The sequence below is a fragment of the Paenibacillus sp. NPDC057886 genome (assembly GCF_042796655.1).
Taxonomy (GTDB): Bacteria; Bacillota; Bacilli; order Paenibacillales; family Paenibacillaceae; genus Paenibacillus.
On record NZ_JBHVMZ010000001.1, the window covers coordinates 1,603,128 to 1,652,392 of the forward strand.

Here is a 49,265-nt window from a genome sequence, read left to right on the forward strand (position 1 = left end):
GCCAACAGTGTTACCGGCAAGATTCCACTTTAATTCTGATCCATTGTAAGAGCCAAGCCACCAGTTATCATCACCTGGGAAGTAAAATAGGATCTCATCCATCGTTGAATTAGAAAACCTTCCCGTCCAAAACGGCCGACCGTCATTGATCCCATGACCAAAACCAGCGGTGTTACCGACGAAATGCCATTTTAGCTCCGTACCTTCAAATGCCCCAAGCCACAAATTATCGTCACCTGGGAAATAAAACAGAATATCTTCTCTTCCGTCACCATTGAAATCCCCTACCCAGAACGGCCGGCCATCGTTGATCCCATGTCCAAAACCAACAGTGTTACCGGCAAGATTCCATTTTAATTCCGATCCATTGTAAGAGCCGAGCCACCAGTTATCATCACCTGGAAAATAAAATAAGATCTCATCGTTATTAGTGTTAGAAAATTTCCCTATCCAGGTTGGACAACCTCGTGGTGCTCCTCCAAACCCATTTGTATTTCCTATAGGACTACATTTCGCATTCCCGTCTCCTGTTTTTGAACAAAGCCACCAGTCATTATTTGAATCAAAAAATAACAACTGGTCTTCGGTGCCACTAAATTTACCTATCCAACCAGAAAGTTCTGAATCATTTACGAAGAATAAGCGAATAACGAAGTCTAATGCACACCAAGCTTCAATTCCTTTCTCTCGGTTAAGATAACGGTTAATGTACTCGTAACTCAGGTAACCAAAACCTTTGTCTCCCCACCAATCACCCCAAGAATTTTTGAATTTCATCTTTTGATTAGTATCATCATATCCAACAATACATATTGCATGATGACTGCAGTACGTCGAATCTCCTGGAAGAGGAATAATCCCAGTTGTCTTGGCTTCGGTCCAATTGTCATAGACTGGTACACCCATAACAAATGGTCCGTTGTTAAATATACTGTTTTTCATTGCATCTAGTGAATCAAGCTTAGCATATGATAAAATTTTATTATCTGCAGCATTTGAATCAGCATTGGGGTGTGGATTGTTAGCTGAATTCGCGATATACGGCCAATATTGCCATTCGCATACCCCACGATCTGTTAGAACTTTCATTGCGGTTCTAATGTAAGTCCCTTCTTTAGGTAAGTTATCAATCTCTTTGCATTTTTGATACAGATATCGGGGTGATAATTCAATGTATTTATTTTCTTCCTTCGATTCTTGAGCCTCTTTCATGCCAACAGCACAGGCGAATCCAACACAGGTTCCTTCACTACCCTGGCTTTTAACCGGAGTAACATGAGGCGACTCATATTTTTCAGGAATAGAAGCCAAATTTAACTCCACAGGGAATTCCCGAATAATAGCAGAAAATAAAATGTCTCTTTCATCCGGCGGGGACGGTACAGCCCCAAACCCATATTCATTCAATGACATTTCAGACCTCCTACAAGCTTAATTTCTAAGCTTAAGCATCTGTTTCTTCAATAAAATTTATTCATAAGCATTTAGCCCGGGTTATACTGCACTACCCTTTGATCGCCTTTAGGCAAATCAGATAGCGAGTTCAGAAAGCCGGTTATAGTTGCGATACACTCGTTGGAATGCAGACCCAACAAGGGAAAAACAAAATAGAGAATCCCTGAAGAATGGGGATTCTCTATTTTTTGTTTATTGTGTGTTGTCATAACCATTCTCATTAAAGAGTTCAGGATCAATCTAACTTGATCTTTCAAACTATGAATTACTTAGTACTACATTCTGGTTGATATATGTTTCTATATATTTTTTTCCAGACTAATTAACTTTCTACGGGTCTACGTTTCCTCTCAACCGATTTTTCTTTCATTCTCTTATTAAGCAACAATTGTGCAGTACGAGAGCTAAACGTTTTACCGTATCCTATACATCTGACATGGAAGTAAATTTTACCGGAACTGTTGTGTCCTATTACCACGTTCATTCCCCCGTTGAATTCAACAATATTGTTCGGTCTTTTAAAATACGAAAGTTCTCAATATTAATTCTTGAAATATACACCTGTATGTCCTCCTAGGCTCTCGGACAAGAACTTGTACCGATAAAACAAAAAAGCCGCTAAATTAGCGACTTCAATAGGAATATGTTCTTGTCCCTCGACATTTACACTCTACTTATCTACCGCTTGGTCATGTGCTTCTTGTTCACGAATGTACTTTCTTACCGTTGCTTCATTTAAACCTACCGTACTCACATCAAATCCTTCTGCCCAAAATTTTCGATTCCCGTATTTGTATTTGAGCTGGGCATGCTTCTCAAAGATCATTAGCGAACTTTTTCCTTTTAGATATCCCATGAACGATGAGACTGCAATTTTCGGTGGGATCGCGACCAATATGTGTACATGATCCGGTATCATATGACCTTCTATGATCTCTACACCTTTGTACTTACATAAGCGTTTAAAAATTTCAATCAGATCTCTTCTCACTTGATTATTAATCTCTTTCCGTCTATACTTCGGGGTGAATACAATGTGGTATTTGCACATCCACTTTGTATGAGCTAGGCTGTAGCTCTTGGTTGCCATTAAAGACCATTCCTTTCACCCAGCCTGAACATCTCAAGTTTATCGGAATGGTCTTAGTGGTCAATCCCTCCACCCGCATAGCGGGTGGTTTTTGTTTCGCGCGTTTCACGCACTCAACTGGCTAAAGCCATAATAAAAGCCTGCGCGGTATACTCCCAGACCTTTCGCCCCGGTTCTCGTTTACCATCCAATAGCCGCACCGTCACAGCGGGGGTCTGTGCCCCCGAGCAGGAAACCATTGTCATCGATCATAATGGCATGCGCATGTCCCATGACTCTAGCAAAATCTTCAACTGTGTGTACCTTGTGTCCGGCGAGCTGTAAACGCTGCTGCACTTCTGCTGCGATCCGTCCCTCCACTCTCAATTCTTGCGTCGCCTCTCCCCATGTTCTTCCCCACACCCAGCGGGGTTCACGCACAGCGGTCTGGGGAGTCATGCCATAATCCACCATGCGGGTCAGCAGCGCGGTCTGTGTCTGCGGTTGACCTTCGCCTCCCTGAGTACCGTACAAGATATACGGCTTCCCATCGCGGCAAGCCATCGCCGGCATCAGCGTATGAAAGGTTCTTTTGTCCGGTTCCAGCCTGTTCACATGCGACGGATCAAGGGAGAAGAACGAGCCTCTGTTCTGCAGCAATATACCGGTGTCTCCTCCAACCACGGCCGAGCCGAACTCAAAATAGAGACTTTGGATAAATGAAACGGCATTACCCTCGCTGTCTACTACCGCCGCATATGCCGTATCATGGCCTACCGGCTGGGTATTCATCGGCAGAGCTCGCTCCATATCGATGCAGGCCGCCAGCTTCGCGGCATAGGATTTGGATAGCAGTCGGTCCAGAGGAATGGAAGAAAATTGTGGGTCTGTCAAATAACGATCGCGGTCACGGAAGCTCAGCTTCAGCGCCTCCACGAGCAAGTGATAGTACTCATAGGAACCATGCTCTATACTCTCCAAATCAAACTGCTCTAGAATTTGAAGCGCCATTATACCGGTAAAGCCCTGTGAATTCGGCGGGACCTGATAGAGATCAAGCCCTCGGTAGCTCCCTTTGATCGGCTCCACCCATTCACCTCGGTGTCTCGCAAAGTCCTCCAGTGTCAGCAGACCGCCCTGCTCCTTGAGGGAGCGAACAATCTCCTGACCCACACTGCCTGAATAAAATACGTCTCGACCCTGGTCCGCAACCTGAAGCAGGCTGCTTCCCAAAGCAGACTGCACAAAGCGGCTGCCTTGCTCCGGGACCTTGCCTCCAGGCAGATAGATGGCGGCTGTCTGTGGATAAGCAGCCAGCACATCGAAACGCTCGGCCGTATTGACATGCTGGTCCGGCGATAGCGGGAAGCCTTCCAGCGCATAACGGATCGCGGGCTCAAGCACTTCTGCCAGCGTCATCGAGCCATATTCCTGTAATATAGCATCCCAGCCGTCCACCATCCCCGGCACGGTGATGACGCTTCGGGGTCCTCGCTGCGGGATGGCTGATTCGCCGGCAAAGCAGCTGGCGGTAATCCGGCTTCCCGAACGTCCACTCGCGTTATATGTCCTTACTTTTCTCTCTTCGGTGCTATAGGTTAACCAGAAAGAATCGCCTCCCATTCCCGTCATATGTGGGTATACGACGGCAAGACAGGCGCTCACCGCCACGGCGGCATCAAAGGCGTTACCTCCCTGCTGCAAAATACGCGATCCTGCTGCGCTGGCTAAAGAATGAGGACTGACTACCATCGTCTGTGTGCCTGTGACTTGTGGAACCATCTTGCCACCTTCTTTCTCTCTTATGTTCAACTGACGGTAACTCCTGTTTGTTGTCTAATCATGTTACCAATTCAGACGCGAATGTCTGAGCTGTATGCAGAGCAGACTGCCATCTGCCGGAGGCATACACCCAGCGACTCATTTTTGTACCTGATAGCAGCTGCGTGACATCCGAAGCATCCGTGACAACAAAGTTGCAGTCATGCCCTTCTTCTATTCCATACTCGTCGCAGCCCGTGATTTCAGCAGGTATATCCGTGATCATCCGCAGCAGCTGTACTAAATCCCGTTCACTGCCCATATGGGCAGCATACGATGTGATTTGGGCGATCTGTATCAGATCCCCGCGGCCGAACGGATGGAACGGGTCTTGAATATTGTCGGAGGCCGCAGCAAGCGGAATGCCTTCGGCAAGCAGCTCGTTAATGCGTGTTGTGCCCCGTCTTACCAGGCCGCGATCTTCCCGTCCCTGAAGATACAGGTTCACCGCAGGCAGCGTTACCGCGTTCAGACCGGCTTCCTTCATCTTCGCCATCACATGCTGTGCATCTTTTTCTGTCATTGCGGACAACGAGCACAGATGATCTGCCGTCACTCTGCCCTGATAACCGTAGCGAATCGTATGCTCTGCGATGCTCAGCACGGTTTTTTTTCCGGGATGATCACTTTCATCTGCATGCAGATCAATGGGTACGCCGAAACGTTCCGCTAACCGAAAAATCCTGCTAATCTCCCGTTCAGGGTCGTCTGCGAGATGAGGGGCTCCACCCAGTACATCAATTCCCATCCGCACTGCTTCCTCGATTGCCTCATCCGCAGCTTCATGATTGCCTCGGAACGGAACCATGAGCGCATATTGGATAGCCATACGGCCCTTCAACTTCTCCCGTACTTCCAAGGCTGCCTCGATCGTCCGAAAGGCCACCTCTCTCCCCAAATGAACAGGGAAGTCAAGGTGGCTCCTTATGGTCGTGGTCCCGTAGCTCAGTGCCATTCTGGCGGCAGTCAGCATGCGTTCCGCTAGCTGCTCCTTGCTGAATGTCTGTACAGCCTGGCTGTAATTAAGAATGGCTTCATGAAGTGTGCCGGATCGGTTCGACACCTGCGAGAGCGAAAAGGCCTTATCCAGATGCATATGACAGTCAACCAGGCCAGGAAGCATCATGCCGCCCTGCAGATCGATGCAATCCGCGTCTGCCAACCGTTTCAGATCCGAACCGGCCTGATGCGGGACCATCAGACGGGAAGCACCGCTTTCCCGTGCATCAAGGAAACGATCTTGCCGACGGATACTAACCCATTTTCCAACCTCCGCCTTTAGTTCATAAAGACAGAGGTCTTCCCGGTGCGGAAGGCGTACATTAATGAAACGCAGCCCAGCACTCATTGTGCGGTAGCCAGCGCCTGAAGCACCGCCAGATCCTCCTCGTCAAGCTCGGTGGCTGGACCCGCTTTGATCATATCCGAGAACATCTCGTCCGGCACCATGGTCGTCAGACAATACAGACGTGTGCTGCCCGTGTTAATAATATCGTGATGGTTGCCCGGTGGGATGATAATGAATGAGCCTTGGCGGATCGGAGTCTCATACTCGTTGCCAACTTTGGCTAGCCCCTCCCCTTTTAACACATAAAAATATTCATAAGCCTCCCTGTGTTCATTGGATGGAGTTCTGCCTCCAACCTCGAAGATCTCCACAAATGAAGTGAAAGGAACCTGCTCCCTGTCGCACAGCAGGATGAACTTATTCGTATCCTGTGCGGAAATTTTGTGGACGGGACAATTCTCAAAGTTACCAGCAACCAGACCTGGAATGTTCACCATATACATTCAACCTCACTTTGATTGATTTTAATTTATGCTTCGCTTTTTATCTTTTTACCGGCAGCCTCAAACAGGATATGTCCTGTTCTGTACTGCGAACAGCCGTGGTGGCAATCTTCAACCCACCTGTTCCCGTGCTGTTCGTCTCGTCCCTAACACCATTCGGATGCCGGGCGAATAACGGGAAGGCACTGCCTGTCAACTCAAGCCGGACATACGAGCCAGCCGGAAGGGTGGCCGCCAAGGGACGCAGCCGGATCTGCGCTGTTCTCCATTCATTGGAAGCATCTGCTCCTTCACTGCAGATTTCCGTGCGACCCACACTCAGTAGCCGGGCCGTCCCTTTCTCGGATACGGTGGTGAGGATGGCCACCAGATCCGTCGGACCTCCCAATGTTTGGTACTGCACGGATAACTCCGGGGACCCAAAAATCGGGATATCCTCTGCAAGCGGTCCTCCCGTATATACCAGAATCTCTTGCCGTTCCTGAATGGCAGCTCGGTCGGACGGCAGGTAAGAGTCCAGACGCATCGGCAGACGTGAGTCGTACACGAATACATCCGGCACAGCCTCCTCCACATCTTCCTTATGCTTTTCGAGTCTCCCCCCACCTGCCGCACCATTCGCCGGGGTCTGTGACCCGGACAGATAAAACCATTCGGACGGAGAAGCCCCATCCTCAAATAGAGAAGGCAGCTGTTCCGCCGTATGCCATTCATGACTCAATTGGTCAAAATATCGGATCGGCAGTTCACCAAGCAGTTCCATGTCTTCCTTGCCCTTCAGCCAATAATCAAACCAGCGCAGCTGCTCCAGATGATGACCACCATCCGCCTGCTCGCCATGATCGATTCCGCCCGCTCTGCGCCCCCATGGAATGTGGGCCCACGGGCCAACAATGAGCCGATGAAAGCAATCCGGCGTGGCCGTAGCTTGCAGAGCTTCGAACGACTGTAACGTGCCCATGAGGAAACCGTCATACCATCCCCCAATATGAAGCGCCGGCACGGGTTCCTTTACGATATCGTTGATCCAGTTCATCTGCTCCCAGTACTCATCGTACGCTTGATGATCGATCCAATCATAAAATGCGGGAAAGTATTGCTCCAGAATCGGATGTCTTTCATTCAATGGCATTTTCCAAAGCATCTCATCGGGGCTGCGCATGAGTCGTGAGCATTGCTCTGCCGTTTCGAAGTCACCCGCTCTTTGTGCCGTGTCACGAGCCAGCTGGAAAGCCCACGGCAGATGGTTGCCAAGTGCGAACGAACCATGCGGGTAAAATAAGCCATGATACATGTCTGCCGGACACATGCTCGGTGCAATCGCCTGGAGCGCAGGGGGGTGAAGGGAAGCTGCTGCCCATTGTGTTAGACCTTGATAAGAGAAACCGTACATGCCTACTTTCCCGGTCGAGCCGGACAGACCGGCTGCCCACTTGATGGTATCAAATCCGTCCTCTGCTTCTTGAACAAACGGATTAAATTCGCCTTCCGACTCACCCCGCCCCCTGACGTCCTGGATTACAACGATATATCCCTTACTTGCATACCAGACGGGGTGGGCATGCGTAACGGTAGAAGCAATCGACCTTCCGTAGGGCTGGCGCATCAGCAGCACAGGATATTCTCCTGTCTCGTCCGGCAGGTATATATCTGAATACAACGTTATACCGTCGCGCATTGTGCAAGGGACCTTTCGCCGGATGACCACATTTCCAAATTTCATGCAACTCGCTCCTTTGCTGTAGATACGGATTGACTATTAAAATCCGCATGGCACGTTAACTGCTGCAGGTTGCGCCATTCTTCCATCATCCGTTGATCAGACACCGCTAACAGCCGAACGCTTTAATTTTTCCTGATTCAAAATGCCCTTAGGGTCGTTGTGATGTTTAATTTCCCACAAACGATCATGCGCGTAGGATCGCCCGCCCTCCTTCAAATCCCAAGTGTGCGGATTATTTACTCTAACCCGGTTTTCCTCGTAACGTTCCATTAGCTGATTCAGGTTTTCCTCCGTTGTGAACGGAACCAACGGCAGGCCAGAGATCAGCAAATTTCCGTTTTGGCGGGCAAACTCGATGTGATTCATCACTTCTGGATATTCCTTTTTCATAGAGGAGATTTGCTCAAGGGCACAGGATGAATCAAAATTCAGCTGCAGATAGGTTAAGCCGGGGTCTGCCTTGCGCGCCCACAAAGTCGTATGATTCCATGTGAAATCGGAGACACCTACACCTTTGTGATACTGTTCGGCAGAGACCTTCATAGCCAAGTGACCTCCATACTCCGATAGGATACGTTCAAGCTGGGATTCGTTGGCCGTATCCACTTCCAGTAATGCGACAGCACGGTCAGCGGGGAGATCAAGCGGAAGAAAATAGGATGGTACCGGCCATTCATGGATGGAGATTAGCCGTTTCACCAAGGAAGTGTCCTCAGCAACCGACTGTCCAAAGCGAAAAGCCTGTTCAAAACCGTCAAAGGTTACGGCCCACTGCATCCATTCCACTCGGGGAGCCAGATTGATTTCCACTTCGGACAAAATGCCGATTGTACCGTAAGTATGCAGGTAAGGCAGCACCTCGTCCCCTTGGAGCTCAATGGTACGGGGATGAACCTCAACGGTCTTGATTTTTAGCGAACGTACCAGCCCATCCCAGATCGTCCCCCAGCTGATCGAACCGATGCCGCCAAAACCGCCGCATAAAAACCCGCCGATCGTCGCGGATTGAAAAGTGGAAGGCATCGTACGCAGCTCGTAACCTGCCTTGCGGGCAGTAGATTCCATTTTGCCGAGTCTAGCCCCGGCCTGGATCCGCATCGTGCCTTCTCCCATTTCGAGCACCTTGTTGTATTTGGCCAGATTCAGGACGATTCCGCCTGTGACCGGAACACATTGGCCATAGTTGCCGGTGCCGTTCCCCCTGATGGTTAGCGGAACTCCCAGCTCTGCTGCTATGGAGAGCAGATCGTCAAGTTCTTCCTCGGTGCGCGGACTGGCGATGCACTCGGCGACCTTACCCTGCAGCTGACTGGCCAGCACAGGAGAGAAGTGATGATAATCCATCGAATATTTGGCAAGCGCCGCCTCCTCCCACTGCAGCAATTCCGGATCCATGCGTTCTTTCAATACGGCTATCCAATGTTCATTCATTCGGTTCCCCTCCCGTATTTGTAAAACTGATCTCCATAGGAATCTCTTAGGATTTCGGCAAGAATTCATCCGTAAACACCTTGCTGACATCAGGCTCCTCTTTCAATGCCCCAATCTCCTTAAGCTGCTTTCCGAGCTCCGTCCAGCGTTCCTCTGTCATGTAGCCAACGCCATGTGTCGCCGCATCACCTTCGTATACAAACGGGATAAGCGCTTCTGAGGCATAGTTCAGCTTTTCTTTCGTAAAATCAGGGTTTTCCTTTAAAATGACGTCATTCACGGTATCATAATTGGTCTTGTAATAATCCCAGCCCTTCATCGAAGCCTCGACATAACCGCGCACAATATCAGGATGATCCTGAATATACTGCTCCGTTGTGAACAGCACATTGGAATACGGGTTATAACCGGCGTCTGCCAGTAGCAGGAAATTAATATCCACATTCTGCTGCTTCATCTCGTACGGCTCACTGGTTACATATCCCTGAATGGCAACCGTTTCATCGGCTACAAAAGGAGCCAGAGAACCGGTATAAGCCAATTCCTTCACGTTACCCAATTGGTATTTACTCTTCACAAAGTCCCAAAACACCGAGCCCGTCCCCACGTATACGGAGCGGTTGTTCAAATCGGCCAGGGAGGACATGTTCTGATTGGCATGAACCATAAGTCCCTGCGGGCTTTTCTGGAATATCGTCGCAATTGCTACAAGAGGGATTCCTTCTTCACGAGCGACCAGCAATTGATCCGCTGTAGCCAGTCCGAACTGCGCCTTGCCTGAAGCCACGATCTGTGTTGGAGACACCTGCGGCCCACCTGCCTGGATGGTCATATCGAGACCAGCCTCATTGTAATATCCTTGCTCCTTTGCCGCATACAGACCCCCGTGCTCTGCTTGTGCAAACCAGTTCGTCACCTGTGTAATTGCCGTCAGTTCCTCGCTTCCCCCCGTAGCAGAGGCATTCTCAGCAGTTGGCTGATTCCCGCAAGCCGCCAGTAATGTGGATAAGGAAAATATTGCTGCAAGTAAAACGACAGTTCCCTTTTGTCTGTACTTGTTCATCTCATTACCACTCCCCAAGGAAAATTACGGATGATTTACTCTACTACTGCTACCGGATTTCGAAGCGTCATAAAGCCACTGATTCTACACTCGGCGACATCTCCTTGCTGAATTCGGACGGATCCGGGTGTGCCCGTCATGATCACATCTCCCGGATGAAGAGTCATCATCTGTGAAAAATACGAGACAATGAACCATGGATGATACATCATGTGAGACACCGTATTGCTATGAATAACCTCATCATTCAACACCGTTTCAACGATGAGGTTCTGCAGATCGCCTATTTCGTCAGGTGTTATTAGTTGTGGTCCGAGACTGAAAAATGTATCGAATACCTTGGATCGCTGCAGGAATCTGGGGTTCCGTGCGTGAATGTCCTGGTTAGTCATATCCAGCGTTGCGGCAAAACCGGCAATGACCTCCTGCGCACGTTCTTCCGGCACATTTTTGCAGGTTCGGCCGATGATAATGCCAAGCTCTGCTTCTGATGTCACATTCACATCCTGAGCGTTCAGCTGGATACACTCTTCCGGCCCGATCAGGCTGGAGTCCGGCTTCATGAAGCAGACCGGCTCACGATCTGGAGGAGTGGATGCGAGGTCGATCGCTTTTTGCACATAATTCATGCCAATTCCCCATATTTTACGAGGGTGGCGGAAGAGCGGAGCAGGTATAGCTTCTTCTGAAGGTATGAAAGGGATAGATGAAACTGTTCTGTCCCCGTGCTTCTGATACCACTGGACAAGCTCCTCTAGCTGGCTTTGCTGCAAGATCTCCATAACGGAGGTGCGCCATGAGCTTCCTTCCGCCCTGTTGATCTCCTCTAGAAGAAAGAATCGTTCCGCATGTCCAATCGCTGCTTGTTCACCATCGCCGTGTTTCAGACTGACGAGCTTCACGGGGTACTTCCTGCTGGCTGTTGAACCGGTTCAGTCCCCCGGACATCGGTGATTTCAAAATCACACAGTTCCTCCAGCGCCTCTGACAAAATCGTTGAGATTCGTTCCTGAATAATGCTGCCTTTCTCCGGCGTGGCCGTCGTAGCATCACCAGCAATACCGGTAGCGGAGATATCAGCCATCTTCCAGGCAAAACGAATTTTCCCTTCTAATGTAAGAAAGCGGTAAGAGGACATATCAGGAAGCTCTTTGACAAGGAACTCCTTCTTCACCCAGTCCGGTTTAATGGACATCACGAGAGAGGTCTCATAATCGCCACCATGAATACCGTATTCCAGCTCCTCGGAAGACAGGAGATCCTCTGCCACATTCAGACTGCTGGGACTGAGATAGAAAACCATCATCCCCGTTCTGATCCGTATTTCTCGGGATACCGTATTTAGCAAATCCACGTTGCCGCCATGGGTATTAAACAACAGTAACTTGCGAAAACCACTGGCCTTCAGACTTTCTGCAATGTCCAGCATGATGGCATGCAGTGTGCTCGCAGATAAGGAAATGGTGCCCGGAAGTCCGATATGTTCATTGCTTTTGCCATACGAAACCGGAGGCAGCAGCCAGATCTCCTTATCCGCCCGCACCCGCTCCAGCGTTTGGGATAAGGTCGCTTCCCCAATCAAAGTGTCCGTATATACGGGCAGATGGGGGCCATGCTGCTCCACAGCTCCGACTGGGAGAATAACCAGCGCCTTATCCTTCGGCAGTTCTTTGACCTGTTTGCTTGTCAGACGGGGCAAAAATCGTTCCTCCCACGCTGTTCCTTCATATCGTTGAAACATAACTGACACCCTTTCTCCTGCGATTTTATTGTTTTTACGCGTAGCTTCATGTCCATATATCGAATGATGCTCTTATCCCTTTACTTCTGAATTTACTACTGAAAGAACGGATGTGGCCCATTCCAGCAGACGTTGATCCTGTCCCGGACCTGCAATGATCGAAATACCGACCGGGCGGCCCAGTGCCTCCGCAGCGGGAATCGTAAGCTGCGGCAGACCCGACAAGCCGGAAATGCAGGTTAAACGCATCGTTTTCACTCTTCGTTCTTCAATTAAAGGCCCGCCCAAGCCCAGCTTCGGGGCCGCTCCAGTCGTCGTCGGAATCACAAGCACCGTATCCGTTCTGAGCAGGTCAGTCATGTGCTTGCACACCTCGACTCGGCGTTTGGCTGCCTTCTCCTGATCGGCACGTTCAACAGTGCTTGCCCAGGAGAATCGCCCGGCCGTATCTGGCCCGAAGGTCGGCTGCTCACGTTCAATCCACGCCCCGTGCTCCTGCCATATTTCATAGCCCTGGATCGTCCTGAACATGGTCATCCATTCAGGTAGACCCTGCGGGGCGATGCGAACCGTTTCATGGCTCGCAGCCATGCTGCACAGCAGCTTCAGGTAAGGGGCAAGCGCCTCTTTGCTCTCAGTGTCAGCAAGCTCCCACGCATCCTCACCGATGAGCACCCGGCTGAAGCCTGTACCCGAGTCTGTCTGCGGCAAAAGCACTTCTCCTACCCGGCACAGCGTCTCGAGATCACGTGCCATCCAGCCGACAGTGTCGAAGCTGGGAGCAAGTGGAATAACGCTTTTCGTGGAGACAATGCCATGCGATGGACGCATTCCATAAATTCCACAGTACGAAGATGGCACACGCACCGATCCTCCCGTATCTGTTCCAAGGGAGAAGTCAGCAAGCCCAGCGGCGACAGCAACCGCCGATCCGCTCGATGAACCGCCAGGGATACGATCGGGAGCCCTTGGATTCACTGGAGTTCCATAATGAACATTTTCACCATTCAAGCTGAACATCAGCTCATCCGTATGCGTCATCCCCGTTAGTCGAGCTCCTTGCTGCAATAGCAGGTTGAGCGTTTCCGCGTGTTCCGCCTCGGGCCCATGCGTCTGGAGCCAACGTGGATTACCCGCGCCATTTGTATTGCCACGGACGGCAAACACATCCTTGACCATAAAGCTGAGTCCGTTCAGCTTACCCTTTCCTGTCGGTTCAACGTTTACCTGGTTGACAACGGCGTTCCATTGGTCCTTCATTGCGTCATCCCATCCTTCCGTTCAGCCTTCTAGCGATGCCAGCTCTTCCGAGTTGTTTCTCTCTATAGGGGTCGCTGCCCCGTTCAGCTCTTCTACCAACCAAGTGGAATCCGCAACGAAGCCATAACATTGCTTGATATTGTACAATGTCGCTTCTATGCAGAAATCCGGGGAGCTTGTTGCCGAGCAATCCTCCAGAAGTATGCCGTCATATCCGAGACAAGCCGCGTCCTGCAGTGTATGCATGACACACTGATCGAGATTTACCCCGGCAAACAACACCGTTTGAATATTAAGATTGCGTAGAATACTGTCCAGTGGTGTATCCCAAAACCCGCTCATGCGATATTTATCCACATAGATATCATCGGGGGACGAATCCAGACCATCGACAATTGCCGTTCCCCAACTGCCTTTTTCCAGCACCTTGGAGCCGTTCCCCGGCAGCGGGTCCCCGATGCCGTTGCCCCGCCCATCCGAATTGTATACATGAAGCACGGATGGCGGCACGTTCATTCGGTCTTCCCGATTGCCCCAGTTCACCCATATCACAGGCACTCCCGCTTTGCGCAGCTCGGGCATCAGTCGGTTAAGCCGGCTGACCGGGTTAAGGAGCGGAGAGGTATCGACCCCAATGGAATCCAGCCATCCACCCGGTGTACAGAAATCATTCTGCATATCGATGACAATAACTGCCGTATGCTCGAGATCAAATATGACTTCCTGCGGCTGTGCAGGGAGGGTTACTGACTTGCCGTACTTTTGCGTTCGCCTTAGATCAACCAGCGTTTCGGACACTTGCCAATAGCTCTTTCGATTTCCAAGTTTGAACATATTAAGTCCCCTCATTTTTTCTGAAATTTCTGATTTGAAGCTTCAAATACTTTTGGTTCAGGTTTATGGCTTCATTAGATACTCCGTTGTAAACGCCTGGGTAACATCTAGTGTCTTCGTTAATCCTCCGCCCTTGATCATCTGATCCTGCAGGGTGCTCCAGCGTTCCTTTGTCATGTAACCAATACCATTTGCCTCAGATTCCTTGTTAAGAATAAAGGGTTTTTCCTGCACTGCTTCATAATTCATTGCTTCTACCGTCATATCGGGATTGTAGGTTTGAATAAACGGGTTTACCTTTTCATAGTTGTCTAGATAATAGCTCCAACCTTTCTGACTTGCCTGCACCACAGCTTCAACGACATCAGGGTGCTCTTTAAGATAATCTTCCGTCGTGAAAAGAACGTCTGCATAGTTCGCGTAACCGGAATCGGCGATTTTCAGATAGTCCACCTCAACCCCCTGCTGAGAAAGTGCGTAAGGCTCATTCGTGATGTAACCCTGATTGAGCGAACTCGGGTCATTGATAAAATTGACCAGCTGCCCGTTATACTTCATTTCTTTTACATCTGTCAGATTGTATTGGCTCTTGATATATTCCCAGTAAGGCACCGCTGTACCGATGTATACGGTTTTGCCGTTCAGGTCTGTGAAATCCTGAATGTTCTCCCCCTTGTGGTACATCAGAACCTGCGGTGTGCTTTGAAAACCGGCAAGGATACCGACAACAGGGATTCCCTGTTCCCGCGCCTTCAAAATTTCATCCGCGTAAGATATACCGAATTCAGCTTTGCCTGCAGCGACAAGCTGCATGGTTGACACCTCGGGGCCTCCTGGCTGAATCGTCATGTCGATCCCCTTGTCCTTATAAAAGTTCTGCTGCAATGCCGCAAAATAGCCTCCATCTTCCCCTTTGGCGTACCAGCCCTCGATCAGTTTCACCTGCTTCAAATCTGTTCCGGCTTCCCCTCCCGCCGGGGCGGCGGATTGTAGAGCGGAGGAATTGGAGCATGCGCTCAGAAGCAGTAGGATCAAAGAAGCAGCCGACAGCAGCCATTTCTTGTAACGAAAGTTCATATGATGTTTGGACATGTTGGATCTCTCCCCCGGTTCTGGTATCATTTCATTGCTGATTCATGCCAGGACTTCAAAAGTTTGTTCGACACCATGTTGATGATTAGGAAAAATGCGATTCCTAGGGCGGATGCCGCTAAACCGCAGGCGAACAGATAAGGAGTTTGCAGGCGGGTTGCCGCAACGGTAATCCCGTAACCGAGTCCGCCTTGTCCGCCACCAATGCCAGCAATGTATTCACCCACGATCGCTCCGACAACCGAACTGGAGCACGAAATTTTCAGTCCTGCCATAATGTACGGGAGTGCCGCAGGAAATCTTAGCCTCCAAATGGTTTGCAGCTTGCTTGCATTATACAAATAGAATAAATTCTTCATGTTCTGATCCGTTGAGTTCAATCCGATCAGCGTATTCGATAAAATCGGGAAAAAGCTGATTAAGAATGAAATGATCACAATGGCATTTATTCCCGCTCCGAACCAGATCACTATGATTGGCGCTACCGCAACGACCGGAATAGTCTGTAGGATAATAGCGTAGGGATATACGCTTTTTTCTACCGTTTTGGACAGGGCCAGCAGAATGGCCAATGAAATACCGAGCACTACACTGATCGTAAAACCGATCAACGCCTCAACAATGGTTGTGCTTACGGACGTAATCAAATTTACGCTGTTCTCAGCAGCGGCTGCGGCAATATCGGATGGCTTGGGCAAGATATATGGGGGCATTCCGAGTATCCGCACGATTAATTCCCATCCGCCGATAAACAGGACAAATACGACGATTGGCGGCAGAATTTTTTTCAGCAATCCAGTGACTGGGCTCTCTTCTGCCGGATGATGGCTGCGGGTATTGTCCTTCCCAGAAGCTCGGATACCTGGTGTCGTTTCAACGGCTGGATTAGCTACCATCTCTTCCATGCTGCTTCCCTCTCCTCTCATTTCTGGCTATCAATGATTCAGTACATTGGACACGCTGCGTACATATTCACCGAATTCAGGCTGGGTCCGGAATTCATCATCCCTCGGATAAGCAAACGGAATATCAATGAAATCCGAAATTTTACCGGGACGAGGTGTCATCACCACGACTTTTGTCGATAGAAACACACTTTCGAATACGTTATGCGTAATGAACAGAACCGACATCTTCTTGTCCTGTTCCCAAATATTTAGCAGTTCATTTTGCAGCGTCTGCCTGGTAATTTCATCAAGGGCACCAAACGGTTCGTCCATTAACAGCAGCTTGGGACGAGATATCAACGCTCGTGCAATTGATACTCTCATCTTCATTCCGCCTGACAACTCACGGGGCAGCACCTTCATATAATCCTTCAGGCCTACCAGCTCTAGAACCCGCTCCCCTTCGGTAATTCGCTCCTTTTTGGATACGCCACGCAAAGTAAGAGGCATGGTGACATTATCAATCAGCTTGGCCCACGGGAGCAGGGTATGCTCCTGAAATACAAAGGCAATTTCATTCTGTTTGCGTGCTTCCTTTGGGGAAGTACCCAGCACGGTCAGATGACCGGAGGTCGGTTCCGTCAAACCGGCAATCATATTGAAAATGGTAGATTTCCCGCAACCGGAAGGACCGACAAAACATAGAAATTCTCCTTCCCCCACATGCAGATTCGCATGCTGCACAGCTACAGTGCCATTGGGGTAGATTTTGCCGACATCATCGATTAGAAGCATGGAACGGCTGTCCTTTTGGGCCGCTGCCTGTTGATTTTGGGTGAGCTGCATCTGAATCCCCTCTTCTCTTTGAAGTTGTGTCCTATCATATAGCCAAAAAATATACGTGTAAATATTCCTGACACAATTTTGGTTTTTTATCTAATGGTATACGCTTTACGTTGGTTCAAAAACAGAACATTCGGTGTTTTGGGTTAACTTACATTACATACATATAACAAAAGGGATTGCAGGAATTCGCCAAGACCCTATATAATTGCTTAAAAAGTTACGTGGTGTCCGGTACCTGATTCAGATATGTATCGTTTAGGAGGAATGATTGACATGCATTTAACTATAGAAGATGCGTTGGCTGTGTACCCGTTATCGGAAGGCAAGTTGGCCGCCGGTAAAAAAGGAATTTCTCGAACGATCAGCTCCATCAATTTGATGGATGCGCCGGATGTGATCAACTGGATGAAAGAAGGGGAGCTCTTGTTGACTACAGCTTATGCGATTAGGGATTCACCCGAGGAATTTGTTAATTTGCTTCAAAAGCTGAATGAACGTGGAGCCTCCGGGCTTGGCATCAAGCTTGGTCGATACTGGGCAGAAATACCTGAGATAGCTCTGCTGGAAGCTGATCGGCTGGGCTTGCCCCTAATTGAGCTTCCCTTTCAATTCACCTTCTCCGAGCAGATCACCGCTCTCTACCAATCCGAGTTCCAACGCGATACCCGCCGGCTGAATGAATTGCTTGAAACACAGAAGAAGCTGGTTGATTTTGCGATGCAGGCGGATGAGTACACCAATTATTTTCAAAGTATCACATGCATTTTAGGGGTTCCTTTAGCCATCGTTACCTCTGAAGGACAGACCTTGTATAACATGACCCGTTGTTCCGATATGGAGCTGTTGAGGGATTGGCCCTGGAATCAGGACAACCGGTTTTACAAGTCGGCGAGCAACCTGTTGTATCGGGTCCCCCTGCTGAAAAACGGAAAGTCATACGGTTACTTGCTGATACAAACTGAAAATCTGCTGGAAGCACATGAAATGGAGGGCATTTTTCACCAAGCTTCCGTTATTCTTTCCTATCATCTGGAGGTCATCCAGAATCAGGAGGCTACTGCGGCAGGCAGTCGTCTTGGCACGGCCATGGAACGTTACTTAAAGGGGAACGCCTCTCTGAAAACGGTGCTCGAATTTGCCGAAGCATTGGGAAGCACATTCTGGAGCACGCCCTACGTATGCATGGTATCTTCCACAAGAGCGGATGCTTGGGACCATGAAAGTCAGAGGCGCAAACTGAGGGAGATTCAGAATAGGCTTCAGGACCATCCCAAAACGTCCTCCTTGGAATCCCATCATTTTTATGTGATGAACCGCATATATTCACTCTTCCCCCTTCTAGAAGAAGAGGCCAAGGATCGAAGGAAGTATGAGGATTCGGTACGTTTGTATGCGGATTTGATGCATTCATGGGACCACGGAACAAAAACATGTTTTATCAGTAAAGGGAGAACGGGCATGGAGGAGTTCATCGACGGCTTCCGGGAGTGCGGGGAGGCTGAGAGAATCAGTACGGAGCTTGGTTTAAGCGAACCGGTTGTCATGTTTGCTGACCTGGAGTTTATTTATCTCTTCAAGCATATTCCGCAGGAGGTTATGATCAGGTATTGCACTTATTTATTCCGTCCACTGCTGGACAAGGAAGAGGAATACACCAGCGAGATGATGCACACACTTGAAGCCTATTTCGCCAACAACGGCCAAGTGAATGAAACGGCACGTGAGCTATACATCCATCGCAACACCGTGCTGTACAGGCTGGAGAAAATTTCGGGGCTGCTGAATCTGGATTTGAAGAATACCGATCATCTGCTGCTCTTAAAGCTGGGACTTATGTTTAGGCACTTGATGTCGCCCTAGAGACAAATTCGAAAAAGGTCTTGGGTATTCTTAGGAGCCTAGATTCTTGGTAACCGGTCAGAGCTACCCGCGAATTGGCACCAGGCCATCGGTGTTCTTAGCTTCGTGCCAAGCCAGCTCTACCAAGCGTTCGCTCTTAGGAGTTTGCAGCAAATATTCAAAGTCATATGGATTTCCAAGATCTTCTTGCCCAACTTTTCAGTTTTAAAGGGTCAATAGCTAAATCCCTAAATATTGATAGCGCTTTTTCTTTGAAATCGAAATTGTTAAAGAAATTGTCAGTATCAATTCCCCAATTATGGTTTTTGATAGTATTAATACCTTTGCAGGAGCAGCGTATCGCGGTACATCAGGTAGGGGACGCGTACCCTGAATCGCATCCAACCCTTTTACGATCAGTTCGTTCTGTTTCCGTTCGACGAGTTCGACAATCGTGCTGCCCAATTTTTTCGGCCGATTTTTCCCGCGTTGAGCGAAAATTCCGACTTCCGGCCACTCCTTGTTGTTCCTTGGATGCCTGGCTTCATATTGAATTTTATCGTCGGATATTTTCTGGAAGTAAAACAGGATCTCCAAATGCGAAAACCCCTCGATTCCCCTGATCGATTCTTCGGACAGATCTTCGTTTAGGCACGGCTATTCAAATAACAACTGGTGTTAAATCAACAAAAAAACATGACCGCCACAGGGCGATCATGTTTTCTTTAAATCTCCACATCTCAATGCAAAACCATTAAGACTTGGCAGGTAATATATTTTTGTCAAACTCGACTTCAAACAGATATTCGTCCAAATCAACCTTCATCGCTTCATTGAAAATGTTTGATGCAATCATTTTGCATCCGACCGTGGTGATTAGCACAATCTCTTCTGAGGTGAATTCGCTTCTTAATTTATCGTAGATAGACTCATCAATGGTGTTTGGATTGTTAACCAATCCACGACCATAATTAATCAATACTTTTTCGATTTTAGTGAATTCGAACTCATTAAAGCTGATGTTCAGATCGCGGAGAAGCTTGGCATGATAGGTGGAGCAGACCAGACACTCATTTTCAGTCGAGATCGCATAACAGTAAAAATAAATAGCGCGGCTGCCAATGATTTTTTGCAGCTCATTACGCACCGGATAGAATTCCATCGCATCAAAAGACGGCATGGAATACAACAATGTTTTAACCATATTCGTTACTCGATTACCATTTTTGATTCGTTCATCTACAAAATCCTTGGCTTCTTGAGACATGTCTTCGTATTGTAATGCGGGTACCACACTGCTCATGAAAATTCCTCTTCGCTGAAACCTCAGGAAAATCCTTAATGTTTGCCTTCTGCCTCTCGCAGAAACATCCCCGTAATCGAATGCTTTGCAGCTGCAAGTTGGGCTGGCGTACCTTCGAATACAATTTGTCCACCACGGTGCCCGCCCTCTGGACCCACGTCAATGATCCAGTCAGCACTCTTGATCACATCCAGATTGTGTTCGATGACCACCACCGTGTTGCCTCCATCGACCAAGCGGTTCATAATGTCCATCAGACGAGAGATATCGGACATATGCAGCCCGGTTGTCGGCTCGTCCATGACATAGAGACTGCCCTCCTTATGTAGTTCTTCAGCCAGTTTGATGCGTTGGCATTCCCCGCCCGATAAGGTGCTTAGAGGCTGGCCCAGTGTTACGTATCCGAGTCCCACATCCTCCAGCGTTCGCAATTGACTAAGCAGCTCCTTCTTGCTGAAGAAATCCGAAGCTTCCCGTACCGTCATAGCGAGGACGTCGCTGATGGATTTTCCGTTCAGCTTGTACGCTAACACTTCATCGCTGAACCGCCTGCCCGCGCATACTTCACAAGTCGTTCTGATCGGTTCGAGGAACGCCAAATCTGTATAGATCATGCCGAGACCCTGACAGTTGGCACAGGCCCCCTTGGAGTTAAAGCTGAACAGAGATGCACTCACCTTGTTGGCGGCTGCGAACAGCCGGCGAATCTCATCCATCATCCCCGTGTAGGTAGCCGGAGTGGAGCGGATGGATGTGCCTACAGCCGATTGATCAATGACAATCGCTTCCGGGTGTGAGGGCAGGAAGGCTCCGTTAATCAAGGTGCTTTTGCCTGAACCGGCAACTCCTGTTACTACAGTCAGTACACCGACGGGGATATCGACGGTTACATTCTTCAGATTGTGCAGACTGGTCCCGGCCACAGTCATCCGACCCTTGGGCACACGCGATGAAGTTTTCAAAGGCAGACTTTGCTTCAAGTAACGCCCTGTTAAGGTATCCGCGCGGAGCAAGCCCGCAAAGTCGCCTTCGTAGACGATTTCACCGCCGCGTGTACCTGCATGAGGTCCTACATCAATGATGTAATCGGCGATCTCCATCACTTCGCGGTCATGTTCGACGACAAGTACGGTATTCCCTTTATCCCGGAGCTGGCGCAGTATGCCGTTCAGACGATGGACATCCCGCGGATGCAGCCCGACGCTCGGCTCGTCGAAAATGTAGATCATATCGGTAAGACTGCTGTTCAGATGACGAACCATCTTGATGCGCTGCGATTCCCCACCCGACAATGTTGATGTCTGTCGATCCAGACTCAGATACTCCAGTCCAATTGAGACCAGATGGCTCAGCCGGATTAGAATCCCGTCAATCATAGGTCCGGCGACGGCATCCTGAATGGCTTCGATCATACGAACAAGCTCGCCAATCTCCATTGCCGCACATTGCGCGATGTTGTATCCGTTAATCCGGCAGCCTAAGGCCTCTTGATTAAGCCGGCTTCCCTTACACAAGCTGCATTCGCTGTAGGACAAGAACCGGTCAATCGATTCGCGTTTAGCTTCGGACATCTCGCTGCTGTCCCGCTTCAGATACAGGCGTGTGAATTTGGGAAGCAGACCTTCGTAATCCGATTCGATGGCGCCGCCTTTGGTATTGTATACGATCTTGCTTTCTTTGCCGTGCAGGAGGGTATCCCACTCTTCCTCTGTGTAGTCAGCGAGCCGCTTGTCGTTGTCGAACAGTCCGGAAAGGGCATATGTATTCCATAACCACCCTCCCACTTTAAAGGAAGGGAACAGAATCGCTCCTTCATTTAGTGACTTGGACCTGTCAAGCAGCTTCTCCACATCGAACTGCACCACCTGTCCGACTCCGGAGCAATTCGGGCACATACCTGCCGGGTCGTTAAAGGAGAAGACATTCGAATTACCGGCGAACGGTTTGCCGATTCGGGAGAAAAGCAGCCGGAGCATTGCATAGATATCCGTGATCGTGCCCACCGTCGAACGGGAATTGCCGCCGAGCCTTTTCTGATCGATGACAACTGCCGTAGACAAGTTCTCAATGAGATCGGCGTCTGGCTGACTAAACCGGGGCAGCCGATTGCGGATGAATGCGGAGAACGTCTCGTTCAGCTGCCGCTGAGCTTCGACACTGATGGTGTCGAAGACCAGGGAAGATTTGCCCGAACCCGAGACGCCAGTGAAGATCGTGATCTTTCGCTTCGGGATGCGGACATTTACATTTTTCAGATTATTCTCGCGTGCACCTTTAATGATGATATTATTGGCGTCCATTGACCCCACCGTCCCAACGATAAGTGAGCTGTACAAGGCCAGAGGAGAACGCTCTTGTATGAGCCAACTGTAAGTTCAACCGTTGTTTGATATCTGTAAACAGTGGTTTTCCTTCTCCGAGAACTATAGGGTGAACGGATAATCTAAATTCATCCACAAGTCCTAATTGAATAAACGTTGTAATCAGGCTTGCTCCACCATATAGCCAGATGTCTTTGCCAGGTCTCTGCTTTATTTTGTTTACTTCTTCAAGGATATGATTGTTTATAAATACTGCTTTATGATCCGTTCCCTGCTGCGACCTGGAAAACACATATTTCTCTTTACTATGAATCAATGCCCAAAATTCTTTGTCAGCATCCGAATCTTCATCATTCGGAGTGTATAGCCCCCATTGATCATAGCTTTTTCTTCCATACAATATGGTATCCACTTGATTTAAAAATTGATTAAACTCCAGTTCAGCATCCATAATGCACCAATCGACTTCACCATTTTTTCCTTCAATGAAACCATCCAAAGTAACTGCCAAATCTAAAATGATTTTTCGGCTCATGATTTATTGCTCCTCTCGTTGATCTAATATCATTATAGAACTTCATCATGTCATCTTATGTCATATTTAAAACATACCTGTTTAACATAATAGTTTAACTCTTTAGTCCATCTAGAATAATGCTGCAGTCTTGACTGTTTTCTTCAAACCGTTATCAATAATCTCTTCTGCACGGTCAAAATATTGCGCGTGACCTTTGATGACGACAACCTGAGGATCATGGATTCCCCAAAGTTGAAAGTTCGCTTTCATATATTTCAGGGCCATCTCGCTCGATTGCATCTCTTCAGATGAATAATCGCCACCGCGAGCGGTTAACCATTCATATACTAATTGGTTGTATCCTCGCCTGCTTTCTCCTTGTCTGTTACATCTATACCGTTAGCTTCTTTGTAAATACCTGTAATTACATCATGTCCATAGTAAGGTATATTTCCTTAAATAGGTATAACTCCGTGATGGTATCGTTAGGGTCCGCCGCTTGATAGCTGATAAGAAACTGATTATACATTTGTTGCTGATTTCTACATCAGACAGGCGATCATTAGATTTAACGAATAGTACCTTTGTCATGTTGTTACCTCCTTTATTGTGTATCATTTACTGATTTAATTTTGGTAAGTGTAAGAACGGAAAGCAGAAGAAATGAACTTGCAGTGATGATAGCAACGATATTTAAAGCAGACGTAAAGGCTTCTCCTGCGGATATTTGAAGTACGCCTGCAAGTTCGTTTGGCAGTTGTTTCGCTATTGTCGTTACCCCGGTTATAGAGTCAAGAATAGCATCAGTTACCTCGACCGGCAGACCCGCAGGCGCGGAATCTCTCATCATCTCTTGGTAAACGGCGGTTCCGATGCTGCCGAGTATCGCAACTCCGAGTGCTACACCGAGTTCTCCGCTCATCTCCGAGAGAGCTGACGCCGACCCTGCTCTTTCCCTAGAGGCTGAACCGACAACCAGTTCGGTTACAAGCACGCCGATCGGTCCTATCCCAAACACCATGAGAATATGACCGGATATCAATAGAGAGAAATCAGCTGTATCAGCAACCCTAGCCAGCAGTAAGCAGCCAAGGGCAGCGCATGCTAATCCTGCACTCATGAGATAGCTTGGACTGATACGCCTGCTAAGAATTGGCGCTGCTATCGAACTGATTGTTACCGCCACCATTGCAGGCACTGACCATAGTCCTGCTTGAAGTGGGGACAGCCCAGCCACAAGTTGAAGATACTGACTCACAATTAAGCCGATTCCGCTCATGGCGGCTGTACTTAGCAGCATGATTCCTAACGACACACTGAGATTACGATTTGTGAAAAGCTGAAAATCGATAAGCGGTGTCACTAACTGTCGTTGGCGTTTTACAAACACGATCCCGAAAACGATCCCTCCAACCAGAGCAGCTGTGGATGTAATTGTCAGTCCGTCTTTTGCTGCCTCCTTGAGAGCATACACGACCGGAAGAATAGTAATCAGGGATAGGCTCACGCTCCATAGATCTATTCGTCCGGCTCCAGGGGCTTTGTATTCAGGAAGCAGCCTTGGCGCAGTTAATAGAAGCAGGACCATGATCGGCACACCAATCAGGAAGACAGTACCCCAGTGAAAAAACTCAAGGAGAACACCACCAATGAGCGGGCCTATCGCCGCTCCCCCAGAGAAGCAACTCATCCAAACACCCAGTGCTACCCCTTTCTGCTTGGGGTCTTTAAACATATTACTGATCAAAGCCAAGGTAGAGGGCATGAGAGTAGCGCCAGAAATACCAAGAAGAGCCCTTGCTGCGATCAGCATCTCGGCACTGGTTGATACGGCAGCCATTACAGAAGTGATCCCGAACGCCGCTCCGCCGATCATGAGAAGTTTGCGTCTCCCGATTTGATCTCCCAGTGTGCCCATAGTGACGAGAAACCCGGCAATCATGAAGCTGTAAATATCCATAATCTATAAAAGCTGGACACTGCTTGGCGCCAAATCTTTGCTTAAATGCGGAGTCGCCAAGTAAAGCACACTCATGTCCAGGGACAGCAGTAATGTAGGCAATGCTAATACTGCCAGTCCAACCCACTCCCTTATACCTGCTTTCTGTACAGATTCTGTAGAGGGACTTGCAATGTTTGTATCCATAGGTTGGAATGTCTCCTTTTCAAATTGTGAGTCTAATCTAATTCGACTTCTTTTCCTTTGCCTGTTCCACGTGTACCGCTTGTTATCTAGCCCGCTTTTTTATTAAAAGGCTACATGAATGGATTCTCCTTTCGTTGATTGATAATCTAAGTATAGACGTAATTTATGACAAGATATGTCGTAAATGGCGATAATTTTATTGCATACTTATAATCATTGGCTGGATAGTACGGAAAAGACCATGCAAAGACCAAAACTTTCTCACAAGTTCTCCCTTTTTCAGTCTAAAACTTATCGATTGATAGTAAATAATGAAAGAAAAAGATCGTCTGAAGAGTAATCCTCTTGGACGATCTTTTTCTGCGACTAACCATTACTTCGATATTTCTCATCATTTTCTGAGCTATATTGACTTATGCGCTCCAAGTGGTCGGCAAACCATTTGTGAAGTCTAAAGAGTTCAGGTTTTAAGGATTGCCCGTATTCGATTATTGAATAACTATTAGACGTCATTCAGAGTAATCTCAAGATCAAAATTATATTTTTTTACTTACTATGTCAGAAATAATTCTAGTGTTAGTCGATGATTGTGGTGAAAGCAAAAAATATGTTAATGCTCCACTACATCCCGCAAGAATGAGATGGTAACGCATACCGCCAACCAAGTTGGTACCTAGCGGGTTTGACTACACTAGGTGTTGGACCGTGCATAAAAAGGAATTCATTTGTGAGCAGCCGCCAACGATGACGAGACAGCCTGAAGTGTTTGGGAGCTCATTTTACCTATGAATAATTCAAGGATTCCTTCAAATAATTACCTGTGATTGATTGCCCCATACGGATGATTTGCGAAGGTGTACCTTCGAATACGATCTGACCTCCTTTGCTGCCCTCTTCCGTTCCCATATCGATAAGCCAATCTGCCTGACTTATCACTTCAATATTATCTTCGATAACTATCACCGTATTGCCAGCATCCACTAGGCGATTCATAATCCCCAGAAGTTGACCGATATCAGACATATGCAAACCAGTCGTCGGCTCATCCATCACATAGACGCTTCCCTTCTTGTGCAGTTCACTCGCCAGCTTGATACGCTGACATTCTCCGCCCGAAAGCGTGCTAAGCGGTTGACCGAGCTTAATATAATTCAGCCCACATCATTAATTGCCTGGAGCTTGCGTACAACCTCATTCAGTTAAAAAAAATGAAGAGCCTTCTCTACTGTCATATCCAATACTTCCAACTTGGATTTTTCGTTCAACTTGTATGCTCACACTTTTTCCTTAAAGCGTCTGCCTTCGCAAACATCGCAGGGGAGCTTCACACTATCGAAGTAGGATAGGTCCACATAAACAACACCCAATCCTTGACAGTTTTCGCAAGCTCCTTTGGAATTGAAGCTAAACAAGCTTTGATTCACCTTATTCGCAGTCGCGAAGGCTTTGCGAAAATCATCCATTATTCCTGTGTAGGTCGCAGGGTTCGAACGTATTGACGCTCCTATAGCCGATTGGTCGATGAGCCCGTTTCATTCGGACTATGTTCTTGTCCATTCCGGCAATCGGGACAAGAACTTGTACCGATAAAAAATAAAAAGCCGCTAAAATAGCGATTTCAATGGGAACATGTTCTTGTCCCTCGACAGCGAATAAGCTTCATTGCCGAAGAATGAAAATGTACAATATGTTTGCGGTTACTTAAGAAAGGTTCAGCACAAAAAAAGGCCGTGGTCGAATGACTTCGATCCCGGCCATCTTGCAAAACCACTTTATAAATCCACAAGTTCATGGAAGGCCTTTCTTCAGTATCCGAAATTCTGCCGCTTAAATAATGCCGTATGTTTTAAAATCAACTTGCTGTATTTGCACTACTTTCTTAATGAACTATTCAAAGATACGTACCAGTTCTTCTTGGAGTAGAGGTTTACCACAAGGTTCATATTTAGATCGTAAGCACAGCTTTGCCTGTAAAACCGCGATTGATTAATTGACGTGCCACGGAATCAATCTGCTCCCAGGATTCTTGCACCGCGATACCCGTCTGCAATTTCCCTGCTCCAACCAACCGAGTGAGCATGGCAAGATCTTGCGAAGGCGCATGGCGGTTTATTTCTTCACCGAGAAAAAAGCTATACAACGTCCTTCCGCCTAAACCGAGCATGTGCAAAGAAGAGGTATCTGAAGAAGAATGACCCAGGGATACGCAGACGCCTTGTGGGATCAACTGTGGGAAAAGAGCCGCAAGTGTACCTCCACCAACGGAATCGATGATAAAATCATACGGGCCATTCGTGGCGATGGCTTTCGTCACGTCTTCCCCAACAAGGACTTCATCTGCGCCAAAAGCCATAGCTTGCTCGGCCTTGGACTCGGAACGTGCAACGCCGATTGTATAAGCTCCAGATAAGGCACCCAATTGATGAGCGAATGCACCGACCCCTCCGGTTGAACCTGTAATTAACACTCGCTTGCCTAGCAAGAGTCCTCCTTTACGCAAGGCGTATAGAGCCGAGAGGCCAGCAACTGGTAAGACAGCAGCTTGTTCGAAGGTGATCTCGTCTGGAATTTCAGCGAGAGTCAGGGCAGGTACCGCGATTTGCTCCGCCCAGGCTCCCGTTAGCAATAAACCGACTACACGGCTTCCTTTCTTCGGTCCGACCCCGTTTAAGGCCTCCTGGCGTACAACACCTGAGAAATCCCAGCCGGGCCTGCTCGTTTCCTGGCGCTGGATTGCATCGACGACTTCGCCGCGATTAAGCGAGAAAGCTTTAACTTCCACGATGGTCTCCCAAGGTTGAGCTTGCGGTGTTTCGACTTCCTGAATAGTGAATGGATTTTTGTTGCGCGGGTTGACAAAAATCGCACGTATCATGATAATTCCCCCTTTTTTCAACGCATGGTGAGTTGGTATACTTTGTAGTATATCCGCAGCAATTTCATTTCCCAAGTGCAGAACTACACCTGTTTTTTTGAAAGGGGAGAACACCGTGACGACATCGAATCAAGATAGTAGTGCTGCTGAATTAAAACGTGTACTAGACATGATTGAAAGGCTTCGGATACAGCGGCAACAGAACCCGGGTAAGATTGCCTCCCGGATCCAGAACATGAAGCGATTTACCCAACAGGAATTGAATGATGAGGCTTGCGGTACATACAAAAACTTGCTGACAGGACGTTCACGGCGCTTGCCTGATCGTCAAACCCTTATGGACATCGCGAATTATTTGGATTGCACAGGCGAAGAACGGAATGATCTGCTTCTATCCGCAGGTTATGTGCCAATTCCCCTTCCCTTATCTGGCCGACAATTGGACCGGGTTCTGGACCAAGCCAGATCCATGCTGCATCAGTTGCCTTATCCGGGGATGATCGTGACTGATGTGCTGGATATCGTCGGATTTAATGAGGCTTTCTGTAACTTGTTTGGTCTGTCCGATTTCAATTTTGCCTCCAATCCGCCTAATATGATTGATCTTCACTTCAATGAGGATATGCCTATCCGAACGGCTTCTTCCTTTGACAAGAAGTCGCAGGCCCGCTGGGAATCCCATGGAATTGTTGGCATTCAAGCCTTTAAGAGCAACCATCCAGCACTATTTGTTGACCCTGAATATGCGCGTTTTCATAGGATGATGGAGAAATACGCAGAGCTGCGCGAGTTTTGGAATAGAGAGGCATGGACAGTTGAGCAGGATTTAAATACGGCGAAACACTTCCTCGCAAGGCAGCCATGCTCAGCAGAACGTAAACCTATACGGTATAACCAACTACACCTTGCTGTGACCTATCAAGCTTACCCGCGAATCGAATTCTTTGTACCGGAGGATGAATCCGCACGGCAAGTGTTTGCTGCTTGGGGTTGTGCTACTGATTGCTCATTTAAAAGTTGGCGCTACGTATGATATAAATGGCGATTTGAACATGTGAAACAGTTTGTAGCTTGGGAAGGCCAAGTATGAAAGAGGGATAGGGAACGTAAGCATTAGCTCAAGACAAGAATAGATGCAATTCCTAATATATTGAAGGACACAAATAGCAAGAAGTGCAAGAAATGCCGCCAGCTTGCTTTCTTTTTTCTACCCACACAATCAACTAACTTGGCAAACTTGAGAAGTAGCTTGTTGAGAAATTTCGTACAAAATTCGAGTCGTTTGATCCATAAGAAATGTGAAAACTGTCCCGCAATAGGCTGCTTATTGAGGTTTTAAATACATTGCTCAGTATTTAGATAACCATCTAATCAGTAATCGGACTATGTTCTTGTCCATTCCGGCAATCGGTACAAGTTCTTGTTCCATGGGAATATTATTAGCTTAATAACTAACCTCCTAGGGAACTACAAAGATGCTTTAATTATCTCTTCAACCTTGATCTATTTGTAGTCATTATCCTGAAGCAGCTTCACTTCTCGGGTATAAGGGCTAAGCACATTTACAATTCCACTAATATCTTCATCGTCAAATGGGCTGAAGACTACCTAATCACTTTGCAGCGCTGATTGGAAAGTCGATCAAGGCCATCTCATTCTCCTGCAGTTGCTGTTCCTCTATAACCTGCCGACAACGAGAGTGGGTCATCTTCTAGTATTCCTTTTCTAAACCAGCGAATAGCTCAATATAAACGCTCTTGTTCTTTGCTCAGGACAAGAACTTGTGCAAATAAAAATAAAAAGCCGCTAAAAAAGCGACTTTCATTGGGCCATATTCTTATCCCTAGACATGATTCGAGGCCTTTCAGGCAGAGAGATTAATAGCACCTCTGCCTGAGTTAATACATGGGCTTATCAATTGCTCAGATGACAACTCATCCCCTTCTAATGTACAGTCAGACTTGAGCAATACCGCCATCTACGAACAATTCAATGCCGTTCACATAGCTGCTTTCCTCCGAGGCCAGAAACATCACCGCGTCGGCAATCTCCTCCGTCTTGCCCAAGCGGCTTAGCGGAACGACATTCTTCGCCGATTCAAGGACTTGATTTAGCGACTCGCCAAACAGATCATCATAAGCTGGCGTGTGGACCCCGCCAGGGCTCAGTACATTAAGTCGTATCCCAGTGCCTTTCAAATCCATTATCCAGCTCCTCGCCATCTGACGGAGAGCCGCCTTGCTACCTCCGTAGACACTAAACCCTGGGTCGCCAATCGTACCCGCCGTCGAACCGGTTATGATGATGGTTCCCGTCATATTTGGAAACAGCGGCAAAGCCTTTTGGATGGTGAACAAAGTACCCTTGACGTTCACGTTGAAGGTCTTGTCGTACTGCTCTTCCGTAATTTGACCCAAGGGCAGGATGCTGCCAAGTCCAGCGTTTGCGAATAGAATATCCAGATGTCCTTTCTCCTGTTTTACCGTATCAAACAGTCTGTCCAAGTCCTTCAAATTAGAAATGTCACCTTGAACGCCGGTAACCCGGTCACCGATCAATTTTACTGCCGCGTCCAGCTCGCTTTGTCTGCGGCCGGCAATGAATACGTAGGCCCCTTCCGAAACGAATCGTTGCGCCGTGGTAAGCCCGATCCCGCTTGTTCCTCCAGTGACAAGTGCTACTTTTCCTTCAAATTTCCCCATTTCTATATGCCTCCTATTGAAATTAATGTATCCACCTGGACCTTAAAGCGTTAAAGATTTAACGTCATCACGCATTCGTTATATGACTTCCCCATTCGCCCTTCGGTTGCAACCAGCTGACGCTTCTATCCACAATTAAATCGCCCAGTGTTCCTTCGTAATTCTTGCGGTATGGTTTAGTAAATTCTTCCGCAAGCCAGCTATCTCTCGTGCCTTGCCATGTTTCATAAATGATCAAGTCATCCGGCTGATCCAGATCGTCCGAAACAATGGCGCTAATGAATGCCTTCTCGGATGACATCTCCTCAATAAGGGAATATAGATCCTTGCGGAATTCTTCTTTTTTCCCTGGTTTAGCTTTGAATCGTATATTCAGTTGAACTTGTTGATTGGACATGTTGACTCCTCCTGTAAGTTTCATATTTTGCAGCGACTCCGTTACGACATTTATCATAGCGCTAGATGAATAATTCGACAGTAATTTAGATTACGTTGAAAAGCATACAGTCGAAGGAAAATTCATACAGGCCATGAAATCAAGCCAGTTCTTTCATCGCTTTTTCTATATGAATCATGACCGTTCTACGGCTGGTCACGAGAATACCTTCATTGGATAGTTCCTGTAAGGTAAGCGATACTGCTTCTCTTGTGGCACCGATCATATTGGCCAATTCTTGATGGGTCAGGGGAATATCGATTTTTCGGTATCCATTTTCTTCTATGCCGAACTTTTTTGAAAGTCGGTTGAGAAAGTAAAGCACTTTACCGCGTAGATCCCTAAAAACCAATTTTTCCACCAATTCCTCCTGATCTCGCAGGCGTTTGCTTAATTCCGATAAAAATCGTAAAGACAATTCAGAATACTTGCCTAAAAGCGGTTCGAATTGTTCAGTCGGAATCGAAAAAACAATCGAGTCTTCCATCGACTCCACGTAAGTTCCTCTCGTGCCCAATGAAAAAGTGTCAACCTCTCCGAACATGCCACCTTCGGTTAGGATGCAGACCGTATGTTGTTTGCCGGCCAAATTGGTTTTGTATAAGCGAAGCTTTCCGGCGAGTACAAAAAACAAGCCCTTCCTTTCATCTCCGGGCGTCTGAAGAATAGAGTTTTTTGAGAGCTTAAACGTATTTGATCTCGTTACCAATTGCTCGATTTCAGAGATAATTTCTGTCGGAAGCGACTCAAATATCTTTATTTGTGGCAAAAATGATGTTATGTTTTCCATCGTCTCATAAGGTGACATTTTGCCCCTCCTTTCCATGCTGCAAACAATAACCGCTCCACTCTCGGCACATAATCGTTCCTCGTGTAGCAAAACTTTAGCAGTGTCTATTACATCTATCATAAACTACCATAGTTTCCTCTTCTGTAATCCATATTACAAACCCTATTTTCAGACAATCATTTTAGCACTGGGGCCAACTATCAACGTCATTTGCGATCGCATTTCCACCAGGCAGTTCCCTTTCCAAATGTTCACGAGAATGCTTGGAGCGTACAAGGAGGATGAGATCGATTCCTTGCTGCAGGGCAAAATAAGTAATCAACTTCGCCACAGAAAATGATGCCCCGGTCTGAATCTTAAAGAAAGAAAAAAGCAGCCGATCATTTGACCCGCTGTTAGTTGAATTATTTAAATAACATTTCCCATTTAGCAAGACATTGCTAATATTCATTAATATTTTCCAAACCCTTTTTCACAAGAAATGCCTGAGTTAAGGATGTCATGCAGGCTCTGCTTGGATTCATCTAATTTTTGCTGAGCCGCTTCAATTTCCGCAATTTTATTTTGTATCAGGCTCACATGCTCCTCCTTCGACATTCCGTTTCTAGAGATCATGGATTTGATATCCTGAATCGAAAAGCCAACTGCCAAACAATGCTTAACAGTATTCAAATATTGAAGAATGTCGGACGCATATATCCGATAATTATTTTGATCCCTCAATACATATTCATCCGTGATAATGCCTATTTGCTCATAATAACGGATCGTCGAAATCGGAAGGTCACTACTTTTTGCTACTTCGCTTATTTTCATAATCATCCCCCCATTTCTTACGCTTGCTATAAAGCTTACTTTATAGTTTACCATCTGACTAGTAATGTTGAGTATCATCATTACCAAACTCAATCCAAAAAGGAGAGAAACCTGAATGAGCATTCTTACAGGCAACTACCACAAAACAAACGACTTCAATAAAATCACCCTAGAACGTCGTTCCGTTAAAGTCTACGATCCCGAAGTGAAAATCAGTCGGGAGGAAATGATTGAAATTTTAGCTGAAGCTTCCCGTGCCCCATCTGCCATTAACATGCAACCCTGGCGTTTCCTCGTGATCGACAGCGTGGAAGGAAAAGAAAAACTTGCACCACTGGCCTCCTTCAACCAGACACAAGTTTTGACATCTTCAGCTGTCATTGCGATATTTTACGATGCTAACAATATTGAATATATGGACGAAATTTTCAATAAAGCCGTAGAACTTGGCTACATGCCTCAGGACATCAAGGATATGCAGCTGCAGCAGGCAAGTCAGTATTATGCAAGCTTGACTTCGTCCGCTTTGCGAGATATAAACATGCTGGACTCGGGTCTTATTTCGATGCAGCTGATGCTTGTAGCTCGTGCCCACGGCTATGACACCAATCCAATGGCGGGTTATGACAAGGAACGAATCGCGGAGGTCTTTAGCATGGACAAGGAGAGATTTCAGCCGGTCATGCTGCTATCGATAGGTAAAGCAAGCAAAGAAGGCTATCCATCCTATCGTTTACCAGTAGATACCATTACCAGTTGGGCTTGAACGGACTTTTAGGGATTTAATATGTTCAGGAATTGTCTTACAATTCGAAAGATTGGATATTATAACACACCGTTAGATGACAAAGCAGCTGATCACATGGATCAGCTGCTTCTTCGTATTATTGTGCTATCGTTTTCCGTTAGCTTAACGGAGCTGATTTTCAAGACAGATTGAATTTATTAAAATCATCTAAGGGACCGGTCCGCTGTTCTACTGAATCTATATGATAAAACGTACATGTGCTTCCGATTTCATTTAATTCGTTTGTTGAGGAATATAAATAATTTTTTTCCCTGTTCCCAGTGCAATTCCTAACTCAACATGACTCCCTTTCCCGGCTGAAATCATAACAATTACTATATCTGCAGTCAATACCCCTGAAATTTCTTCTTGGCCAATTTGATGGAGTTTGGTGATCTCGCTAATTTTATTCCTCTACGGCGATGCCGGCAGCTCTTAAGTGTCCATAGGCAACAATTTTACTAAACTGAGATGAAACTTCATCTGCAGGAAGGGGTTTATCGTTTTTAATCCACCAAATTACAATCCCCATGAAAGCCGATCCGAGGTATTCGATCAGTAATTCCTTGGATATCGCTAGTGTGGAGTTTTCCTTAGCAGATTTCCACCCCTCAATTAATTTATCATTAATGATATTCTCCATTTTCGCTTGAAACTGATAGATTCGATTCTCTTCAATTAACATGGAACGGTAAAAGGTCATATTTAGAGAAATATGCTCCAGTACAGTTTGCATGACTGTCTCGAGTAGAGAAATGCTGAAAAGATTCATGCTGATCGGACAAAGAACGACTGCATCCTTTAAATCGCTTAACAGTTCATTCATGCATGTATCTAATAAATCAGGCTTGTTTTGGTAGTGGAGATAAAAAGTATTTCGATTGATCATAGCCCGATCGGCAATATCCTGGACCGTTATCGTCTCGTATCCTTTTTCCTGAATAAGCTCATAAAACGCCTTTCGAATCGATTGTTTCGTGCGCAGTATTCTTAAGTCGGTTTTTTTATTCATTATTTTTGTTCCCCCTAAATTTATTTAGGTCGTTAAGCGACAAAGTTTTATGAAGTTGTCTGTTATCGATCATAGCTAAAAATATTGAATATTGAGCGTTATATTAACCACTATTATAATAAGCAGCAGATAAATAAACAACGTATTGTTCATTATTTATCTAATGACCAAAAAAATTTCAAGGAGGATTTACCAATGACATTCAACCATCAAAATGAGCTTGTTCGTAAGGCAGTCGCTGTGCTGGAAAGTTTTGAGAGCGGCAATCCCGAAGCGATTACGGCTTACGTTCATCCAGATCAATATATTCAGCACAACCAGGCCTTACTCGATGGTCGTGAAACCATGCTTGGTGCTCTTGATCATTTAAAGGAAATTGGTACAAAGGTAAGCATTAAGCGGGCTTTAGTTGACGGAAATTATGTGGCTCTTCATTCTGTATATCATTTTCACGGCCCTAAAATCGTATTTGATATCTTCCGTTTTGAGAATGGGCTAATCGTTGAACATTGGGACAATTTGCAAGAGATGGTGGAAAAGACACCAAGCAATCATACAATGATAGACGGACCGGTTACGATTAAGGATATCGACAAGACGGAGGCCAACAAAGCATTTGTCAAAAGCTATGTTGAAAACATCTTGCTCGGGAAGAACCCTGACCTGCTTGCCTCTTACTTTGATGGAGATACCTACATTCAGCATAGTCCTCATATTGCAGACGGCCTTTCTGGTCTTCACGCTGCTTTGCAGGCTCTGAAGGAGAAAAAAGTTGAGTTTCAATATACTCATATCCATCAAGTTATCGGGCAAGGCGATTTTGTTCTTACCGTGAGTGAAGGTCAATTTGATGGTCAACATACTGCTTTCTACGATTTGTTCCGCGTACAGGATGGAAAGATCGCTGAGCATTGGGACGTAATCGAGGCCATTCTGCCGGAAGAAAAACGAAAAAATACGAACAGTAGATTTTGAAGTTTGTGTAGCTGAATCGCAAGAAAGGCATCGCCGAATTTATTTACGGTGATGTCTTTCGCTTCACGAATGTACTTGAATGGAAAATTTTAAAGTCCGATGTATACAGGAGCGTTGCTTCAGCAACGCTATTTTTGTTCATTGCAATGAAGTGATGAGGGGAAGATAATCATGAAAATATTGACACAAAAAATGATGTGGCTCGGATTAGTGCTCGTCCTGATCGTGCTGACCGTATTCGGGGTAGCGATGATGGGATCGGTGCTGGGATCGAAGCCCAAGGAGCTTCCGGTGGCCCTCGTTATCCTTGACCGGCCGGCGGATCTGTCGACTGGAGGAACGATTTCGGTTGGGGAAATGATTCGGGAAAAGTTGGTGTCAGACCCGGCAATGCCGTTCGTTTGGCATATCGTGGATTCCGAGGAAACGGCTCGGGAAGGATTGGATAAACGCGAATATTACGGAGTGATAGTGATTCCGCCGGATCTGAGCAGCGGTTTACTCTCGTTAGCAACTCCCTCACCGATTCATCCTAATGTGAAGATCATCGCCAACGAAGGGATGAACAGCCAAGCCTCGTTGGTCGTAAGACAGACCATGAGGCAAGCGATGCAAATGATAAGCGAGGAACTGTTGCAGCTGCTGCTTGAGCAGATCGGGCAGCAAACGGAGCAAATTCCTGTTGAATCGGCTACAGCTTTAATGACACCGGTGACCGTTCAGGAGGACGTCGTGCATCCACCGGGAGTGAATAATGCGTCGGGGAATGCTCCAGGTTTGTTGACCCAGATCATGTGGATCGGCAGTCTGGTGACCGGGATAGTTTTGTTTCTGGCTAGCCAGAAGGCGGTCGCCGCGGGTTCAAGGAGATGGACAGTAAGTGCGCTGCAAGCTATCGTGGGACTTGCGACCGTTGGTATAGCGTCAGGCTTCACCGTATGGATGGCTTTGTCGTGGTACGGCATGGAACTAGCGAACGCGAGGGAGACTTGGTTCTTCTTATGGTTGGCTGGATCGGCGTTCTTCTTGTTGCAATCTTCATTGCTCAATTGGATCGGATTTCCGGCTATGCCTCTGCTCGTACTGCTGATGTTCTTCTCCATGCCGCTGCTGAACATGGCTCCGGAGTTCTTGTCGCAGACGACGCGAGATTGGATCTATTCGTGGACGCCACTGCGGTTCGCGGCAGAAGGGCTGCGGGAAGTGATGTACTTCGGAGGACTGGACGCGGTCGGCTCAAACGCCTTCGTTTTGTGGGGCGTCGCCGTGGGATTTTTGGTCCTGCTGCTCGCTTCCGGATTTAAGGCCGGTCGAACGACAGATGCGCCCCCTGCTTCTGTTACAGGAGATTAAAATATGGTAAGAACAAACAAAGTTGTGTTGTCGGTATTTGGCTCGGTTAGTGTGGTTCGATATTCTCCATCATGATACTATTTAGATAATTACCTAATCCGAAATGACACAATGTTCTTGTCCCTCGACCGTTTCCTACCCTTTGTGGTGTGTACGATATCATCGATTGAATTTCTCCTTTAGCACTATCATGCTGATAAGGACATTCGCATTTATTAAGTATCGATTCATTTTTACTTAAATGATAATACTCAATGTCTGGAAGAACTGCTGTAATCAAAATTGTACTTGAATGCAACACTAGAGTTCTTCTCATCTGACAATTTACCGTGTTCCCGCCCTTCACCAGTCTTATACAGCTTCGCTTGTGACGTCGTTCGATCCACTCTATCTTCAAACAAAGTTAATGGATACAAACTGTCTTCAGAGAGTTGTGATAGTGAATTATGCAGGTGACTAATCGGCGTACCTATCCAATTCTTCAATAAAGAGTTTTCTTGGGAGCCACGGCAACTTCATGAGTTAACGATGTAGGCTGTGGTAAAGTCATCTGGCGACTGAATGAAAAAGTTTTTTCCCCATTAGTTTCTGGAGCTCCTACTGACACAATTTGGCTCTGCCACAACTAATTCGAGCAATACAACCTCAATACTTCTATGATTCGATAAAGGCTGCTCCTTAACGCTTTTCCATGGCTTACTGATTTCAGCGCACCTCAAAGCGTAGATTCTACTTTAGGTGGGTAGAGTAACCCTAGAATCGAACAACAGCAGACATGGTCGAAAAAAATAGAGCTATGTCTGGGCACCGGGAATCCTAAGGGCATTCGTCTATAAAGCCCCAGCCAGCTTGCGGGAGGTCAGCCGATAGGTGGTCGGAGACATCCCCAGCTTGGCCGTAAACTGTTTGATGAAATAAGTATCATACTCAAACCCCGTGGCACGCGCAATTTCTATCAGGCTCATATCGGTATGGGTCAGAAGGTCACGCGAAACCTTTAACCGATAGGCAATCAGGTAACCCATCGCTGTATTTCCGCACCTTTCCTGAAACCGTTTATTCAGCGATACACGGTTCAGATGGGCGCAATCCGTTAGTTCCTGCAAGGCAATCTTCCGCGAGTAATGCGTATGGATGTAATCCAGCACAGCATCGACGGGCGAGTGCTCCCTCTGCTGATTCAATTCCTCGAGCAGGCCTAAAATCTGGATCAGGTATCTTTTGATCCTGCACACCCAAAGGGAGTCGCTTTGTGCTTGAACCTCCGTGCCCAGCACAAAAAACCATTCATATAGCAGCGGATAAGCCGTTTCGGTTATACGGGGTACACCATAACAGCCCTGCTCTCGTTGAAATAGGGAAAGGCCTGTATGAATCCTTGGCACTGCCGGAAACGACTTTGTTTCAGAAAGAACAGTCGAGTTCAAAAACTCCAGATGAAAGCTGAAAGATTGGGCAGCAATGCTGCATTTTCCCGTTACCTCCACCTTGTCCCCGTCTGCTAGACAAAGAATGCCGGGGGCGCTTATCGATAAAGGTCGCTCGTTGAGAGTACCTTTAAGGCTTCCAGACGTAATAAAAATAAGCGTAAGCCGCTCAGGATAAGGCAGTTCCGTAAAATTCTCCACCGGAGCAAATTCTATGTTTACGGTCCGGTTTTTGTATCGGTCTATTTGAGGCATCTTCGTCATCCACCTATCAAATCGTATAGTTAAATGCTTCATTTATAACAGTGTAGCACGCTAGCCCGAAGGATATAATAGCGTTGTGGATCCACTGAATAAAAGGAGGAGCAGCGCTATGGCTGTTGAACGATTTCACATTCATGTCTCTGATCAAGTCCTTGATGACCTGCAAGACAGGCTGCACCGTGTCCGCTATCCCGATCAGCTGGAAAACGCCAATTCCAATTGGGAACGGGGGACGAATCTGCAGGCTTTAAAATCGCTCATCTCGTATTGGAAGGACCATTATGAATGGCGCGCCAAGGAATCGGTCCTGAACCAGCTGTCCCAGTACCGCTGTCAAATCGACGGAATCGATGTACATTTCGTTCATGAACGCGGGAAAGGTCTCGCACCTTTGCCTTTAATTCTCACCCACGGGTGGCCGGACAGCTATCTGCGTTATCAAAAAATCATCCCACTGCTGACCGATCCGGCCAGCTATGGAGGAGACCCGGCGGACGCTTTTGATGTCATCGTCCCTTCGTTACCCGGCTTCGGTTTCTCCGGCCGTCCCGGGCATGCCGGCGTAAACAATTTTCGCGTCGCCGAAATGTGGGCTAAACTCATGACGGAGGAATTAGGTTATGACCGGTTTGGTGCCGCCGGCGGCGATATCGGCTCCGGCGTAACCCGCTACCTGGCTTCCAGCCACCCCGGACAGTTAGTTGGCATACACCTGACGGATATCGGCATCATCCGGGATCTTATGGCTGCGTCGGAGCCGGACAAACTTTCCGAAGAAGAACGCCAATACAGGAAAAACGCCGCAGAATGGATAGCCAAAGAAGGCGGTTATATGTCGCTGCAGACGACACGTCCGCAGACGCTCGCTTACGGCCTTTCCGATTCTCCGGCAGGCTTAGCTGCCTGGCTAATGGAGAAATTCCGGGCCTGGAGCGATTGCGGCGGCGACCTCCTGAGCACGTATAGTTCGGATGAACTGATTACCCATATTATGATTTATTGGGTTACCAACACAGCAGGTTCATCAGCCCGGATGTATTATGAAAATGCAAATACATTGCCGCCGCTGGCCAGTATAGAAGTCCCGACGGGTCTGGCTTTGTTCCCGGCAGATATTCTGCTGCCTCCCATGGCTTGGGCTTCCCGCAGCCTGAATATTACCCGCTGGACTCCGATGCCCCGCGGAGGCCATTTTACCGCCTTGGAAGAACCCGAGGCGTTGGCTGAGGATATCCGCGCCTTTTTCCGGCCTCTAAGGAACAAGAAGATTCGTCCGTGACAAAATGTATCATTGTTAGATACCGAAGTACGGTAATGATACGCATCTCTGCGCCGTCTGTAACGGCAAGTTTAGGGCCATCCTTCGCGAATGGCCCTTTTTTGACTCGATTTATAATTCATCTTGCCCGTGAGCTTAAAACGTAAATCGAACTAAATGCAAACATTAATTCAGTTTCACAAACCAGTTCATTGTTTACCGTGGCAACGCCTTTTCATTTGACGATCTGTCCTTAATTCGAGGTGCATCATTGAGCGAGTTCTTCCCTATCTCCAATCTCTGGGGTAAGTATCTTCGAACTTTCAGAGTTATTAATATTTTTTTTACTTGCGATAAAATCATACCTGCCCGTTAGCTTAATAAAAAGCAGCAGATCTCAATGATCTGCTGCTTTCTTGATTTTATTGAGCTATCGTTTCCCGTTAATTGAATACTGGCCTTAATACGACTTCTTTACCCTGAAAGAGTCTCGTGGACTCCATGAAGTGAACTGATTCAGCAGAGCATATCCTTTTCCTATTTCTTCAATTGCTTGAGCATGGTTATCCAGATCCTTAAACCTGTCACCCACAGCGTCAAAGCAGAACCGAAACCGATAAAAGTAGACCTCGCAATCAGAGATACATCGCCCAAAGTGGTATTCAGTGGTATAAACAAAGAAATGATGCCTAAGAATACTGAGCACTATACCTGTACCATAATAAAAATTCTCTCGAAACAATCGCGCTAAAGGAAAAAAATGGACTCCGACAATGATAGCCATGATCGGGAAAAAGACTTCAAAGCGATCAAATAAGTTACAAAGCACACTTGCAATCAAGATTGCCAGACCTTCTAAACCACAGATCATACCAAATTTCCGATTAACTTTATTCCTCATTTCCCTCTCTTTCGGTGTAGTGACATGGTTCACGTTACGTGCTTTCCCAAATAGAGAAATAGCTCCGATTAGCAACGTTAATGTCACAATACCTGAAAGAACAAGCAGCCAAGGAGCTCCCAGTTTATTTGAACCAATAATACCAATTGAAGACCAAAGCGCTCCAAAAAAAGTCATGAACATTACGCCATTTGCAGCTCCAAAGACAGCAGCTTTTGGCAGTTTTACTAAATATCCCATCCTAACCATGTCTCCTACAATTCAAATTTTAACCACTTTTAATGTACCATAAATCCCCTTTCAGGAAATGCAATGTTTAATTGCATCTCCACACTTGGTGAAGAAAAATTTATGGCTCTAAGCATGGCTAACGTATTAAATTGGAACTATCCTGTACGTTTAGGATGCAAATTCTAAGCGTACAACCCCTTTACAGTTGCATGCTCTATTTTTATGTCTTTGCAACTGGCGTGGATGTAAGTGAAATAGTGGTCCGCCCCACAGCGCAAATGTCCAGGGACATCCTCATTAATGATCAATAAGGATCAGGTGCCACCTCATTACGAAGTTTCTTGATCTCCGCAAAAAACTCAAAAATGCAGCTCCAATTGTTAGTAGTGGTTAACAATTGGAGCTGCATTTCATATCCTTTAGCTTCTTTTATATTACATGAATGATTAATATCAATCCTTAGGCAATTCATTAAAGAAAGCGACATCTTCTATCGGTAATCTTACCGTCCGGTGTCCGGGCTTTACCGCCTTGCCGATGGCGATAAGCATAACAGGAGCGTATCTCGCCGGAATATCAAACTCTTCTACAAATTTTACTTGGTCAAAGCCGCCCATCGGGACCGTATCATAGCCTTTTGCACGGGCGACAAGCATTAGCTGCATGGATACCAGTCCACTATCAATAAATACTTTTCGGAGTACATTTTCTGGAGGCATACTCGCGAACAGTCTTTGGTAGCGCTCCACGAATGATTTAGCTGTCTCTTCAGGCATGTACCCCGCATCGACCGCCATCTCGTAAACTTTCTCGGCCAATTTATAGCCTTCCAAATCTCCAAGTACCGCAATGACAGCTGAAGCCTCAATCACTTGCTGCTGGCTGTTGGCGATCGGAAGCAGTTTTTGTTTTAGCTCCTGCGAGTCGATGACGAGAAACCTCCACGGCTGGAGATTGGCGCCAGAAGGAGCCAGTGTAGCTAGCTGCAATATATCCTTCATTTCCTCCCGTGAGATCTTTACTTCGGAATCATAGTACCTTACAGATCTTCGATCTTGAATAACATCAAAAAACTGCGCCTCCACCTTCTGTGACGATTGTTCAACGGACATGCTTCTCTCCTCCTCGTAATTACCTTGCCCCATGTTGGCACAAGATGTTCTAAATAATTAGCAGTAGACCTTCAAAACAAATTCAACCCTAGCAGTTAAATAAGCTTTATTGTTACTATAAATTATTAAGTGTATACTTTAAAGTAGACACATTATTTTTATATAGCTCTATAAATTAGACTAACTATACTATAGTAAGGGATGATTTTGTGGATATAAGCAAAGAGGACGAACAATGTCTCATCTCCATTCGCGAGGCGTTGGAGATTGTTCGCGGAAAATGGGCTATCTTGGTACTCACCTTACTTAGTCTGGGCCCTCAGCGATTTAATCAGATGCGAAGACATTTAGACAACATCAGCATCAAGTCTTTAACGGATGTCCTGCGTCATTTTGAGCAGCATGAAGTCATCAACCGTCAGGTGTTCCCTACCTCACCTGTTACAGTTGAGTATTCGCTAACAGATAAAGGAAGGGCGTACATACCTGTACTTCGGGAAATGCGCATATGGGGTGAAACCTGGGGAGGAACATCGGAAGGCGTTGATGATGGCGAAACCCCGCTTGGGTAAAGTAATAGTTTAGACTGGCTCTTAAAAATGAAACGGCAACAGCTAGTGACCAGAAAATAAAGTCCTAGACTGTCACCGTTTCATTCAACTAATGCTCACTGTTTAGCACAATCGTTATTTCACTTTACGTTTTCGCGAGACAGGCTACAATCGAATGGGATTCAATAATGTACAGGCCGCAAAGAAGGTACTGTTCCCAGGAAATCTGGAGTGCAGTACCCTCTTTGTTAACGGACTTATTCAATTGGCTTCATTAATCGTCTAATTTTATTGTGTCCGTCTTGACTGAAGCGATGTTCTGTGGTGTCAGTCCAGGACCGGTACGACGGGTGCCAAACCATATAATGATGGTGACTAACACAAGCACCGCACAAAGGCTACAGCTAGTCCATCTTCTTTTGAACTTATAAGACGGATTATGAAGAGATGGAAAGACTGCTGAAAGAGTATCGTGTTCTATTGCTTCATCCAAAATTTCTTCAACGGAACTTTTATCAGCTGACACAAGATAATATAAGAAGCCTTGTAATAGATGATACTGCCGCTTTAAGAACGTAATTCCACTCAATTCTTCTACCATGTGAGTCCATAATATTTTTGCATTACTGGTTCCTTGAGCCAATCCCTGTCCTAAATCAAATATATTTCTGTTATTAGTACAACCGTAAAGAAACTAATTCTTCAGGGCCCTTTAAAAAATCCTATTTTGTCAGATAGATTGTCTACATTACGAACTTTGGATGTAAGGTCAATGATTCATATAATGGGCATATAGCTGCTCGAAGGTTGTAAAACGTTCGACTTCTCTGCCGACCTTATCATACTCGTCTAGATATTCATCCATCACTTCAAGGAACTTCTCTTTCATAACTGGTAAATTACTTGCATCAAAGTACTGCATAAGATCAAACTTCTTGGTTCCTTTCTCCAGAGCCATTTCATCAAGGTACCCTTGTGCACCATAGACCGAAAGAAAGACGTAGGAAGCATCGTTTGTTATAACACTGTTCAAAATTTTATTGCGGTAGTTGCACCACAATTCTTCATATGTTCCCCTCAGATTATCAAAGGTCGGAGCAGATTTAACAGTGAAATTATCACACATCGTGCTATGTAACCTCGTAACACTATTTAACATATTAAAAGATGCTATACGGATATCTTCAATGGTATGAGCTTCGATGATTGACATGTATTATGTATAAGTTGATTTAATTCATCTATGCACATGAAAAACGCTCTCACGCTTCCGTTGGTCTACGTTCTTCATAATTTATAAATTATAGTTAAAGCACTCACGCCATTTTTAATGCTCTTCTCACCAAAAAATTAGCGTCATGTGTGGTAAGGTTCAGTGTAGAATTTAAAGAGCGAAAGACGCCTGAAGAGGCGTCTTTCGCTCTTTAAATTTCGGTAATGAAATTGTGGGAGCTCTGTATCCCGGTCTATGCATTTCTCAGGATAGCTAATGATCACCACGGTTATTGCATCTGAAGATTGTGGATGAAGTCCTCTGCCAGTTGCCGCGGAAGAAGCTTAGTGGAATCGCGGCCACTCAGAATCCAGAAGAAGCTCGGTCCGATCAACAGGGCAGTAGCCTGATCGAGCGGGATTGGCAGCATGTCTTTTCCGAGCGCGCGCTTAATCACGACCCGAGCGCTGTCGCCGAGCGGGTCCTTTGTGGAGAGCAGCTTCGCCACGGCAGAATCGTGCTGCGCCTCGCCTAAGAGAGCACGATAGGCAGCGCCTGCCGGCGAGTGCGCTAGGAAGCGCACGAGTGCTTCCAGGTAAGCAGCGAGGTCGTCTAGCGGAGCCCCTGTGGGACTAATCGCAAGTTCCTCCTCCGCATCAGATGCGCTGGCTTCAAACAAGATCTCCGCTTTGTGTGACCACCAACGATACACAGTCTGCCGGGACACTCCTGCCCTCTCAGAGATACCCTTCATCGTCATTGCCGCATAACCAACCTCGACTAAGAGATCGTCAACTGCATTCAATATAGCTTTTCTCGCCTGCTCGCTTCGGGGGCGACCACCATGATATTGTTCTTTGTTCATGTCCATACCCTAAATATACATGGATACGGTGCTCTTTGTCTATTAATTGTTTCTAGACACGATGTATCGTATGTGTTACATTTCGATACAAGGTGACTCGAAACTATAACAGAGAGCCTAAGAAAGGAGATTACGATCACCATGCGCATATTTAAGACTAAAACGCCGGATAGCCTCTTTACCTCGAGCAGTAAAATTGTCGAGCTTGCGAAAGCGTTCGCTGCTACGCTAACGGATGACCAACATCGCGATTTGAACCAGCACTATTCTCTAAGGAACGCAGTGAACTGGTCAAACTTGCCCCAGAATTTACTCGGCCGCCGCCGTCGTCGTGGCCTACGGGTTGGCACGCTTTCAGGAAAGCAATGGACAGCGCTTAACGCTCTGTTATCAGCGGCTACTGGCTCCTCCAAGAACAACGGCTATGACGAGATTCAACAGATCCTTAACGCCGATGACCATCTCCGCGATAACGGCGGGGGGAGCGACTACGGGCGTGAGAATTTCTACGTGTCCTTCCTCGGTGCACCATCAGATTATGGAAAGTGGGAGCTTCAATTCGGCGGACATCATCTCGCTGTCGCTAATACGTACATAAACGGTGCTCTTGTAGGCGCGACACCCTCGTTTCGCGGCATCGAGCCGTTCTCGACTTTTGAGTACAATGGCGTTAACAACCAGCCTCAGCAGCAGGCGCAGAGCGCCTTTGAGGCACTGCTTACCTCTTTCGACGACGGCCAGCTGGCCGTGGCCAGGCTTTCCGACAAGTACAGCGATGTTTTGTTAGGTCCCGGAAAAGATTGGGCATTCCCAAATACGGTTACAGGCATTCGAGGCTCCGAGTTGCGCGTGAGCCAGAGAGCCCTGCTGCTAGCTGCGATCAAGACGTATGTCAGCAGCGTCGACGATGAGAACGCTGCGAGAATTCTCGCTGGTTATGAGGGCGAACTCGACTCTACGTACGTTGGTTATTCATGTTCAAAGTCTATGAGCAAAGCAAGAGATTACATTCGCATTGATGGCCCGTCCGTGTGGATCGAATTCTCAATGCGCTGCGGTATCATCTTTTCTGATCCGCATCCCCACGCCGTGTGGCGCGACAAAAATACTGATTACGGCGGGACCGCTCCCTAATGGAAGCAAACGGGTTACCCTTGCCGCAGATTCTCTCACCTATTTTTTGTTCGAAAATAATTACTGGACACAGTGTTCCGTTTCTAGTATATTAAGTTACACGGTGTCTCGAAATCACAAAGATGAACGTTATCGCTAATCCTGACGATGCGAGCAACCACAAAAAAAAATCGAAATTGCAGCCCACAATGGCTGCATAGGAGGTAAAAGAAATGAAAGTTTTTGTCACTGGAGCAACTGGTTGGATCGGATCGGCCGCTGTTGATGAGCTGTTGAGAGCGGGACACAAGGTATTCGGATTGGCTCGGTCGGACGCCTCCGCTGCTTCGCTCGAAGCTAAAGGGGCGATTGTACTGCGCGGGGATCTTGATGACCTCGACTCTCTTCGTCGGGGAGCAACCGAAGCTGATGCTGTAGTCCACCTGGCGAACAAACACGACTGGGCAAATCCGGCGGAGTCGGATCGCGCTGAGCGGGCTGCAGTCGAGACTCTCGCCGAGGCTCTCGTGGGTACCGATCGGCCTTTCATGGTCGCCAACGGCATGTCCGGTCTGGTTCAGGGGCGGTCCGTACTGGAGACAGACTCTTCCCCTGCTGTAGGGCCAGACTCTGCCCGGGGCGGTGCCGAAAACCTCGCTCTCGATTATATTGGTCGCGGAGTACGGACCATCATTATACGGTTTGCGCCTACGGTTCACGGAATCGGAGACTGGGGCTTTGTTAATTTTCTAGTGAACGCTGCACGCAAGCAGGGCGTGTCCGGATATATCGGCGATGGCTCCAATACGTGGTCTGCAGTACACCGTTCCGATGCCGCCAAGCTCATCCGGTTAGGACTCGAGAAAGCACCTGCCGGATCGCGGCTGCATGCAGTCGGGGAGGAAGCGATTACTACCCGTAGGATCGCCGAAGCCATCGGGCACTCACTCGGCATTCCAGTCAAATCCATCGCACCAGAGGAGGCCCAATCTCACTTTGGGTTTGTCGGCAGCTTCTTCAAACTCTCCATGACCGGCTCCAGCGAGTGGACCAGCGAACTGCTCGCATGGAAGCCTGCCGGTCCGACTCTGGCGGAAGACATCACAGCTGGCGCGTATAAGGACTTGGGACAATAATGAGAACCCCACAGTTAATGTCTCCCGGTTCCCTAAACTCGACACAGCGCCCAGGACTAGTTCTGGCATGCATGTGCGCGTGCACCATTTTGGTCGTAAGCCTCATCGCTGCCATCAATCTGGCGGTTCCACAGCTCGCCACCAGCGAGCTGCACCCGAGCTCATCGGAGCTGTTATGGATCGTTGACGCGTATATCGTCGTTTTCGCCTGCCTGGTCATACCAGGCGGCGCCGCCGGGGACCGATTCGGGCGCAAAGGCGTGCTAATCGTCGGACTCATCACGTTTGCAGCCGGTGCGGCAATCTCAGCCGCTTCAGTGAACGTAGCAAGCCTGCTCCTCGGCCGTGCGATCACCGGGGCCGGGGCAGCGCTGGTGCTTCCAAACTGTGTTGGAGTACTGGTTCACTCATCACCCCCCAAACAGCGTAGCCGTTCCCTCGCTATCTGGGGAGTGATGACCGGCATGGGCGGCCTTGTCGGCAACATAGGCGGCGCAGCGCTGCTGACTATCGGTTCGTGGCGAACTCTGTTCGTGGCCATCGTGCCTATCTCGCTTCTCTGCGCTCTCTGGACGGCCCTTGTCGTACGACGCAGCAGCCGTAGTCCACGCAGCCTTGACCCTGCAGGTACCGTTTTGCTTATCACAACAACCATCTCTCTTTTAATCGGCATCATCGAGGGGCCCGAGGTCGGTTGGAACAGTTACGTCGTCATTGTCGCTTTCGCGGTCAGTGCCGTACTCGGTGTCGCCTGGGTCATGGTCGAACTTCGTGTTCGTCACCCATTGCTTGACCCTCGCCTATTTCGCATCCCCATGCTCAGCACAGCCAGCATAGGCATGCTCGTGATGTTCTTCGGCAGCTTCGGCTTGTTCTACCTTAACGCTTCGCTCCTGCAGTACGGCCGCGGGTATTCCGTCCTGAAAGCCGGGCTCGCGATTATGCCTATGACGGTGCCCATGCTGCTCGGCGCACGATTCGTTCCCGACATGGTAAGACGCATCGGCATTTTCACAACACTGTCCGTTGCCTTCCTCGCCATTAGCATCGGACTGTTCGGCCTGAGCTACGCCGCGACTCAGCCATATCTCGCCTACGCAGCTTGGCTCGTCCTTATCGGAATCGGCTTCGCGCTTGCACTCCCATGCCTAACAGCCGAACTCACGGCGGCGCTACCCACGGAGCAGGCTGGCGTCGCAGGAGGACTTCAATCTGCAACCCGGGAATTCGGCAGCGCCCTCGGCGTCGCGATCGTCGGAACCGTACTGACCCAAAGCTTCACCCGGCATTTGCCGACAAGTCTTCAGCACGCCGATCCGATCCCTCGCACGGTAGCCGAAGCAGTCGCTGCGGCTACCGCTCAGCAAATCGATATCATCAACTCCTTCACCACTGGAGCTGAATCGGCTCTCCAGGTAGCAAGCATAATCACTTTTATCGCTGGTGTCTTCGTCGTCGCGGTAGCATTCCAAGCGAGCCGACGCCGTCGCGAGCAGAGTTCGACTGCTGCTAATGGATAAGAAAAGAACCCAATGTGGAAACATATTGGGTTCTTTCGACCTACTTATAATACGGTTCAGCGTGAATGATTTTCAACTAAACTGCCCGTTAGTTGAATGGATTAACGGGCAAAATAACGAATAGATATACGCCTAATCGGCAATAGGAATATGTTCTTGTCCAGAACGGTAATCGGTACAAGTTCTTGTCCCTAATAATGACAAATCAGCACTAAGTACGGTATCTGCATATGTTTCCCCTCCCTTGATCCAAAATCACATTCAGCTTCCTCCCTTTTCTTTGCTAAAGTGCTTGTTAACGAACTTGTTTTATCCATTTCAAATGGGATTACAGTTCCAGTGGAAATACCTCCTAGCGTTGAAGCTGGTCTCTTGATCATAATCCATCCTGTAGTCTGTTAATCGTTCATAAGAGACTCACTACCCACATTTAGATATTCATCTAATCGGAAATGGGAACATGTTGTTCCAAATCCATAGCTTCGCTTGTTATACGAGGTCTACCGCCTCTACCAGCTCAAACATGGTTTTTTGGAGGTCGTGGGAGAACAGTTTTTTGTACGAGGTTTTCTCCCCTAAAGCCGCTGCGTTCTCCCGGCTCCCCTCATCGTAAAACGACCACAAAAAAAGGCCAACCAGTAATTAAAATGTACCCTATAAGATAGACACTTTGAAAAAGGTCATCTTATAGGGCTTTTTTTGTTTATAATGAAGAAAACATGAGCGGTGGTAGGATTGAGATGACAATAAAATGTTTCACAGATCAACAACAGGCACAATTAAAATTAA

Annotated in this window: 42 protein-coding genes and 2 pseudogenes; 10 read left to right on the top strand and 34 right to left on the bottom strand. The window is 47.4% G+C overall.

Annotation, left to right across the window (positions count from 1 at the left end; all coding sequences use genetic code 11):
* The 15 genes from ACFVQB_RS07080 to ACFVQB_RS07150 all read right to left on the bottom strand — a co-directional run.
* A partial coding sequence (locus ACFVQB_RS07080; protein WP_379436082.1) for a C1 family peptidase occupies positions 1–1,413 on the bottom strand: 1,413 nt, incomplete at its 3' end.
* A gap of 712 nt (positions 1,414–2,125) precedes the next feature.
* Positions 2,126–2,545, bottom strand: a complete 420-nt coding sequence (tnpA, locus tag ACFVQB_RS07085; protein ID WP_379436085.1) for an IS200/IS605 family transposase — start codon at positions 2,543–2,545, stop codon at positions 2,126–2,128.
* A gap of 180 nt (positions 2,546–2,725) precedes the next feature.
* Complete coding sequence (ggt, locus tag ACFVQB_RS07090) at positions 2,726–4,306, bottom strand: gamma-glutamyltransferase (protein ID WP_379436381.1); 1,581 nt, start codon at positions 4,304–4,306, stop codon at positions 2,726–2,728.
* A 58-nt stretch (positions 4,307–4,364) separates the two neighbouring features.
* A complete protein-coding gene (locus tag ACFVQB_RS07095) occupies positions 4,365–5,693 on the bottom strand; it encodes an amidohydrolase family protein (RefSeq protein WP_379436088.1) in 1,329 nt (442 codons plus the stop codon).
* Positions 5,690–6,130, bottom strand: coding sequence for a cupin domain-containing protein (locus ACFVQB_RS07100; protein WP_090898515.1), 441 nt, complete (start codon positions 6,128–6,130; stop codon positions 5,690–5,692). Before ACFVQB_RS07100 ends, ACFVQB_RS07095 begins: the two co-directional genes overlap by 4 nt.
* Before the next feature lie 46 nt (positions 6,131–6,176).
* Positions 6,177–7,859, bottom strand: a complete 1,683-nt coding sequence (locus tag ACFVQB_RS07105) for a CocE/NonD family hydrolase (RefSeq protein ID WP_379436091.1) — start codon at positions 7,857–7,859, stop codon at positions 6,177–6,179.
* A 96-nt stretch (positions 7,860–7,955) separates the two neighbouring features.
* Positions 7,956–9,290, bottom strand: coding sequence for an FAD-binding oxidoreductase (locus ACFVQB_RS07110; RefSeq protein WP_379436094.1), 1,335 nt, complete (start codon positions 9,288–9,290; stop codon positions 7,956–7,958).
* 46 nt (positions 9,291–9,336) lie between these two features.
* The gene (locus tag ACFVQB_RS07115; protein WP_379436097.1) at positions 9,337–10,353 is read right to left on the bottom strand and encodes an ABC transporter substrate-binding protein; all 1,017 of its coding nucleotides are present in this window, start codon (positions 10,351–10,353) and stop codon (positions 9,337–9,339) included.
* Between the two features lie 35 nt (positions 10,354–10,388).
* Positions 10,389–11,255 (bottom strand): fumarylacetoacetate hydrolase family protein, encoded by an 867-nt coding sequence (locus ACFVQB_RS07120; protein ID WP_379436099.1) that lies wholly within the window; start codon positions 11,253–11,255, stop codon positions 10,389–10,391.
* Positions 11,252–12,094 carry a creatininase family protein gene (locus ACFVQB_RS07125; protein ID WP_379436101.1) on the bottom strand — a complete coding sequence of 281 codons (843 nt, stop codon included), beginning with the start codon at positions 12,092–12,094 and terminating at the stop codon, positions 11,252–11,254. The genes ACFVQB_RS07120 and ACFVQB_RS07125 overlap by 4 nt, the downstream gene beginning before the upstream one ends.
* A gap of 72 nt (positions 12,095–12,166) precedes the next feature.
* The gene (locus tag ACFVQB_RS07130) at positions 12,167–13,354 is read right to left on the bottom strand and encodes an amidase (RefSeq protein WP_379436103.1); all 1,188 of its coding nucleotides are present in this window, start codon (positions 13,352–13,354) and stop codon (positions 12,167–12,169) included.
* A 21-nt stretch (positions 13,355–13,375) separates the two neighbouring features.
* The gene (locus ACFVQB_RS07135; RefSeq protein ID WP_379436105.1) at positions 13,376–14,188 is read right to left on the bottom strand and encodes a cysteine hydrolase family protein; all 813 of its coding nucleotides are present in this window, start codon (positions 14,186–14,188) and stop codon (positions 13,376–13,378) included.
* Between the two features lie 63 nt (positions 14,189–14,251).
* Entirely contained in the window at positions 14,252–15,280 is a 1,029-nt protein-coding gene (locus ACFVQB_RS07140) for an ABC transporter substrate-binding protein (protein ID WP_379436107.1), read from the bottom strand.
* A 26-nt stretch (positions 15,281–15,306) separates the two neighbouring features.
* Positions 15,307–16,185: an ABC transporter permease gene (locus ACFVQB_RS07145; RefSeq protein ID WP_379436110.1), complete on the bottom strand. Its 879-nt coding sequence runs from the start codon at positions 16,183–16,185 to the stop codon at positions 15,307–15,309.
* Between the two features lie 30 nt (positions 16,186–16,215).
* Positions 16,216–17,013, bottom strand: a complete 798-nt coding sequence (locus tag ACFVQB_RS07150; protein WP_379436113.1) for an ABC transporter ATP-binding protein — start codon at positions 17,011–17,013, stop codon at positions 16,216–16,218.
* Between the two features lie 273 nt (positions 17,014–17,286).
* Between ACFVQB_RS07150 and ACFVQB_RS07155 the strand changes: the two genes are divergently transcribed.
* Positions 17,287–18,873, top strand: coding sequence for a PucR family transcriptional regulator (locus ACFVQB_RS07155; RefSeq protein WP_379436115.1), 1,587 nt, complete (start codon positions 17,287–17,289; stop codon positions 18,871–18,873).
* A 345-nt stretch (positions 18,874–19,218) separates the two neighbouring features.
* On the opposite strand, the pseudogene ACFVQB_RS07160 reads toward ACFVQB_RS07155, so the two are convergent.
* From ACFVQB_RS07160 to ACFVQB_RS07200, 9 genes and pseudogenes are all read right to left on the bottom strand, one after another.
* Positions 19,219–19,503 (bottom strand): annotated as a pseudogene (locus ACFVQB_RS07160) (TrmO family methyltransferase domain-containing protein); the annotation flags it as partial.
* A gap of 103 nt (positions 19,504–19,606) precedes the next feature.
* Entirely contained in the window at positions 19,607–20,155 is a 549-nt protein-coding gene (locus tag ACFVQB_RS07165) for a carboxymuconolactone decarboxylase family protein (RefSeq protein ID WP_379436118.1), read from the bottom strand.
* A gap of 35 nt (positions 20,156–20,190) precedes the next feature.
* Positions 20,191–22,455 (bottom strand): ATP-binding cassette domain-containing protein, encoded by a 2,265-nt coding sequence (locus tag ACFVQB_RS07170; RefSeq protein WP_379436121.1) that lies wholly within the window; start codon positions 22,453–22,455, stop codon positions 20,191–20,193.
* Entirely contained in the window at positions 22,442–23,011 is a 570-nt protein-coding gene (locus tag ACFVQB_RS07175; protein WP_379436124.1) for a dihydrofolate reductase family protein, read from the bottom strand. The genes ACFVQB_RS07170 and ACFVQB_RS07175 overlap by 14 nt, the downstream gene beginning before the upstream one ends.
* Positions 23,012–23,122: 111 nt before the next feature.
* Positions 23,123–23,263, bottom strand: coding sequence for an NADPH-dependent FMN reductase family protein (locus ACFVQB_RS07180; RefSeq protein ID WP_379436127.1), 141 nt, complete (start codon positions 23,261–23,263; stop codon positions 23,123–23,125).
* A 334-nt stretch (positions 23,264–23,597) separates the two neighbouring features.
* A complete protein-coding gene (locus tag ACFVQB_RS07185; protein ID WP_379436130.1) occupies positions 23,598–24,935 on the bottom strand; it encodes an MFS transporter in 1,338 nt (445 codons plus the stop codon).
* Positions 24,936–24,956: 21 nt separating this feature from the next.
* Positions 24,957–25,139: a hypothetical protein gene (locus ACFVQB_RS07190; RefSeq protein WP_379436133.1), complete on the bottom strand. Its 183-nt coding sequence runs from the start codon at positions 25,137–25,139 to the stop codon at positions 24,957–24,959.
* Positions 25,140–25,922: 783 nt separating this feature from the next.
* Positions 25,923–26,665: pseudogene (locus tag ACFVQB_RS07195) on the bottom strand (ATP-binding cassette domain-containing protein); the annotation flags it as partial.
* A 419-nt stretch (positions 26,666–27,084) separates the two neighbouring features.
* Entirely contained in the window at positions 27,085–28,014 is a 930-nt protein-coding gene (locus tag ACFVQB_RS07200; protein WP_379436135.1) for a zinc-binding dehydrogenase, read from the bottom strand.
* Positions 28,015–28,129: 115 nt separating this feature from the next.
* On the opposite strand from ACFVQB_RS07200, the gene ACFVQB_RS07205 reads away from it, so the two are divergent.
* Entirely contained in the window at positions 28,130–29,047 is a 918-nt protein-coding gene (locus tag ACFVQB_RS07205) for an MmyB family transcriptional regulator (RefSeq protein ID WP_379436138.1), read from the top strand.
* Between the two features lie 922 nt (positions 29,048–29,969).
* On the opposite strand, the gene ACFVQB_RS07210 is transcribed toward ACFVQB_RS07205, so the two are convergent.
* From ACFVQB_RS07210 to ACFVQB_RS07225, 4 genes are all read right to left on the bottom strand, one after another.
* Entirely contained in the window at positions 29,970–30,716 is a 747-nt protein-coding gene (locus ACFVQB_RS07210; protein WP_379436141.1) for an SDR family NAD(P)-dependent oxidoreductase, read from the bottom strand.
* A 67-nt stretch (positions 30,717–30,783) separates the two neighbouring features.
* Positions 30,784–31,113 (bottom strand): putative quinol monooxygenase, encoded by a 330-nt coding sequence (locus ACFVQB_RS07215; protein WP_379436144.1) that lies wholly within the window; start codon positions 31,111–31,113, stop codon positions 30,784–30,786.
* A gap of 139 nt (positions 31,114–31,252) precedes the next feature.
* Positions 31,253–31,960, bottom strand: coding sequence for a Crp/Fnr family transcriptional regulator (locus ACFVQB_RS07220; protein WP_379436147.1), 708 nt, complete (start codon positions 31,958–31,960; stop codon positions 31,253–31,255).
* A gap of 432 nt (positions 31,961–32,392) precedes the next feature.
* Positions 32,393–32,758, bottom strand: coding sequence for a MerR family transcriptional regulator (locus ACFVQB_RS07225; protein ID WP_379436150.1), 366 nt, complete (start codon positions 32,756–32,758; stop codon positions 32,393–32,395).
* Positions 32,759–32,873: 115 nt separating this feature from the next.
* Between ACFVQB_RS07225 and ACFVQB_RS07230 the strand changes: the two genes are divergently transcribed.
* A complete protein-coding gene (locus ACFVQB_RS07230; protein WP_379436153.1) occupies positions 32,874–33,524 on the top strand; it encodes a nitroreductase family protein in 651 nt (216 codons plus the stop codon).
* Positions 33,525–33,951: 427 nt separating this feature from the next.
* On the opposite strand, the gene ACFVQB_RS07235 is transcribed toward ACFVQB_RS07230, so the two are convergent.
* Complete coding sequence (locus ACFVQB_RS07235) at positions 33,952–34,557, bottom strand: TetR/AcrR family transcriptional regulator (RefSeq protein ID WP_379436155.1); 606 nt, start codon at positions 34,555–34,557, stop codon at positions 33,952–33,954.
* 195 nt (positions 34,558–34,752) lie between these two features.
* Between ACFVQB_RS07235 and ACFVQB_RS07240 the strand changes: the two genes are divergently transcribed.
* Positions 34,753–35,532, top strand: coding sequence for a nuclear transport factor 2 family protein (locus tag ACFVQB_RS07240; RefSeq protein ID WP_379436158.1), 780 nt, complete (start codon positions 34,753–34,755; stop codon positions 35,530–35,532).
* A gap of 171 nt (positions 35,533–35,703) precedes the next feature.
* Positions 35,704–36,885 carry a YhgE/Pip domain-containing protein gene (locus ACFVQB_RS07245; RefSeq protein ID WP_379436161.1) on the top strand — a complete coding sequence of 394 codons (1,182 nt, stop codon included), beginning with the start codon at positions 35,704–35,706 and terminating at the stop codon, positions 36,883–36,885.
* Positions 36,886–37,715: 830 nt separating this feature from the next.
* Here the strand turns inward: ACFVQB_RS07245 and ACFVQB_RS07250 are convergent.
* Positions 37,716–38,567: a helix-turn-helix domain-containing protein gene (locus ACFVQB_RS07250; protein WP_379436163.1), complete on the bottom strand. Its 852-nt coding sequence runs from the start codon at positions 38,565–38,567 to the stop codon at positions 37,716–37,718.
* 118 nt (positions 38,568–38,685) lie between these two features.
* Between ACFVQB_RS07250 and ACFVQB_RS07255 the strand changes: the two genes are divergently transcribed.
* Complete coding sequence (locus ACFVQB_RS07255; RefSeq protein WP_379436166.1) at positions 38,686–39,855, top strand: epoxide hydrolase family protein; 1,170 nt, start codon at positions 38,686–38,688, stop codon at positions 39,853–39,855.
* A 439-nt stretch (positions 39,856–40,294) separates the two neighbouring features.
* Here the strand turns inward: ACFVQB_RS07255 and ACFVQB_RS07260 are convergent, their stop codons facing one another.
* Both ACFVQB_RS07260 and ACFVQB_RS07265 read right to left on the bottom strand, forming a co-directional pair.
* Positions 40,295–40,975 carry a DUF7010 family protein gene (locus ACFVQB_RS07260; protein ID WP_379436168.1) on the bottom strand — a complete coding sequence of 227 codons (681 nt, stop codon included), beginning with the start codon at positions 40,973–40,975 and terminating at the stop codon, positions 40,295–40,297.
* Positions 40,976–41,418: 443 nt separating this feature from the next.
* Positions 41,419–42,078: a nitroreductase family protein gene (locus tag ACFVQB_RS07265; protein ID WP_379436171.1), complete on the bottom strand. Its 660-nt coding sequence runs from the start codon at positions 42,076–42,078 to the stop codon at positions 41,419–41,421.
* Between the two features lie 209 nt (positions 42,079–42,287).
* Here ACFVQB_RS07265 and ACFVQB_RS07270 point away from each other — a divergent pair, with 209 nt between their 5' ends.
* The gene (locus ACFVQB_RS07270; RefSeq protein WP_379436173.1) at positions 42,288–42,650 is read left to right on the top strand and encodes a winged helix-turn-helix transcriptional regulator; all 363 of its coding nucleotides are present in this window, start codon (positions 42,288–42,290) and stop codon (positions 42,648–42,650) included.
* Between the two features lie 748 nt (positions 42,651–43,398).
* On the opposite strand, the gene ACFVQB_RS07275 is transcribed toward ACFVQB_RS07270, so the two are convergent.
* Positions 43,399–43,755 carry a hypothetical protein gene (locus tag ACFVQB_RS07275; RefSeq protein ID WP_379436175.1) on the bottom strand — a complete coding sequence of 119 codons (357 nt, stop codon included), beginning with the start codon at positions 43,753–43,755 and terminating at the stop codon, positions 43,399–43,401.
* A gap of 376 nt (positions 43,756–44,131) precedes the next feature.
* On the bottom strand, positions 44,132–44,707 hold the full coding sequence (locus ACFVQB_RS07280) for a TetR/AcrR family transcriptional regulator (protein ID WP_379436178.1): 576 nt from the start codon (positions 44,705–44,707) through the stop codon (positions 44,132–44,134).
* A 141-nt stretch (positions 44,708–44,848) separates the two neighbouring features.
* Between ACFVQB_RS07280 and ACFVQB_RS07285 the strand changes: the two genes are divergently transcribed.
* From ACFVQB_RS07285 to ACFVQB_RS07295, 3 genes are all read left to right on the top strand, one after another.
* Entirely contained in the window at positions 44,849–45,841 is a 993-nt protein-coding gene (locus ACFVQB_RS07285; RefSeq protein ID WP_379436181.1) for a DUF3500 domain-containing protein, read from the top strand.
* A gap of 212 nt (positions 45,842–46,053) precedes the next feature.
* Positions 46,054–46,956 carry an SDR family oxidoreductase gene (locus ACFVQB_RS07290; RefSeq protein WP_379436184.1) on the top strand — a complete coding sequence of 301 codons (903 nt, stop codon included), beginning with the start codon at positions 46,054–46,056 and terminating at the stop codon, positions 46,954–46,956.
* A 71-nt stretch (positions 46,957–47,027) separates the two neighbouring features.
* On the top strand, positions 47,028–48,476 hold the full coding sequence (locus ACFVQB_RS07295) for an MFS transporter (RefSeq protein ID WP_379436186.1): 1,449 nt from the start codon (positions 47,028–47,030) through the stop codon (positions 48,474–48,476).
* The last annotated feature ends 789 nt before the right edge of the window (positions 48,477–49,265 follow it).

Bases quoted from the DNA above. Each gene is read 5' to 3' on its own strand.
- tnpA (WP_379436085.1), bottom strand. From the start codon at position 2,545: ATGGCAACCAAGAGCTACAGCCTAGCTCATACAAAGTGGATGTGCAAA.
- ggt (WP_379436381.1), bottom strand. From the start codon at position 4,306: ATGGTTCCACAAGTCACAGGCACACAGACGATGGTAGTCAGTCCTCAT.
- ACFVQB_RS07095 (WP_379436088.1), bottom strand. From the start codon at position 5,693: ATGAGTGCTGGGCTGCGTTTCATTAATGTACGCCTTCCGCACCGGGAA.
- ACFVQB_RS07100 (WP_090898515.1), bottom strand. From the start codon at position 6,130: ATGGTGAACATTCCAGGTCTGGTTGCTGGTAACTTTGAGAATTGTCCC.
- ACFVQB_RS07105 (WP_379436091.1), bottom strand. From the start codon at position 7,859: ATGAAATTTGGAAATGTGGTCATCCGGCGAAAGGTCCCTTGCACAATG.
- ACFVQB_RS07110 (WP_379436094.1), bottom strand. From the start codon at position 9,290: ATGAATGAACATTGGATAGCCGTATTGAAAGAACGCATGGATCCGGAA.
- ACFVQB_RS07115 (WP_379436097.1), bottom strand. From the start codon at position 10,353: ATGAACAAGTACAGACAAAAGGGAACTGTCGTTTTACTTGCAGCAATA.
- ACFVQB_RS07125 (WP_379436101.1), bottom strand. From the start codon at position 12,094: ATGTTTCAACGATATGAAGGAACAGCGTGGGAGGAACGATTTTTGCCC.
- ACFVQB_RS07130 (WP_379436103.1), bottom strand. From the start codon at position 13,354: ATGAAGGACCAATGGAACGCCGTTGTCAACCAGGTAAACGTTGAACCG.
- ACFVQB_RS07135 (WP_379436105.1), bottom strand. From the start codon at position 14,188: ATGTTCAAACTTGGAAATCGAAAGAGCTATTGGCAAGTGTCCGAAACG.
- ACFVQB_RS07140 (WP_379436107.1), bottom strand. From the start codon at position 15,280: ATGTCCAAACATCATATGAACTTTCGTTACAAGAAATGGCTGCTGTCG.
- ACFVQB_RS07145 (WP_379436110.1), bottom strand. From the start codon at position 16,185: ATGGAAGAGATGGTAGCTAATCCAGCCGTTGAAACGACACCAGGTATC.
- ACFVQB_RS07150 (WP_379436113.1), bottom strand. From the start codon at position 17,013: ATGCAGCTCACCCAAAATCAACAGGCAGCGGCCCAAAAGGACAGCCGT.
- ACFVQB_RS07155 (WP_379436115.1), top strand. From the start codon at position 17,287: ATGCATTTAACTATAGAAGATGCGTTGGCTGTGTACCCGTTATCGGAA.
- ACFVQB_RS07165 (WP_379436118.1), bottom strand. From the start codon at position 20,155: ATGAGCAGTGTGGTACCCGCATTACAATACGAAGACATGTCTCAAGAA.
- ACFVQB_RS07170 (WP_379436121.1), bottom strand. From the start codon at position 22,455: ATGGACGCCAATAATATCATCATTAAAGGTGCACGCGAGAATAATCTG.
- ACFVQB_RS07175 (WP_379436124.1), bottom strand. From the start codon at position 23,011: ATGAGCCGAAAAATCATTTTAGATTTGGCAGTTACTTTGGATGGTTTC.
- ACFVQB_RS07180 (WP_379436127.1), bottom strand. From the start codon at position 23,263: ATGAAAGCGAACTTTCAACTTTGGGGAATCCATGATCCTCAGGTTGTC.
- ACFVQB_RS07185 (WP_379436130.1), bottom strand. From the start codon at position 24,935: ATGATTGCCGGGTTTCTCGTCACTATGGGCACACTGGGAGATCAAATC.
- ACFVQB_RS07190 (WP_379436133.1), bottom strand. From the start codon at position 25,139: ATGGATACAAACATTGCAAGTCCCTCTACAGAATCTGTACAGAAAGCA.
- ACFVQB_RS07200 (WP_379436135.1), bottom strand. From the start codon at position 28,014: ATGATACGTGCGATTTTTGTCAACCCGCGCAACAAAAATCCATTCACT.
- ACFVQB_RS07210 (WP_379436141.1), bottom strand. From the start codon at position 30,716: ATGGGGAAATTTGAAGGAAAAGTAGCACTTGTCACTGGAGGAACAAGC.
- ACFVQB_RS07215 (WP_379436144.1), bottom strand. From the start codon at position 31,113: ATGTCCAATCAACAAGTTCAACTGAATATACGATTCAAAGCTAAACCA.
- ACFVQB_RS07220 (WP_379436147.1), bottom strand. From the start codon at position 31,960: ATGTCACCTTATGAGACGATGGAAAACATAACATCATTTTTGCCACAA.
- ACFVQB_RS07225 (WP_379436150.1), bottom strand. From the start codon at position 32,758: ATGAAAATAAGCGAAGTAGCAAAAAGTAGTGACCTTCCGATTTCGACG.
- ACFVQB_RS07230 (WP_379436153.1), top strand. From the start codon at position 32,874: ATGAGCATTCTTACAGGCAACTACCACAAAACAAACGACTTCAATAAA.
- ACFVQB_RS07235 (WP_379436155.1), bottom strand. From the start codon at position 34,557: ATGAATAAAAAAACCGACTTAAGAATACTGCGCACGAAACAATCGATT.
- ACFVQB_RS07240 (WP_379436158.1), top strand. From the start codon at position 34,753: ATGACATTCAACCATCAAAATGAGCTTGTTCGTAAGGCAGTCGCTGTG.
- ACFVQB_RS07245 (WP_379436161.1), top strand. From the start codon at position 35,704: ATGAAAATATTGACACAAAAAATGATGTGGCTCGGATTAGTGCTCGTC.
- ACFVQB_RS07250 (WP_379436163.1), bottom strand. From the start codon at position 38,567: ATGCCTCAAATAGACCGATACAAAAACCGGACCGTAAACATAGAATTT.
- ACFVQB_RS07255 (WP_379436166.1), top strand. From the start codon at position 38,686: ATGGCTGTTGAACGATTTCACATTCATGTCTCTGATCAAGTCCTTGAT.
- ACFVQB_RS07260 (WP_379436168.1), bottom strand. From the start codon at position 40,975: ATGGGATATTTAGTAAAACTGCCAAAAGCTGCTGTCTTTGGAGCTGCA.
- ACFVQB_RS07265 (WP_379436171.1), bottom strand. From the start codon at position 42,078: ATGTCCGTTGAACAATCGTCACAGAAGGTGGAGGCGCAGTTTTTTGAT.
- ACFVQB_RS07275 (WP_379436175.1), bottom strand. From the start codon at position 43,755: ATGTGTGATAATTTCACTGTTAAATCTGCTCCGACCTTTGATAATCTG.
- ACFVQB_RS07280 (WP_379436178.1), bottom strand. From the start codon at position 44,707: ATGAACAAAGAACAATATCATGGTGGTCGCCCCCGAAGCGAGCAGGCG.
- ACFVQB_RS07285 (WP_379436181.1), top strand. From the start codon at position 44,849: ATGCGCATATTTAAGACTAAAACGCCGGATAGCCTCTTTACCTCGAGC.
- ACFVQB_RS07290 (WP_379436184.1), top strand. From the start codon at position 46,054: ATGAAAGTTTTTGTCACTGGAGCAACTGGTTGGATCGGATCGGCCGCT.
- ACFVQB_RS07295 (WP_379436186.1), top strand. From the start codon at position 47,028: ATGTGCGCGTGCACCATTTTGGTCGTAAGCCTCATCGCTGCCATCAAT.